The following is a 54890-nucleotide window of genomic DNA, read 5'->3' as shown; positions in this document are numbered from 1 at the left end:
GCGCGGGCCGCTTATCAAGTCGGCGCGCTCAAGGCACTCGCCGAGATCGCGCGCGACGTCGAACCGGCACGGCGCACGCTGCCGTTCTCGGTGATCTGCGGCACGTCGGCCGGTGCGATCAATGCGACGTCGATTGCCAGCCATGCGGACGACTTCACGCACGGCGTCGCGCTGCTCGTCAATTTTTGGTCGTCTATCCGCGCGCAGCAGGTCTACCGGACCGACTGGCTCGGTGTGGCGGCCGCGGGCGCCCGCTGGCTTGCCGCCATGAGCTTCGGATGGGCGGTGCGGCGCGCACCGCGCGCGCTGTTCGACAATAGTCCACTGGCCGACCTGCTCGAGCACGCGCTCGACTTCGGACGCATTGGCGCTGCGCTCGATACACGCGTGCTGCATGCGTTGTCGATTTCCGCGCTCAGCTATTCGAGCGGCCGGCATCTGACGTTTTATCAGGCCGCGGAGCCGATTACGCAATGGCGCCGCGCGCAGCGCACGGCCAGCATGGTCAAGCTCTCGCCGGCCCATTTATTGGCGTCGTCGGCGATTCCTTTGCTTTTTCCCGCGGTGCCGCTCGAGATCGACGGACAGGTCGAATATTTCGGCGACGGCTCCATCCGGCAGATCGCACCGCTGAGCCCGGCGATTCACTTCGGGGCCCAACGGATCGTCGTGCTCGGCGCCGCGGCGCCACGCCCGGAGGTGCCGGTCGCGCCCAGCGCGGCGAGCGGCTATCCATCGCTTGCGCAGATCGGCCAGCAGGTGCTGGCGAGCGTGTTTCTCGATTCGATCGGTGCCGATATCGAACGTATCGAGCACATCAACGCGATGATTCGCCATTTGCCGCGCGAAGTGGCGCCCGAAAGTGGCTGGCGCCATGTCGATGTCCTGCCGATTGCGCCTTCCGAGCGCATCGAGGTGCTCGCGGCGCGACATTTGAAGCGCCTGCCGCTGACGGTGCGCGGCTTGCTCGGTGCGGTGGGAGGTGATCGCGCGGCGGGCGCTTCGTTTGCGAGCTACTTGCTGTTCGAGGCCGAGTTCGCCGCCGAGTTGATTGATCTCGGTTATCGCGATGCGCTTGCACATCGCGCGCAACTCGCCCGGTGGATCGCGACGGCCAATCATGGGACGGTGCGTGCGCCGTCCGGCACATCCGTTACGGATGCGCCGACCGATATTTCCGCGCACGACGGCCGCGCGGTCCGCTAAACCGGCCGATAGTCTTTCGTTTTGCTTTCAAAGCTTCTTCCGGGCAGGCCCGGCATGTTATTATCCGAAAGCTTTCGATCTGTGGGCGAACACCGAAAACCATGATCGCGGCAGTTCGTTGCGCCGCCGTCCGCCGGAACACGAAAGGAAAGGCTCGGCGCCTTGGGGCGAATACCCGCTCGGCCATCAACCGTTCGATCATCACAGGTTGAGCCCGGTCAACAAGCAGCGGGACATTACCGCTTAAAATTGCAATTTTTCGCTGTCACGATGCGCTCGCGGTGCATTTGCAGCAATGTTGAGAACGACGAGTCGCAAATGGGCAGACGAGGGGTGGGACGATGAACACCATGCTTTATCCGGAACTTTATAGATCGCTCGAGTCGGTTCGATGGGATATGGAGAAGGACATCCCATGGGATCAGTTCGACGCGTCGCTGCTGACGGACGAGCAGGCGGCCACAATCAAGATGAACGCGATCACGGAGTGGTCGGCGTTGCCCGCGACGGAAATGTTCCTGCGCGACAATCATCACGACAGCGATTTCTCCGCTTTCATGAGTGTATGGTTCTTCGAGGAGCAAAAGCATTCGCTGGTGCTGATGGAGTATCTGCGGCGCTTTAGGCCCGAGCTCGTGCCGAGCGAGGAAGAACTGCACGCGGTGCGCTTCGAATTCGATCCCGCGCCGCCGCTCGAAACGCTGATGCTGCACTTTTGCGGTGAGATTCGCTTGAACCACTGGTATCGGCGCGCGGCCGAATGGCATACCGAGCCGGTGATCAAGCATATCTACGAGACGATTTCGCGCGACGAAGCGCGTCATGGCGGCGCCTATCTGCGCTATATGAAAAAAGCGCTCGTGAATTGCGGCGACGCTGCCCGTGCCGCGTTCGCCAAGATCGGCGTGCTGATGGCCTCGGCCCGGCGCACCGAAAAGCCGCTGCACCCGACCAATCTGCACGTCAATCGCGATCTGTTCCCGCGCGATACGATTCAATCGCGGCTGCCCGACCCCGAATGGCTCGAACGCTGGCTCGACGAGCAGATTCGCTTCGACGACGGCTGGGAAAAGAAGGTTGTCGAGCGCATCTTGCACAACTTGTCGCTGCTCTTCGAGCGCACGTTCTCGACGGCGCAAGAACTGAACCGCTATCGCAAGGAAGTGACGTCGCGCCTGCAGGCACAAGGCTCGACCGAACATCAGGCGGCCTGAGCCGTCGGCGCGCCGCCCAGCATGACCGCTTCCTTCGAACGCAAGATCGTCTCCCGAGACACGCTGGCCGCGCGCCGGGCCTCGCTTGGCGCACCGGTCGTATTCACGAACGGTGTATTCGACATCCTTCATCGTGGGCACGTCACATACCTCGCTGACGCCAAGGCGCTCGGCGCGTGCCTGATCGTCGGCGTCAACAGCGACGCGTCGGTGCGCATGCTCGGCAAGGGCGATGACCGGCCGATCAACCGCGAGCAAGACCGCATGGCGTTGCTGGCCGCGCTTGAAAGCGTCGATTGGGTGGTGCTGTTCGAGGAAAAAACGCCTGTCGACCTGATCGAGGCGTTGCACCCCGACGTGCTCGTCAAAGGTGGCGATTACGACATGGACGCACTACCCGAGTCGGCGCTTGTGCGCGGCTGGGGTGGCCGCGCGCTCGCCATTCCGTTCCAGCACGATCGCTCGACCACTGCGCTGCTTCGGAAAGTCCGCTCGCAGGCCCGCTAAACGTTGCCGGTGCCCGCCGTTGCTACTGAGCGAGCGGCGCGGCTGCCACGGTGGGCTCCGGTGCCGGCTTGCCGACGATGGCTTGCTCGCCCGCCTCGGCGGCCGTGATCGGTTGTGCCCTCAGCCACTCCGGGTGGATCTGCCGGTTCAGATGATGCGGCTCGCGCGGGCCCGACGCGGGCAACGGCGCAAGCCTGCCGCTTGCGAGCACGAAGGCGATCGCATTGGCGAGCACGAGAATGACGATCAGCCAGCGCAACATCGGTCCGTCTCCATCGTTCGTTCGAAATCAACTGTCAAAAGCCGGAAGGCACAATGCGCGCCTGGGGCGCTCATCTTCTACCTTCGGCTGCAATCAGCGCAAGCCCCGCGAGAACCAGCGAATCGTGCCGTACGAACGGCACGCTGAGCGCATGCGCGACTTCATCGGCGCCGCCGCCACTCAATACGAGACGCACCGGCGTTTTCCAGGCGCGTGCAAGCTCATCGCAAGCGCGTTCGATCAGGCCGATCTGCGCGAGTAGCGAGCCGGCCGAGATTGCGTGCGGCGTGTCCGTTGCGAACCATTCGTGCGCAAACGCATCGCCGGCGAGCCTGCGGGCCGAATCGGCGCCCAGTGTCGGCAATTGCGCGGTGTGTTCGCCCAGCGCGCGCATCATCAGCGGCCAGCCCGGCGCAATGAGCCCTCCCTCGAACCGGCCGTTGGCGCGCAACGCTTCCAGCGTCGTGGCGGTGCCGAGCGTCGCGATCAGCAGGTCTTCGCCGGGGAATGCCGCGCGCGCGCCGATCATGGCCGCCCACCTGTCGCTGCCAAGCCGCGACGGTTCCGCGTAGCTGTTCGTCACGCCGCATTGATGCGCGAGCGCGCGAATCGTCGTGCGCGGCAGGCCCGGCCAAGCGGCGTCGATGAGGTCGCCGATGTGCTCGCCCGCCGCTGGGCCGGCGACGTTCGAAATCCATGCGCTCGCCGGGCGCTCCGGCAACGACGGCCAATCCGGCGCGGTCTCGTGTTTTAGCGCTAGCGCGCTTTCCGAGCGGGCGCCGCGATGCGCAAACACGCCCGCATGCAACGTGGGACCGGCTGCATCGACGAGCGACCATTTGATTCGGCTGTTGCCCGCATCGATCAACAGGAAAGGACCGGGCTTCATGGCGGTGACGTTGACGATGACGCTGTCGAGTCGGATGACGTTGACATCGCAGACGCAAGGCGTAGCGAAACATCGCCAGTGGCAATCGCCTGCACGCCGGCGTCCGTCGCGAGCAGCAGCTGTCCTTTCTCGTCGACGCCGAGCGCTCGTCCGCTTGCAAGCGGGATGCCGTGCTCGAGCAGCACGACGTCGCGTTCCGCATAGGCGTGATAAGTGCTCCAACGGGCGCGAAAAGCGGCGAACCCCGCGACGGCGAATTCATCGAGCGCAGACGAAACCCCTGCCAGGGCGGCCGCGAGGGTGTCGGTTAGATTGGCGGCGGGCACGACTTGGGCGAGGGCGGCCGGCGCGGTGGGTCGTGCGAGCGCGAGCGCCGGTGTTGACACCGTTGCCTTCGCGATGGCCGCGGCCAACTCCCGTTCGAGCGCTTCGTTGCGGCGCACGTTGATGCCGATGCCGATCACGACGGCGGTATCGCTCGCCGTGCTCCATGCTGTTTCGGTCAGAATGCCGGCGAGCTTGCCGCCATCGAGCAGGAGGTCGTTGGGCCATTTCAGCGCGATGCGAGCGGCATCGCGCTCGCCGAGGCCCGCCAGCGTGCGCAACCGTTCGACGAGCACCGTGCCGACGGCCAGACTCAAGCCGGCCAGCCCGGCAACCGGGCGTGGCACGATGCAAGCGAGCGAGAACATCAGCGCGTCGCCCGCTTGCGCATGCCAAGTCCGGCCTTGCCGGCCGCGTCCCGCGGTTTGCAGGTAGGCGACGCGCACCGCGTGCACACCGGGCGCCGGGTTCTCGCGCGACAGCGCTTTCATCCGTTGCACGAGGTCGGTGTTGGTCGAACCCGTCTCGTCGACGATCTCGAGCTTGGACACGTCGATGCCCGGTGCCGATGCGAGCGCGCGCGCGCCATCGATACGCCAATCGTCAGCAATGGCGGCGCGTGCGGGCCCGGTCGGCGCCGGCGCGAAAAAGGAAGTATCGGTCATGGCGTGTATTGTAGTGGCGCTGCCGCGCCGCCGCCGATTAAGCCGGGTGCGGGCGGCTTGGCGGCTGGCTACAATGGCCGCTGTCGTGTGACTGGATTGACTGGAGCCTCCGTCCTTGGAATTCGATACCCCGCCTGGCCTGCAGATCGCCACCGGCACGCCCGGGCCGTTGGTGCGGCTGTCCGGGCAATGGACGGCGTTGGCGCTCGCGCGCGACCACGCCCGTGCGGGCGCGACGACGCGGTTGGTCTCGTTGCGGGGCAGTCCGTCGGCGCAGTGGGACTTGTCGGCCGTCGAGCGAATGGACCATGTCGGTGCACAGGCGCTTTGGAGTGTGTGGGGGCGCAAGATGCCCGAGCATGTCGCGCTGACCGATACGCAGCGTGATATTTTTTCGCGCATTGCCGTGCTCGAGACGCAGCGCGAAGAACCGGAGCCTGTCGTGCGGGTCGGTCCGATCACGGCGCTCGGCCAAGCGATTTTTGCGTTCACCGAGCACGCGTACGACGGCGTCGCCATGTTCGGCCGCGTCGCACTCGATGCGCTGAGCGTATTGCGCCACCCGTCGAGCGCGCCATGGACCGAAATTTCCGCGAACGTGTACAACGCCGGCACGAAGGCGCTGCCGATCACGGCACTCGTCGCGTTTCTGATCGGCATCGTGCTCAGCTATTTGTCGGCGCAGCAGTTGCGTCTGTTTGGCGCGAATCAGTACATCGTCAATATTCTCGGGCTTTCCGTGATTCGCGAGTTGGGCCCCGTGCTGTCCGCGATTCTGGTCGCGGGCCGCTCCGGTTCCGCCATTACCGCGCAAATCGGCGTAATGCGCGTGACGGAGGAGCTCGACGCCATGCGCGTGATGGGCATTCCGCACGGGTTGCGAATCACGCTGCCACGCGTGATCGCGCTCGCCGTCGCCATGCCGCTGCTCGTGATGTGGACCAATGTCATCGCGTTGACGGGCGGGGCGCTCGCGGCGCAGGTCGCGCTCGGCATCGACATGAACTATTTCGCGCGGGCACTTCCGAAAGTGGTGCCGATCGCGAACCTGTACATCGGCCTCGGCAAAGGCGTCGCGTTTGGCATCCTCATTGCGCTCGTGGCTTGCCATTTTGGGTTTCGCATCAAGCCGAATTCGCAAAGCCTCGGTGCCGGCACGACATCGTCGGTCGTCACGTCGATCACCGTTGTCATCCTTGCCGATGCGATATTTGCGATCGTCTTTCAGAACGTGGGGATCTGATGACCGCACCGCTTTCCGCCGCCGTTCGCGATTGTCCGCCGCCCACTATCGCCGGCAAGGTCATCGAGGTGCGCGATCTGACCAAGTGCTACGGCAGCAATATCGTTCACGAGCATCTCGACTTCGACGTGCGGCACGGCGAAATCGTGTCGATCGTCGGAGGCTCGGGTTCGGGCAAGACGACACTGGTGCGGCAGATTCTCGGCCTCGAAGCGCCGAGTTCAGGCTCGATTTTCGTCTTCGGCGAAGATACCGCGAAGATCGATGCGGCCTCTGTTCGTCTTATGCGCAGCCGTATCGGCATGCTTTTTCAGCAAGGCGCGCTGTTCTCCTCCTTATCCGTCTTCGATAACGTCGCGCAACCGCTGCGCGAGCTGGGGCGCGTGCCGCGCAAACTGCTGCACGATATCGTGATGCTCAAGCTCGAGATGGTCGGGCTGCCCTGCAAACATGCGTCGAAGATGCCGTCGGCGTTGTCCGGAGGCATGGTCAAGCGTGTCGGCATTGCGCGCGCGCTCGCGCTTGAGCCCGAACTGCTCTTTCTCGATGAACCGACGGCCGGGCTCGATCCGCAATCGTCCGAGGAGTTCGTCGAGCTGATCGCGACGTTGCATCGCGCGCTCGGCCTCACCGTCGTGATGGTGACCCACGATCTCGATACGATGATGTCGCTCTCGACGCGCGTTGCCGTCATCGCCGATCGTAAAGTTCTCGTGGCCGCGCCCGTTGAGGAAGCGGCCGGCGTCGATCATCCGTTTATCCGCGAGTTCTTTCTCGGCCGCCGCGGGCGCCGCGCGCTCCAAGCGCTGCCGCCCGAGCGCCGCGCGAAGCTGCCGCCGGCCGCGCTCGTATCGGCTTCGACGGAGGTCTCGCTTTGATGCGCCCCACCGCGATGGTTACGGTCACGGCGCCGGCCGCCAGACATCTTTCAGGAATCGGCAATGGAAAACAAATCGCATGCGTTCTGGGCTGGGCTGTTTGCGATTGGCTTGACGGTGGCCATCGCGCTCACTGTCGTATGGTTCAACCTCGATCGTGCCGTGCGCATCCCGTATGACCTCGTTTCGCGCACAAGCGTGACAGGGCTCACGACCGATGCGCCGGTCCGTTATCGGGGCCTCGATGTCGGCAAGGTGCAATGGATTCGCTTCGACCCTCAGCATTCGGGTCAGATTCTGGTTCGCATTCTGGTTGACAAGACGGCGCCAATCACGCGCTCCACGTTCGGTTCGCTCGCCTTGCAAGGGGTGACCGGCCTCGCGTTCGTCCAACTCGACGATACAGGCACGGACCTCACGCACCTGTCGTCGACGTCCAAGCAGGTGGCGCAGTTGCCGATGCGCCCGGGTCTGCTCGATCAGTTGCAGCGGCGCGGTGACGCATTGTTGAACGAGCTCGAAAGCGTGGCCATGCACGCCGACGCAATGCTCTCGCCCGAGACGCACGCGCAATTGATGGCCGCGACGGCGAGCCTGCAACAGGCGGCCGATGCGGTGACGGCGCTTGCACGCACGGCAGGGCCGGCCGCGCAGCAGCTGCCGGACACGCTCGCTCAGTTGCGGCGCACGCTGGCATCGGCCGATGCGCTTGCAACGACGCTGAATGCGCGGCACGGGCCGCTTTATGCGAACCTCGACAAACTGGGCACGGCGGCGGACCGCGCGGGAGCGGCGATTGCGCAGATGGATGCGTCGATTGAAGGCATGTCGGCACGCATCGAGTACGACACCTTGCCGCGCGTGAACGCGCTCGCCGGCGACGTCGGCGCAGCGGCGCGATCGATCGACCGGGCCGCCGGCGTGTTCGCCGAGAGCCCGCGCAGCGTGCTGTTCGGCGTGCGCGGCGCAGCGCCCGGCCCTGGCGAGGCCGGCTTCGCGTGGCCCGGCTCGCCCGCGACGACACATTGACGATACGCATTCGGCAAAAGCAAGGAAGGAAGCGACTTATGACAGGCTGTATCCGATTTCTAACGCCCGCGGGCGGCGCGTGGCGCATCTATTCGCTCTCGAGAAGCGCTGCTACGGCGATGGCGGCGCTTACCGTGCTGGCCGGATGTGCGCTGAGTGTCCCTCCGAATGTTTCGGACGTGCGCTACGATCTCGGGCCCCCGCCGGTGGCGAGCAGTACAAGCGGCCCGTTGCCGGCGGTGCGGATGTTCGAGGTGAAAGCGCCGCGCGCGCTCGACAGCGACGCGATTATCTACCGCATGAGCTACGTGGACCCGCGGCGCGCCGCGGCATACGCCCACAGTCACTGGACGATGGCGCCGGCGCAGTTGCTGACGCAGCGCTTGCGCGCGGAGTTGGCGGCGCGAGGAGCGGTGCTGGCGGGCGGTGAAACGGTGACGGCACCGCTTTTGACGGTCGATCTCGAGCAGTTCGAGCAGGTTTTCGATAGCGAAGGGGAAAGCCACGGTGCCGTCAAAGCGCGTGTCACGCTCACGCGCGGGGGGCAGGTGCTCGCGCAGCACACGTTCGTCGCGCGTGCGCCGGCGCAGATGCCGAGCGCGGCGGGCGGGGTCGGGGCACTGGCGGCGGCAAGCGACGACTTCATCGCGCAATTGATCGTCTGGCTTGGCATGCAGGCACCGATAGCGATGCAGTAATGCGGTTTTCCGCCCATCGGTTCTGCGCGCCAAGCGGGCAACGCCGCGCTCTCTTATAATCGGCCCCCTTGCCCGCTGCTGATCGAACGACGCCATGGATTCCTTTTTCAAATACCACGTCTTTTTCTGCCTGAATCAACGCGGCCCCGATGCCGATCGTCCGAGCTGCGCGAACTGCAACGCGGAGGCGATGCAGGAATACGCGAAAAAACGCGTGAAGAAGCTCGGCCTGGCGGGCCCGGGCAAGGTTCGGATCAACAAGTCGGGATGCCTCGACCGCTGCGAGTTGGGGCCGACCGTCGTCGTTTATCCCGAAGGCACCTGGTACACCTACATCGACGAATCCGATATCGACGAGATCGTCGAATCGCATCTGCTGAACGGCAAGGTCGTCGAGCGGCTCAAGATCGACCGTTGACTCGTTGCGTTGAATCGTCAAATTGTTGAACCGTTGAATCGAACCCAGGTGCTGCCGGCATGAACGCTCAAACGACCAAATTCCTGATCGATGGCCCCGTCGGCAAGATTGAAATCGCGCTAGATCTGCCCGGCACCGCGCCGCGCGGCATGGTGCTCGTTGCGCACCCGCATCCGCTGTTCGGCGGGACGATGGACAACAAGGTGGCGCAGACGCTCGCGCGCACGTTCGTGCAACTCGGCTACGCGGTCTATCGATCGAATTTTCGCGGCGTGGGCCAGACGGAAGGCGAACACGACCACGGCATCGGCGAACGTGACGATCTGATGGCCGTCATCGAGCACATGCGCGCACAGCCGGGGCAGGGCGAATGGCCGCTCGTGCTGGCGGGCTTTTCATTTGGCACGGCAGTGCTGTCGCATGTGGCCGTCAGGTTGCGCGAGGCAGGCGTCTCGATCGAGCGCATGGTGCTGGTAGGCACGGCCACGAGCCGCTGGGAGGTGGCACCCGTGCCGGAGAATACGCTCGTGATTCATGGCGAATTGGACGAGACGGTCGAGTTGACGTCGGTATTCGAGTGGGCGCGGCCGCAGGAACTGCCCATCGTCGTCATTCCCGGCGCCGAACATTTCCTGCATCGCAAGTTGCACATTCTCAAGCGCATCATCGTCGACGCGTGGCGGTAGCGCGCGGGCGCGGCGGCGTCATCACGCATACAGGTGGCCACAAAATGCAATTGCGACTCGGCTCGCCGCGTATAATGGGCGCAATTTTTTTGCGTTGACGCTTCGATCTTGAGGTCATTCAGAGTCCGAAGAGAGCCCGAAGAGAGCCCGAAGCGCCGGCGCGAACCGAACGCGTCACCGCGTGTCCAACCGCACGCCGTTCTCGCCGCAGCCGCGCCACGCCGCGCATGCTGCGCCCGGGCGGCCAAGCTGACCACTCTCGCACGAACTGATCCTATGCGCTCTTCCTTTTCCGGCACGTCGCCGTTGGCTTCGCCTGTCGTCCGCCCCTCGATGGTTCGCTTCGCGCAACTAAGTTTTGCTGTCGCCGCCGCGTTGGCGGCTGCGACCTATGCGCCTGCTGTCTTCGCGCAAGTGCCGCCGCCGGCGGTCACCGCGCGCTCGTGGGCGCTCGTCGATGCCACGAGCAACCAGGTGCTCGTCTCGGGCAACGCCAACGAGCGGGTGGAACCGGCGTCGCTGACCAAGCTGATGACGGCTTATCTCGTCTTCGAAGCGCTGCATACCAAGAAGATTTCGATGGACCAGGTCGTCACGCCGAGCCTCGCGGTGCGCCGCGTGCGCAATGACGAATCGCGCATGTTCATCGAGGCCGAAAAGCCTGTGACGGTGCACGATCTCGTCTACGGCATGATCGTGCAGTCGGGCAACGACGCCGCAATCGCGCTGGCCGAACTCGTCGGCGGGACGGAAACGCATTTCGTCGACATGATGAACGCCGAAGCGGCCAAGCTCGGCATGAAGAACACGCACTATGCCGACGTCAACGGCATGCCCGATCCGCAGCACTACACGACCGCAGCCGACCTCGCCACGCTCTCAGCCCATCTGATTCGCGATTACCCCGAGTACTACGCCATCTTCGCGGTCAAGGAATTCACCTATAACAAGATCAAGCAGCCGAACCGCAATCGTCTGTTGTGGCTCGATCCGACCGTCGACGGCCTCAAAACGGGGCACACCCAGGCGGCCGGTTATTGCCTGATCGCGTCGGCCAAGCGTGCACTGCCGGGCGTGCCGGATGCATCGCGCCGGCTCGTCAGCGTCGTGATGGGCGAGCAAAAGGAGCATGAGCGCGTACAGGACAGCATGAAAATGCTGAACTACGGCTACAGCGCGTATGACGCCGTTCGCCTCGTGAAGGCGAACCAAGTCGTGCAAACACCGCGCGTCTACAAGGGCGCGGCGAACAGCGTGCCGGTCGGCGTGAAGAGCGACCAGTACATCACGCTGCCGCGGGGCATGGGCGACAAGGTCAAGCAGCAGGTTACGCTGAATGCGCCGCTCATTGCGCCGATCGCCGACGGGCAGCAACTGGGGACGGTGCAGATGGTGGCGGACGGCAAGGCGCTCGCGCAATTCCCGATCGTCGCGCTCAAGGCGGTGCCGCAAGCCGGTATCGGTGGCCGCGTGTGGGATTCGCTGATGCTGATGTTCAGTAAGAAGTGACGGCCAAGGAGCGAAACGAAATGAGTCCGGAGAGCGATTCGCTGTTCGAGTTTCCGTGCGATTTCCCGATCAAGGTGATGGGGCGCGCGCACCCGGACTTCGCCGAAACCATCGTCGAGGCAGTTCGCCCGTTCGACGCAAGTTTCGATGCGTCGCGCATCGAAACGCGCGCGTCGAGCGGCGGCAACTACACCGGCTTGACGATTACGGTGCGTGCCGTGAGCCGCGAGCAACTCGACGATATTTATCGCGCGCTTACCGGCCACCCGATGGTGTCGGTCGTTCTGTAGGCGTTTTGGCGGCGAGTGGCCGGCATCAGCCCGTGCCGGCCGCTGCGAGCGAACTATCGACATCGGTGCGCGCCTCGTTCCAGCAGGCCTTCTCGTAATACGCGCGAAAGCGCTTCACTTCGGCGAAGATCCAGGTGCGGAACGCCTGCACGCGCGCGCTCGGCAGCAACGATGGCGGGCACACGAAGTAGTAGCTCGCCTCGGTTGTCGCATCGATATCGAACAAATGCACAAGCCGGCCGGCCGCAATCTCGTGCATCGCAATCGAGCGTCGTAACAGCGCGATGCCTTGCCCGTCGACGGCCGCCTGCACAAGATTTGACGAATCCTGATAAAGCACGCCGCGCCGCGGCTCGCTGACGTTCGCGAGCCCCGCGGCGTCGAACCATGGCCGCCACAACTCGTCGTCCGAGCGCAGCAGGCGGGCACCTGCCAGGTCGGCCGGGGTTTTCGGCAAATTGCCACCGTTGAAGGTCGGCGCGCACACCGGGAAAAAAACCTCGTCGAGCAGCGGCTCGACATGCAGGTCGGGATAGTGGCCGCCGCCGTAGCGAATCGCCACATCCACATCATCGCGCGAGAAATCGGTCAGATTGTTGGTCGACACCAGTTCGACGTCGATCTGTGGATTGCGCTCGATGAAGCTGCCGATGCGCGGCGTAATCCACCGAGCCGAAAACGAGGACGCCGACGAAACGATGAGGCGGCGCTCACGGTCGGCCGCCCGGACGTCGTGCGTGGCATCGGCCAGCGCCATCAGCGCCGCACGCACGGCTTTGGCGTAGCGGCTGCCCGTCTCCGTTAGCCGCACGCGCTTGCCGTCGCGCGCGAAGAGCGCCGCGCCGAGCTCCGTTTCGAGCGCGCGTATCTGGTGGCTGACCGCGCCATGGGTGACGAAAAGCTCGTCGGCCGCGCGCGAAAAGCTCTGGTGGCGGGCGGCGGCCTCGAACATCTTGAGTGCGTTCAGCGGGGGCAGTTGTCGCAGGTTCATTGTGAATCCAGCTCACATAGCCGTGAGAATTGATCGTTTTACGCACACCCTGTGCGCGCCTACGATTCTAGTCATCGAAGGCACTTAACGGGAAACGATCATGCGACAAATCTCCTCAAGCATCACGTTCGAAATCGAGCCGGGCGAAACGGTTCCGATGATGATTGCTCACAGCACGCGGCTGACGGTCGAGGGTGCGGCGGTGTGGGCCACGCGCAGCAACGACGTCGAGGATTACTGGCTGCGTCCCGGTGGCGCGCTGCATCTGCGGCGTGGCGAGCGGCTGTGGCTCAGCGTTGATGGCCAAGAGGCCGCGCGGGTGCGGTTCGTGGCGCCGCTTGCGCCCACCGCAATGATGGGGGCGTGGCTCGGTTCGCTCGCGCAGCGCGTGAGTGACCGTTGGCGCGGCGGTTTGCGCACGGTGTGAGCGGTGCCGCAGGCGGGGAGCGATAGCCCCCGCCCACCCGGGCGAACTCGGAGGAACGCGGATGAGGTCCGGCGTCATTGGGCCGATTCCTGTAAACTGCCGCACATCATGTGTGCCGCGTCGAGTCCCGAATTGCTTGCCCCGTCGTCTGTCTTACCCGAAAAGACGGTGCCGGCCGCGGCTCGCGAACACCTTGGCCGCGGTCATGGTCACCGCCCAGCGTTCAATGTGCTCTGGCGCGGGCTCGAGCCGTACGAGGCGAGCTTCGCCGCGATGCGCGCGTTCACCGATGCGCGCACCGAGGCCACTCCAGACGAAATCTGGCTCGTCGAGCATCCGCCCGTCTTTACGCTGGGTCAAGCCGGCAACCCCGCGCATCTGCTTGCGGCTGATCCGGCTATCGCGCTGGTCAAGGTCGATCGCGGGGGGCAGATCACTTATCACGGCCCGGGCCAGGTCGTCGCCTATTTGCTGTTGGACCTGCGCCGGCGCGATTTGCTCGTGCGCCAACTGGTCACGCTCATCGAGCAAGCCGTGATCGAGACGCTCGCGGCGTATAATCTCGCCGGCGAGCGCCGGGCGGGCGCCCCTGGCATTTACGTGGCGCCCGGGCCGGCTGCGGGCACGCACGCCGGCGCGAAGATCGCGGCGCTGGGCCTCAAGATTCGCAACGGATGCAGTTATCACGGCGTAAGCCTCAACGTGAGTATGGATTTGCGCCCGTTTCTAGCGATCAATCCATGCGGCTATGCCGGGCTCGAAACCGTCGATATGGCGACGCTTGGCGTCACCGCCGGTTGGCGCGACGTGGCTGGCACGCTTGCCACCCGCCTTGCGGCCAACTTCGACGCCGCCTTCGCCTCACGTGCCCCGCATGCGCTGCGCGCCCCTTGCGCACCTTGTTTACCGACTGGACCTACCGAATGACAGACGTTCACGCCCAACCGACCGGTTCCGCCACGGCGGGCACCGCCAACGCAGGCGATAGCGCCACCGCACCGTACGACGCCAGCGCGAAGCAAAAAGCGCAGGCCAAGACTGCTCGAATCCCGATCAAGATCGTGCCGATCGAAAGGCTGAAGAAGCCCGAGTGGATTCGCGTCAAAGCGGCGACGGGCAGTTCGCGGTTTAACGAGATCAAGCAGATCTTGCGTGAGCACAACTTGCATACCGTCTGCGAGGAAGCGAGCTGTCCGAACATCGGCGAGTGTTTTGGCAAGGGCACGGCCACGTTCATGATCATGGGCGACAAGTGTACGCGGCGCTGCCCGTTTTGCGACGTTGGCCACGGCCGCCCGGACCCGCTCGATGCCAACGAGCCGCTCAACCTTGCACGGACGATTGCGGCGCTCAAGCTCAAGTACGTAGTGATCACGAGTGTCGATCGCGACGATTTGCGCGACGGCGGCGCGGCGCATTTCGTCGAATGTATTGCGAAGGTGCGTGAGCTGTCGCCGCAAACGCGTATCGAAATTCTGACGCCCGATTTTCGCGGACGGCTCGATCGCGCGCTGTCGATCCTCACGAGCGCGCCGCCTGACGTGATGAACCATAACCTTGAGACCGTGCCGCGTCTGTACAAGGAGGCTCGCCCCGGTTCGGACTACGCGCACTCGCTCAAGCTGCTCAAGGACTTCAAGGCGCAGCATCCGGATGTGGCGACAAAATCGGGCCTGATGGTGGGGCTCGGTGAGACGGAGGAAGAGATTCTCCAGGTGATGCGTGACTTGCGTGCGCACGACGTCGACATGCTGACGATCGGCCAATATCTGCAGCCCTCGGAACATCATCTGCCGGTGCGTGCCTACGTGCACCCGGATATCTTCAAAATGTACGAGACCGAAGCGTACAAGATGGGGTTCACGCATGCGGCGGTGGGTGCGATGGTGCGATCGAGCTATCACGCCGATCTGCAGGCGCACGGCGCGGGCGTGACGGTGGATATTTAACGTCTGAGAGCGTTGAAGCTGCCAGCCACTGACTCGCTAAAAGACACTTATAAGAGGCGTATCGAGGGTTAATGGCCGCAATGTGCTGCATTTATGAGGCTTATGGAGCGGCCTCATGGATTGCACGCTGCCCGCATTGCTCTACGATCTCGTCCCCCAGGGGGCTGGCCGTCGCTTCTTGCTGGGCGAGTTGAACCTGTCGGATGGCCCTGACGGGGACTTCCCAAACCACGAGAGCGATAACGCCAGCATCATGCCGCGTCGGACACCCCCTACCCGTGAGGAGCAAAACGCCCTGCGCCGCGCCCTTCTACGAGCGGATCAGCTGTTCGGCTTGTGGGTCGGGTTTGTCCCGATCCGACGAAACTAATCCGACTCGCCGGCTTCAGGCTGACGGGAAATCGACAAACCGACGAGGCAGTTTCGAAAGGGGGCAGACTACTTCGTCCGGTTATCCGGATCGACGCCGGGGGCGATTCCAGCACGCCGGAATCGCGAGCCTCGGCATTCTGAAAAAGTCGTTAAAAATCAAAGGCATTAAGCCTCTCTCGCACTGGCATCAACCTTGCAAACGAGTGACCCGCGCCCGAAGTGGCCTACTCATTAATCCAAGCAAGGAGACAGGCAATGCCCCCGCTCAAGAAACCGTTTTATCGCATCCTCTACGTTCAGGTGATTGCGGCGATCATCGCGGGCGTGCTGCTCGGCCATTTTGCCAGCAAGCTCGCCATCGACATGAAACCGCTTGGCGACGCGTTCATCAGCCTCGTCAAGATGGTAATCGGGCCGATCATCTTCTGCACGGTCGTAACGGGCATCGCGGGGATGGAAGATATGAAGAAGGTGGGCCGCGTCGGCGGCAAGGCCCTTCTGTACTTCGAAATCGTGTCGACGTTTGCGCTGCTGCTAGGCTTGATTAGCACTCACCTGCTCAAGCCGGGTGCAGGCTTTAACGTCGATGTCGCCACACTCGACGGCAAGGCGGTTGCCTCGTATGCCTCGAAGGCGCACGGTCAGAGCACGGTCGACTTCTTCATGCATATCATTCCGAAGACGTTCACCGACGCGTTTGCGCAAGGCGAGATTCTGCAGATCCTGTTGATCGCGCTGCTCTTCGGCTCGGTGCTCGCTACCATCGGCGAGCGCGGCAAGCCCGTGACGAACTTCATCGAAAGCCTCTCGCATGTGCTGTTCGGCATCGTGCGCATCGTTACGAAGCTCGCGCCGATCGGTGCATTCGGCGCGATGGCGTTCACGATCGGCAAGTACGGCATCGGCTCGCTGCTGCCGCTGATGAAGCTGATCGGCACGTTCTATCTGACGGCCATTGTCTTCGTGCTGGTGGTGCTTGGCACCATCGCGCGGCTCGTCGGCTTCAACATTCTTCGCTTCATCGCCTACATCAAGGAAGAGATGCTGATCGTGCTTGGCACGAGCTCGTCCGAAGCGGCGTTGCCGCAGTTGATGGAAAAGCTCGAGAAGCTCGGTTGCTCGCGTTCGGTGGTCGGCCTCGTCGTCCCTACCGGTTATTCGTTCAATCTCGACGGCACGAATATCTATATGACGATGGCGGTGCTCTTCATTGCCCAGGCGACGAACACCGACCTCACGCTGACGCAGCAGCTCACGCTGATTGCCGTGGCGATGCTGACGTCGAAGGGCGCAAGCGGCGTAACCGGTGCCGGCTTCATCACGCTTGCCGCCACGCTCGCTGTCGTGCCGACGATCCCGCTGTCGGGCATGGTGCTGATTCTCGGTATCGACCGCTTCATGAGCGAGTGCCGCGCGCTCACGAACATCGTCGGCAACGGCGTGGCCGCTGTCGTCGTCTCGGCGTGGGAGAAAGAGCTCGATCGCGCCAAACTCGCGCGCGTGCTGCGCGGCGGTGCCGCCGCCGAGGTGACGGAAGTAGCAAGCGCTTGATGAGCGGCAGTGCGCCGGCCGCCGGGCCGGCGCCGGCGGATTGCTCGCGCGCTATGCCACAATGGTTCCTCGTCATCGCCCGGAATCCGCCACTGTGAAGCGCCGCCGCCTTGTCGTCGTATTCGCGCTCGCCGCGGTGCTGGCCGTGGTCTGTGTACTCACGTGGCGCGTGGCCTGGCGGCGTGGCATCGACGATCTCCAGCAGCAAGCGGCCGTGCGCTCCGATCGCACGGCAAACGCCCTCAAGGACACGCTCGATCGCTACGAGTCGCTGTCTTACCTGCTTGCCAGCCATCCGCTTGTCCAAGAGGCCCTCGAGCACCCGACGCCCGAGGCCATCTCGCGCGCCAACCGCTACCTCGAAGACGCCAACCGCCACGCGCATGCGACGGTTACATACATCGTTCGCGCCGACGGCCTATGCCTGGCGGCAAGCAACTGGAGCCAGGCCGACACCTTCGTCAGTTCCAACTACCAGTTCCGGCCGTATTTCGTCGATGCGATGAAAGGCGATGCCGGCCGGTTTTTTGGCATCGGTACTGTTTCGCACGTGCCTGGGTACTTCGTCTCCGAGCCGGTTTATCGCGATGGCCGCATCATCGGCGTGGCCGTCGTCAAACTCAATCTCGAATGGTTTCCCGGCAACGACGAAAACGAGCCCTTGCTCGTTGCTGACAATCACGGCGTCATTTTTTTGTCGTCGGTTCCGGCCTGGAAGTATCGCGCTACGGCGCCGCTGCCCGCCTCGATCAGCGAGACCATCGACCAGGCTCGCCAGTATGCGCGGAAGTCTCTCACGCCATTGCCGATCGCGCCCGTGCGCGTGCTCAACCGCGACGCGCAAATCGTGCGAGTGGGCGATGCGCGGTTTGGGCCGCATTATCTCGCCACGCGCCGTGCGCTCCGGGTGCCGGCCTGGCAGGTGATTTCGTTGTCTCCCATCGATCCCGTGGTGGCCGATGCGCGCAATGCCACGGCGGCTGTGGGTTTCGGCTTTGTTTCGGCCTGCCTGCTGGTGTTTTACTGGCGCACGCGTCGCGCGCGGCTGCGGGAAATGATGCGAGGCCGGGCGATGCTGCAGGCAGCCTATGCCGAGCTGAACGAGCGCGTAGCCGAACGAACCGCTGACCTTTCCGCAGCCAACGCGCGCTTGCAGACCGAGGTGAGCGAGCGCACGCGCGCGGAAAGCGAGTTGCGCGCCGCCCACGACGAGCTGGTGCAGACCAGCAAGCTGGCCGCGCTGGGGCAAATGGCGGCGGGTATCACGCACGAACTGAATCAGCCACTCGCCGCGCTGCGCGCGTTTTCTGACAATACGCGCGTGTTGCTCGAGCGCGGCGACCAGGTCTCGGCACGAGAAAACCTCGAGGCCATTTCGTCGTTGACCGAGCGCATGGGCAAGATCACCAACCAACTGAAGCTGTTCGTCGGCCGTGCGCAACCGCGCACTGCTCGCGCGCAGGTTGCGCGCGCGCTCAGCAACGCACTGAATGTCTTGCAAGTGCGGCTGAAGACCGTCGCGCTCGACGTCAGCATCCGCGACACAGAAACGGCTCATGGCGCCACCTCCGAATCGCTCGATCTGTCGGCCGATTACCCGGGGCTCGTTGCGTACTGCGACGATTTGCGCCTCGAACAGGCGCTCATCAACCTGGTCGGAAACGCGCTCGACGCAGTGGGCGAGACGGCCCATCCTCGTATCGCCATCGACGTCGATGCATCGTTTGCCACGCTTTCCATCACGGTGCGCGACAATGGGCCAGGCATTCCCGCCGATGTGCTGCCGCGGCTTTTCGAGCCCTTCTTTACGACGAAAGGCATGGGGCAAGGGTTGGGACTGGGTCTTGCGATCGCTTCTTCGATCGCACGGGATTGCGGTGGGGCGCTAAGCGCGCGCAATATGCCAGAGGGCGGCGCAGCTTTTGTGCTGACGCTGCGCCGGGCGATTGCGTCCCACTCCCATACTTAGGCCGAAGCGGGGTTGTGTGTATTGACTCAGTACTTCCAATTTTTGCGACAAGCGGCATGACAGCGACAGCCACCCCAACAGCAACGAAGAGCGACGGTCTTCAGGTGATTTTCATCGAAGACGACGAGCTGGTGCGCCGCGCGAGCGTGCAAAGCCTGCAACTGGCCGGCTTCGACGTGGTCGGCTTTCCGTCCGTCGAAGCGGCTCAGCCGGCGCTGGCCGGCGCGGGGCCCGGCGTGATCGTGAGCGACATCCGGTTGCCGGGGGCGAGCGGGCTCGAATTGCTCCAGCATTGCCACGAGCAGTTGCCCGACGTGCCCGTGGTGCTCGTGACGGGGCACGGCGATATCTCCATGGCAGTCCAGGCGATGCGCGACGGCGCCTATGACTTTGTTGAAAAGCCGTTCGCTGCCGAACGTTTGATCGATACCGTGCGACGCGCGCTCGAGCGGCGGCGCCTCGTGCTCGAAAATCTCGCTCTGCGACGCGATCTCGCCGAGCGCGACGCACTGGTGCCGCGCATCATCGGCCGCAGCGCGGCTATCGAACAGGTCCGGCAACTCATTACGAAGTTGGCGCCCACCGATGCTTCGGTGCTGATCAACGGCGACACGGGCGCCGGCAAAGAACTCATCGCACGCGCTTTGCATGAGCTGTCGCCGCGTCGGGCGAAGCCGTTCGTCGCCGTCAATTGCAGCGCGTTACCCGAGTCGATGTTTGAGTCCGAGATGTTCGGCCACGAACCCGGGGCTTTCACGGGCGCGGCCAAACGCCGTATCGGCAAGCTCGAATACGCTTCGGGCGGCACGCTCTTTCTCGACGAGATCGAGAGCATGCCGCTCGCACTGCAGGTGAAGCTGTTGCGCGTACTGCAAGATGGGGTGCTCGAGCGGCTCGGCTCGAATCAGCCGATTCGCGTGGATTGCCGTGTGATCGCGGCCGCAAAAGGCGAGATGGCCGAACACGTGGCGGCGGGTACCTTTCGGCGCGATCTGCTTTACCGGCTCAACGTCGTGACGATCGGCTTGCCGCCGCTTGCCGAGCGACGCGAAGACATCGTGCCGCTTTTCGAGAATTTCGTTCTGGAAGCAGCCGTGCGTTACGAGCGGCCGGCGCTGGCGTTGACCGAGCGCCAGCGCGTGCGGCTGATGGAGCAGGAGTGGCCTGGCAACGTACGCGAATTGCGCAATGCTGCGGAGCGGTTCGTGCTGGGCATCGCCGATGCACCCGGTGCGATCGGCGGTGATCCCAGCCAAGCCGTCGGGCCCGGTACGTCGCTCAAGGAGCGCGTCGAGCAGTTCGAGCGTTCTGCGATTGCCGACGCGCTCGGGGCGGCCGGCGGTGCAGTGGCCACCGCGGCCGACCAGTTGCAGATCGGCAAGGCGACGCTTTACGAGAAGATCAAGCGATATGGTCTCGCCGAGCGCGGTGAGACGGGTAAAGAGAGTTGACCGTTACCACCCGTTACCATCGGGCAATGCGCCCGGGCGGCGTGCTGGTTCAGGCGCCGAGTGCTTTTTGCAGCAGTTGATCGAGCTCGGCGAACTGCGGCTCGCCAACATAGCGCTTGAGAATCGTGCCGTTCTTGTCGATGACGAACGTAGTCGGGGTCAACTGGACGTTGCCGAATTCCTTTGCCGCGCTTCCGTCGTCCATTGCCACCTTGAACGGCAACTGACGCGTTTGCGCGTAATTCGCGACATACATCGGCGCGTCGTAGTTCATCGCGACGGCTACGAACTCGAGCCCCTGACCCTTGAAGCGATTATAGGTGTTGACCATCTGCGGCATTTCCTTCACGCAGGTGGTGCAGCTCGTCGCCCAGAAGTTGACGAGATAGACCTTGCCTTTCAGATCGGTTGTCGAAAGTTTTTGGCCCGATAACAGCGTGAACGTTGCGTCTGGCACACGCTGCGACGTACCGAAGGTGAAGTAGCCCGCCACCGCAAGAGCGGCCGCGGCAAGCGCCAGCGCGATATATCGCCACGAAGCGCGGCGGCTGGTAGGGGAGGCAGGGGTCTGGCTCATCGGTGCAATCCCGGATGCAATCTCAAAAGCGCGCGAGCGCGAACAAAACAAAACACACGAAAACGTATCGCGTGCGGGTGTCGCAAGAACGCGGCGTCGCAATTTTACCGCCAATCGCGCGTGCCGGCGCGCTGACGTCTTTGAGCGCGCGTCTTGGCGGATAATCGAGCCTTCGCGTGCCGCCCGCCATTCGGCGCGCCGAATCTGCCATGCACCTGCCGGGATCTACCTCGTCGTTATCTCTACCCACATGTCCTCACTGATTCGCTGCTGCTTTGCCACCGCCACCGCGGCAACGCTCTTGCTTACTAGTTTGACCTTGGTCGCTTGCTCGCCGGCCTACGATTGGCGAACGGTCTCGGACAACGCCAACGGATACGAGATTGACCTACCGGCCAAGCCGATGATCGACGAACGAGCAATCGACATCGCGGGCATGACGATGCCGATGGAAGTGCGCGCCGCGCATACGGAGGGCGCAGTGTTTGCCATCGGCGCAATCGTGTTGCCAGCCGATGATCCGCAACTGCAGCAGCGCGTGCTCGATGCTTTGCGCGCGGGGCTCGCCCGCAATGTCGGCGCGGCGGCCGACGCCGACGCCCGACCCGCACAGGTATCGCTTGCCGGCGGCGGCAAGGTGCCGGCGCTCGAACTCGTGCTCAGCGGTGTTGCAGGCGCTCAACGCGAACGCAAGACGATTCACGCTTGGTTGGTTGCCCGCGGCAGGCATGTCTACCAGGCGACTATCGTCGCCGACGAGGCACCCCGTGAGGAGCAGACCGATCAGTTCTTTCGGTCTTTCAAGCTCTTTTGAGCGGGAACAAGCACGGCGAGCGCAGTGAACACTGGAAGTTCGATGCGAACAATCGTGGCTAGTACTCGGATTCGTAGCGGTTTTTCAAGGCTATCCACAACGCCTGTGGATAAGTTTGTTGAAAACCATTGCGTGTGCAAACCAGAACCACGTCCAAAATGCATAGATCGAGTGCGTATATAGCCGATACATCGATTAAAATGCCGAAAATTCAAAGAGATAGCGGTTCAATTTCGACTGAATCCTTAGATCAATGCTTGCACATCGTCGCCGATGCGGATGTGTATAAGTCAAGCGCGAGCAGGTTTTTTTCGGCCGCTTGTGACGCGACGATCGCTTCATACCGTCTCGTACGGCTCCAGCAAGCGCCGTCATACGCTACGGTGCCGCCATGACACGCCGATATTGAATGGCTTCCGCCACATGGCCGGAGTTCGGCATTTCGTCCCCCGCCAAATCCGCGATCGTGCGCGCGACCTTGAGCACGCGATAGTAGGCGCGGGCCGACCAGCCGAAGCGCTCGCTTGCTTCCCGCAGCAACAACTCGCCGGCCCGGTCGGGGTGGCAGACGTCATCGACTTCGCGCCCGCTCAGGTCCCGGTTCGCCTTTCCTTGGCGCGCCTGCTGACGCTCCCGTGCCGCAGCGACGCGACGCGCGACCGAGGCACTCGGCTCACCCGTCTCGTGCGCGCGCGCCGAGAGTTCGGCGGGTGTCAGCGCGGGCAACTCGATCTGGATGTCGATGCGGTCGAGTAACGGCCCGGAAAGCTTGCGCATATACCGGGTGGCGATCTCCGGGGTGCACCGGCAGCGTCCGGCCGGGTCGCCGCGCCAGCCGCACGGGCACGGGTTCATGGCCGCCACGAGTTGGCAGGCGGCCGGAAACTCCGCTTGTTGCGCGGCCCGCGACACCGTAATGCGCCCGGCTTCGAGCGGCTCGCGCAGCGTTTCAAGCACGTGCCGATCGAATTCGGGCAACTCGTCGAGAAACAGCACGCCGAGGTGCGCGAGCGTGATCTCGCCCGGCTGAGGTGGATTGCGTCCGCCGACGAGCGCGGCCGCACTGGACGAATGATGCGGCGAGCGAAAGGGGCGGCGGCGCCATTGGGATGGGGAAAAGCCGAGCACGCTCGCCGACAGCAGCGCGGCTGACGCGAGCGCCTCATCGTCCGTCATCGGAGGCAACAGCGCCGGCAGGCGCGCTGCGAGCATCGATTTGCCGGCGCCCGGCGGCCCCACCATCAACATATGGTGGCCGCCGGCCGCCGCCACTTCGAGCGCGCGGCGCGCGCCTTGTTGGCCGATGATGTCAGCCATGTCGGGCTCGGCGGAGGCTGCGGGAACCTCGATCGCGACGTCCGCCAGCGGGTGCAAACGCCCGTTCGCCGCCCCCGCCAAATGGGCGCACAACGAGGGTAAATCAGCCGCGCCGTAGACCAGCACGCCTGGCACAAGCGCTGCTTCGCGCGCGCTTTGCTGCGGCAAATAAAGCTCGGGCGGCCGCGCTCGCTCGTCCGCACAGCGGGCTTTCGCTTCCTCCCCGCTTCGGTTTTCGCATAGTGTATCGTCCGTGCCGCCGCCGTTCCCGGCCGGCGCCTGACGATTGCGCCGCGCCGTGCCGCATGCCATTGCGAAGGCACCGCGCATCGGCCGCAGTGCACCGCTTAGCGACAGTTCGCCCGCGAACTCGCGCTCGCCGAGCGCGGCAACCGGAATTTGTCCGCTTGCCGCGAGAATGCCAAGCGCAATGGGCAAATCGAAACGCCCCGATTCCTTCGGCAGATCGGCGGGCGCCAAGTTGACCGTAATGCGCCGCACCGGAAAATCGAAGCCGCAGTTTTGCAGGGCGGCGCGCACGCGCTCACGGCTTTCGCGCACCTCCAAATCGGGTAGCCCGACGATCGAAAACGACGGCAGCCCATTGGCAAGATGGACTTCGACGGTCACTTCAGGCGCGCGGCCGGCAGCCGGCGCGCGCGAGCGCACCACGGCAAGCGACATGTGTTCTCCGGGGATGAAGGAGGGGGCGTGAACTTCGGCGCCCGCCCCTTGTGCGATTCGCACCGCACGCCGTTTGCAAGGCCGGCGCGCGGGCTAAAAGGACGGCTCGAGCGAGCCTTGAGCGGGACTTACGATTCCTGCGTGGTGGAGAGCTTTTGCTCGAGCTCTGCGACGCGCCGCTCGAGTTCTTCGAGCCGTGTGCGCGTGCGAAGCAGCACTTGCGCTTGCGTGTCGAACTCCTCGCGGGTCACGAGATCGAGCTTGGAAAACCCTTGCGAGAGCATTGCCTTCACATTGCGCTCGACGTCTTTCGCCGGCGAATGCTTGAGCAGGTCGCTCATGCGCGCCTGAAAATCCTGAAAGAAATCGTTCGGTTGCTTCATGATGACTCCCCCTTTTCCGCACAAAAAAAGTGCAGATGAATCGAAAAGTAACGTCTATAACGCACGAATGATCTCTCACGGTGCATTCGATGCGTCTATTACGCCAGCTATGAGCGCCAATGGTGCGCGCGCAGAGTGCTGCTTGTGCGAACACTCTAGCAACGATCGATGGGCCGCGCCAGCAACGGGGCTCGACGTTGGCTATTCGGCCAAGCGGAACACCGATGATTGCGTGCCTGGCGGCACGGCAATGCGATTGAATACTGGCACACAAGTTGCTCTACTGGCACCCGCATCGGCCGGCGCTGCGGTTTGCGCGGCGGTCGTCCGGCGCGGCCGGCACGGCAATCGGCCGCACGGCAACGGGTTCTCGCAACGAAAAAGAGGATTTTCATGAAGCTCATTACCGCAATCATCAAGCCGTTCAAGCTGGATGAGGCGCGCGAAGCGTTGTCGGCGATCGGCGTCTCGGGCATTACGGTGACCGAAGTGAAAGGGTTCGGGCGCCAAAAGGGTCATACCGAGCTCTATCGCGGCGCGGAATACGTGGTCGATTTCTTGCCGAAGGTGAAGATCGAGGCCGCCGTGTCCGATGACATCGTCGATCAGGCCATCGAGGCAATCGAGCGCGCAGCACGCACGGGGAAGATCGGCGACGGCAAGATTTTTGTCACGCCGATCGAACAGGTCATCCGGATTCGTACCGGAGAGACGGGGGCAGACGCCCTGTAATTCCAAAAGTTAGCGACAAGAGGAAACCGAAAGATGCGCAAATTATTGATGTCCTTGGCGATGGCCGCTTCGCTGTTGGCGGGCGGTATCGGCGCTGCGTTGGCCGACAATGCGTCGGGCGCGGCGGCAGCTTCTGCACCTGCCGCAGCACCGGCTGCCGCAGCGTCGGCTCCGGGCGCCGACGCAAGCGCGGCCGCACCGGCATCGGCCGCAGCCGCGGCCTCCGACGCGGCGCCTGCTGCGCCGAGCGCCCCGTTCTCCGTCGATTCGTCGAAGATCAGCTCGGGCGACACCGCCTGGATGCTGACCTCGACGGCGCTCGTGCTGTTCATGACGATCCCTGGGCTGGCGCTCTTTTACGGCGGCATGGTGCGCAAGAAGAACGTCCTCGCGACCGTCATGCAAAGCTTCGCGATCACCTGCGTGGTGACCGTGCTGTGGACGGTAATCGGCTACAGCCTGGCCTTTACGCCGGGTAACGGCTTCATCGGCGGCTTTTCGCGCACGTTGCTCGCCGGCATGGCCTACATCAAGGGCGACAAGGCAACGACGTTGACCGTGAGCCATCTGGCGTCGACGATTCCCGAAACGGTCTATTTCGTCTATCAGATGACGTTCGCGATCATCACGCCGGCGCTGATCACCGGTGCGTTCGCCGATCGGATGAAGTTCTCGGCGATGCTCGTGTTCATGTCGCTGTGGTCGCTGATCGTCTACTCGCCGATCGCGCACATGGTCTGGGAACCGTCGGGCTGGCTGGCCACGGCTGGCATTCTCGATTTCGCGGGCGGCACGGTCGTGCACATCAATGCCGGTATCGCGGGCCTCGTTTGCGCCCTCGTGCTGGGCAAGCGGGTCGGCTATGGCCGCGAAGCGATGGCACCGCACAACCTCGTGCTCACGTTGATCGGCGCGGCAATGCTGTGGGTGGGCTGGTTCGGCTTTAACGCGGGTTCCGCTGTGGCGGCCGACGGCCGTGCCGGTTTCGCGATGCTGACGACGCAAGTCGCCACCGCCTGCGCGGCACTGGCGTGGATGTTCGTGGAATGGATCACGAAGGGCAAGCCTTCGGCGCTGGGCATCGCGTCGGGTGCGGTGGCCGGCCTTGTGGCGATCACCCCGGCCTCCGGCTTCGTTGGCGTGGGCGGCTCGCTTGCAATCGGCGTGATTGCGGGCGCGGCCTGCTTCTGGTCCGCAACGTGGCTCAAGACCAAGCTTGGCTACGACGATTCGCTCGACTGCTTCGGCGTTCACGGCGTGGGCGGCATCGTCGGCGCGCTGCTGACGGGCGTGTTCGCGGTCAAGGACATCGGCGGCTTCGACGGCAGCCTGCTGCTGCAAGCGAAGGGCGTGCTCACCACCGTGATTTACAGCGGTGTCGTCAGCTACGTACTGCTGAAAATCATCGACATGGTGATCGGCTTGCGCGTGGCTGAAGAAGAAGAGCGCGAAGGTCTCGACGTCGTGCTGCACGGCGAGCACGTCGAATAAGCATCACAGAGCACAGCGATTGGCCCGCCATTGATCGGCGGGCTTTTTTTTTTTTCGTGCGCCGAAGAACGGGAATAACGCATTACGGGCGACATTGACCCTTTCTGCAATCGGGTCAATAGGAACGTTGCATCTTGCGAATGGCGAAACCGCCCCCAAGTCGACAGGACAATTGCTCTACAATCTTTTCTCCCCTGTTCGCGAGTGTTCAATGGTTCCGCACCTAGTTACGGCGTTAAATGGTCCGCTGCTCGATCTCGAGCGGAAGATCCTCGATGCCACGCCGGCGATCGAACGCTGGTTCCGACTCGAATGGCAGGAACACACGCCGCCGTTTTACTGTTCCGTCGACCTGCGCAACGCGGGCTTCAAGCTTGCGCCCGTCGACACGAACCTCTTTCCGGGCGCCTTCAACAATCTGCCGGGTGAGGTGCTGCCGCTGGCGGTGCAGGCGGCGATGGCGGCTATCGAGAAGATTTGCCCCGACGCAAAAAACCTGCTCATCATTCCCGAGCATGAGACGCGCAACGCCTTCTACCTCGAAAACGTCGCGCGGCTCGCGACGATCATGCGTCAGGCTGGCCTGAACGTCCGCTTTGGCACGCTCGACGAAAACATCGCCGGCCCGGTGACGATCTCGCTCGCCGATGGCCAGAAAATCGTGCTTGAGCCGCTCGAGCGCACGCAGCGGCGTCTTGGGCTCAAGAATTTCGACCCGTGCTCGATTCTGCTGAACAACGATTTGTCGTCGGGCTTGCCGTCGGTGCTCGAAAATCTGCACGAGCAATATGTGCTGCCGCCGCTGCACGCGGGGTGGGCTGTGCGCCGCAAGTCGACACATTTCGCCTGCTATGACGATGTCGCCAAGAAGTTTGCGAAACTGGCCGACATCGATCCATGGATGATCAACCCGTATTTCGCGCACGTCGAAGGCATCGATTTCGAAGCGCGTACGGGCGAAGAGGCGCTTGCCGACGCAATCGACGCGGTCATCAAGAAGATCGCCCGCAAGTACCGGGAATACAGCATCGGCGAAAAGCCTTATGTCGTGATCAAATCCAATGCGGGCACCGGCGGCCGAGGCGTGATGACGGTGCACGACGCGTCCGAGCTTGCCGGTCTGACGAAAGGCGAGCGCGCGCGCATGGCCGCGACCAAGGGCGGCTTGCACGTGCATGACGCAATCGTGCAAGAGGGCGTCTACACGTTCGAGCGCGTCGGCGAAGAAGTAGCGGAACCGGTGGTGTACATGATCGACCGGTACGTGGTGGGCGGCTTTTATCGCGTCCATGGCAGCCGCGAGCGCGACCAGAATCTGAACGCGCCGGGCATGCACTTCGTGCCGCTCGGCTTCGAACACACGGCATTGCCAGACGCACACGCGAAGCCGGGTGCGGCGCCGCCCAACCGGTTTTACATGTACGGTGTCGTCGCGCGGCTTGGCCTGCTGGCCGCCTCGGTCGAACTCGAGAAGACCGATCCGGAAGCCATTCAGGTTTGACGGAGCGAGCTTCACACCGCGACACAGCTCGCCACTGAAACAGCAGGAGCTTCATGGATATCCTCTTCATTGCCGACCCGCTTTCGCATTTCAAGATCTACAAGGATTCCACCTACGCGATGATGGCCGAGGCGGCGCGGCGCGGGCATGCGATCTTCGCTTGCCAGCCCAACCAGCTTGCGTGGATATCGGGCGATGTCGAAGCGACGGTGCGACGCGTGACGATGGTGGGCGATGCGGCCGACTTACATCGCCATCCGTGGCACGAGTCTGGCCCGCATCAGGCGCGCTCGCTCAAGTCGTTCGGCGCGGTGCTGATGCGCAAAGATCCGCCATTCGATATGGAATACGTGACGTCGACGTGGCTGCTCGAACTCGCGCAGCGCACCGGAGCGTGCGTGTTCAACAAACCTCAGACGATTCGCGATCATTCCGAGAAGCTGGCTATCGGCGAGTTTCCGCAATTCGTCGCACCGTCGCTCGTCACGCGTGACGCCGCGCGGCTGCGCGCATTTCACGCCGAGCATGGCGACATCATCCTCAAGCCGCTCGACGGCATGGGCGGCATGGGCGTGTTTCGCGTGAAAAGCGATGCGATGAATCTCGGCTCGATCATCGAAATGCTGAGCCACGACGGCGCACGCTCGGTGATGGCGCAAAAATTCATCCCCGAGATCGCCGCCGGCGACAAACGCATCTTGCTGATCGGCGGCGAGCCCGTGCCTTATTCGCTCGCGCGCATTCCGCAGGGCACCGAGGTGCGCGGCAATCTGGCCGCGGGCGGCCTCGGCGTGGCGCAGCCGCTTACCGCGCACGATCGCGAGATCGCCGAGACAGTGGCGCCGGTCCTGGCCGCGCGCGGGTTGTTGCTGGTGGGGCTCGATGTGATCGGCGACTGGCTGACCGAGGTCAACGTCACGAGCCCGACCTGTTTTCGCGAGATCATGGAGCAGACCGGTTTCGATGTGGCGGGCATGTTTATCGATGCGCTCGAACGTGCGGCCGCGTAAGGCGCCACGCTCCGGCGCCAAAACGCGCGACAATGGGCTGCTACAATTGCTGTCTCGTAAATCGCGCTACGCGCCGCTTTTTGTCGCAAGGCTCACATGGCAGGCATTCTGATCATTGCACACGCGCCGTTCGCGACGGCGCTACGGGAGTGCGTCGAGCATATCTACGGCGGCCTTCCTGCGCGCATTGGCGTGATCGACGTATCGCCCGATTGTGATCCGGCGCAGGTGATCGCCATCGCGCAGGCCGAAATCGAGCGTTTGCGCGAGGACAACGGTGCACTCGTGCTGACCGACATGTACGGCGCGACACCGGCCAACATCGCGGGCCGGCTCGCTGGCCTGCCCGGCGTGCGTGTGCTTGCCGGCGTCAATTTGCCGATGCTGGTGCGCGCCGTGTGCTACCGCGCGACACCGCTCGACACGCTCGTCGACAAGGCGCTCACGGGTGCGTCGAAAGGCGTTCACGCTATCGGCACGCAAGCGTCGCCGGTCGAGTCGGCGACGGCCGCTTGCCTGCCCGCCGCCGCAGGTGGCGTTGCCACGCCGCAAGCCGCGGCCGCGGCATTGGAGACGCCGCCGGGCGGCGCGCGTCGTGCCGATTCGTGACATGCCGTCCCGACTGAATTTTGGATTTTTGCTTAAGAGCTCCCGGAACATACATGCTTCAACAAGAAACGACGATCGTCAACAAACTCGGGTTGCACGCACGCGCGTCGGCCAAGCTGACCCAATTGGCCGGCAACTTTGAAGCCGAAATCTGGATGAGCCGTAATGGAAGACGGATCAACGCAAAGAGCATCATGGGCGTGATGATGCTGGCCGCGGGCATCGGCAGTTCGGTGACGATCGAAACCGAAGGCCCCGACGAAGAAGCCGCCATGCAAGCGCTATTGAAGTTGATTGCCGACAAGTTTGGTGAAGGGCAGTGACGCTGGGCCCGGCTTTGAGTCTTCGCTTTTAAAAAATGCCGCGGTTGTCCCGCGGTTTTTTTTTGCGCGTGAATTAATTGCACGCCAAACACGTTCATGCTGCGCCGCACGCAGTCAACAGCCGCCGGCGGAATCTATAATCATAGCTTGAGGGTCACACGCCCATTGCAGCGGTACTGCCGGCGTATTACATAATTCGAGGAGGTGCGCGTGTCGTTCTCGCTGCATGGAATCCCAGTGTCACGCGGCATCGCGATTGGGCGGGCTTATCTGATTGCGCCCGCCGCGCTCGACGTCGACCATTATCTGATCGATGTGCCGCAAATCGAGGGCGAGCTCGAGCGTTTCCGCGCAGCGCTGGCGACCGTGCATACCGAACTCGAACGGCTCGGCGAAGACCTGGCTGCCGATGCGCCCAGTGAAGTCGGCGCGTTCATCCATGTTCACACGATGATTCTGAACGACGCCATGCTCGTTCAGGAGACGATGGACCTCATTCGCACGCGGCGATACAACGTCGAATGGGCGCTCACCGAGCAGCTCGAGCGGTTGTCGCGCCATTTCGACGACATCGAAGACGAATACCTGCGCGAGCGTAAGGCCGATATCCAACAAGTCGTCGAGCGGGTGTTGAAGGCTTTGGCAGGTGCGCCGTCGGCTGCGGCGCTTGTCGATGGGGCGACGAGCGAGGGGCGCGACGAGATGATCGTCGTCGCGCACGACATCTCGCCTGCCGACATGCTGCAATTCAAGAATCAGACGTTCCAGGGCTTCGTGACCGATCTCGGCGGGCGTACCTCGCACACGGCGATCGTCGCGCGCAGCCTCGGCATACCCGCGGCAGTCGGCGTCCAACATGCGAGCGCGCTGATACGGCAGGATGATCTGATTATCGTCGACGGCGACCACGGCATCGTGATCGTCGATCCGGCGCCGATCGTGCTTGAGGAGTACACCTATCGCCAAAGCGAGAACGCGCTCGAGCAAAAGAAGCTGCTGCGCCTCAAGTTTGCGCCGACGCAGACGTTGTGCGGCACCAAAATTTCGCTGCACGCCAATATCGAATTGCCCGAGGATGCACGCGCGGCAGTCGAAGCCGGCGCGGTGGGCGTGGGTCTCTTTCGCACCGAGTTTCTGTTCATGAATCACAAGGACCAGTTGCCGGAAGAGGAAGAGCAATTCGAGGCGTATAGCGAGGCCGTGAAGTTGATGCGTGGTCTGCCGGTGACGATCCGGACGATCGACGTCGGCGCCGACAAGCCGCTCGACGGAATGGGTGGTGGCGACGGTTACGAAACCGCGCCAAACCCGGCGCTGGGCTTGCGTGCGATCCGCTGGAGCTTGTCGGAGCCGCAGATGTTTCTCACGCAACTGCGGGCGATCCTGCGTGCGTCGGCGCACGGCAAGGTCAAAATCCTGGTGCCGATGCTGGCACATGCACAGGAGATCGATCAGACGCTCGACCTCATTCGCGAAGCGAAGCGCCAGCTCGACGATGCGGGGCTGCCCTACGATCCGGGCGTGCAAATCGGCGCGATGATCGAGATACCGGCAGCGGCCATTGCGCTGCCGCTGTTTCTCAAGCGCGTCGATTTTCTGTCGATCGGCACCAACGATCTGATTCAGTACACGCTGGCCATCGACCGCGCGGATAACGCCGTCGCCCATCTATATGACCCGCTGCACCCCGCGGTGCTGCACCTGATCGCGTTCACGCTGCGCGAGGCGAAGCGTGCGGGCGTGCCGGTGTCCGTTTGCGGCGAGATGGCGGGTGACCCACAACTCACTCGGCTACTGCTCGGCATGGGCCTCACTGAGTTCTCGATGCATCCGAGTCAGCTGCTCGTCGTGAAGCAGGAAATCTTGCGTGCCGATGTGCGCGCGCTTGAAAAGCCGGTGGCGGATGTGCTCGCGGCGTTCGAGCCGGAGGAAGTGCAGGCCGCGCTCAAGTGCCTGGCGCAGGCGTGATCGCGGGCGTGCGATCACGCTCGCCGCACACCTGGCAATCGGCTTGGCGGGCGACCTCCATCGTCGTCCATTCCATGCGTAACGAGTCGAGCATCATGAGCCTGCCCACCAGCGTTTCGCCGACGCCGGCAATCAGACGGAGCGCCTCGGCTGCCTGCATCGCGCCGATGATTCCAACGGTCGGCGCGAATACGCCCATCGTCGAACAGGCCACTTCCTCGAAAGGCTGATCCTCGGGAAAGATGCAGGCATAGCAAGGTGAGTGCGCAGCGCGAAAATCGAACGTGCTGATCTGGCCGTCGAAGCGCAGCGCCGCGCCCGATACGAGCGGCACGCGATGCGCGACGCAGGCACGATTGATCGCGTGCCGCGTAGCGAAGTTGTCGGTGCAATCGAGCACCACGGTGGCACGCGCGACGTTCTCATGAAGCCAGGCGTCGCTGACCCGCTCGTCGACAGCCTCGATGGCGACATCGGGGTTCAGCCGTGCAATGGCCTCGCGCCCCGAATCGACTTTCTTGCGGCCGACCGACGCCGTCACATGCAGAATTTGCCGCTGCAAGTTGGTGAGATCGACCGTATCCGCATCGACGAGCGTCAGCTTGCCGACGCCCGCCGCCGCGAGATAGATGGCAGCCGGCGAGCCGAGGCCGCCCGCGCCGACGACGATCGCATGGGCATCAAGAAACCGCTGTTGCGCTTCGATGCCGAGTTCGTCGACGAGGATATGACGCGAATAGCGAAGGAGTTGCTCGTCGTTCATGAGGCCACGCAGCGGCAGCGCGCCATCAAAACGTACGGGGCTTTCATCTTCGCTTTCAATTTCACTTGCTTGGCGCGGAGGCGGGCGCGGGTGCGGCCGGCTTCACCGCCACAGGCGCGGACGCCGAGCGCTCGACCTTGCGTTGTGCCAGCTTGCGCTCTGCAATCGACTTGGACTCCTGCACCGGCTTGCTCTGCAGCTTGTTCAACGCCTGTTGCAGCATGAAGTCGTTGGCGGAACCGAATTCTATCGGCTTGCGCTCCCGGTCCTTCGCGCGCTGTTCAGGCGTCTTCTTGTCGTTGTCCTGTTCGAGCTGCTGCAATTGCTGCAGACGGTCGTTCTCGCGTTGTTCCTGCTCCTTCTTCTCGTTCGGGTCTTGCGTATTCGCGAGGTGGTTCGTGTAGTCGACCTCGCGCGTGACGAACGCGTCGTCCGGATCGCCTTCGGCGTATTGGTCGACGGGCAGATCGGGCCGGATGCCCTTGTTTTGGATCGAACGCCCGCTCGGCGTGTAGTAGTAGGCCGTCGTCAAACGCAATGCGGTATCGGACGTGAGCGGCCGCACCGTCTGCACGGAGCCCTTGCCGAACGTCGTCTTGCCCATGATGATCGCGCGGTGCTGGTCTTGCAGCGCGCCGGCGACAATCTCGGAGGCCGATGCCGAGTAGGCATTGGTCAGTACGATCATCGGCACCGTCTTGAACACGGCCGGCAGACCCTTGAGCGGGTCCGAGTCGAACGACGGCAACCGGTAGTTGGCGTAGGTGTCGCGATAGACCTGCTTCGAATCGGGGATTTGGCCATTCGTCGAGACGACGACCGAGTCGGACGGCAAGAACGCGCCCGCCACGCCGACCGCGCTTTGCAGCAGACCGCCGCCGTTATTACGCAAGTCGATGACGACGCCTTTCAGGCCCGGCTGCTCGCGCGCGATATCGGTCAGCTTCGCGGCGAGATCGGGCACGGTGCGCTCCTGGAAGCTCGTGATACGCACATAGGCGTAGCCCGGTGCCGGCGTCTTCACTTTCACGCTTTGTACGCGGATGAGCGCCCGCGTGACGGTGACCGGGAACGTGCGGTCTTCGCTTTTGCGAAAGAGGGTCAGCGTGACCTTGGTGCCGGGCTCGCCACGCATTTGCTTCACCGCCTGATCAAGCGTCATGCCGCGTACCGGCTTGTCGTTGATGCGGGTGATGAGGTCGCCGGGGCGGATGCCGGCACGAAAGGCCGGCGTGTCCTCGATCGGCGAAATCACCTTGATCAAGCCGTCTTCCTGCGAAATCTCGATGCCAAGACCAGCGAAGCGTCCCTTCGTTTGCTCTTGCAGTTCCTGATAATCGGTCTTGTCGAGATACGAGGAGTGCGGGTCCAGGCTCGAGACCATGCCCTTGATCGCTTCGGTCAGCAGCTTTTTGTCGTCGACCGGCACGACGTAGTCGTGCTTGATCTGGCCAAATACTTCCGCGAACAGACGCAGCTGCTCGAGCGGGAGCGGCGCCGATGCCGCCTGCTGCGCCGCAGCAGAAAGTTGCAGTGTCGCGAACACGCCGGTAGCGAGGCCCGCGGCAATCAGGGCGATAGTCTTGATTTTCGTGCGCATAGAGTCAGGTGCGGTCGGGGACGGGGTGTTGGCGCCGGTGGGCAAGGACGGTCAAGTATAACTGCTCGATCCGGCCGGTGCGGCGGCGACGTACTCAGTCGCTTGGCCGGTTGCTTCTCGGTTGCATGTTAGGCGCTTCGACAGCGCTCGCTCGCACCCGGTTCGCCCGGAGTGCGGCGATGGCCGGGGCGCGCGCCGTTGACATCAACGCTGGACGCGATGCTACGGCGATGCAGCCCCGTGTGTGCGCGGCGCTCAGCCTGCCTTGCCTTGTTTGGCGACCGCAGCCTGGGCTTTGGCGATTGCCTCCGGATCGCCCAGGTAGTAGTGGCGGATCGGCTTCAAGTCGTCGTCGAGTTCGTAGACGAGCGGCACGCCGTTCGGAATGTTCAGCGAGACGATGTCGGTGTCCGAAATGCCGTCGAGGTACTTGATGAGCGCACGCAACGAATTGCCGTGGGCGGCGATCAGCATCTGCTTGCCTGCCTTCACGGCTGGCGCAATCGACTCGTTCCAGATCGGCAACACCCGCGCGACGGTGTCCTTCAAGCATTCGGTCAACGGCAGCGCCTCGCGCGGTACCTTCGCATAGCGCGGATCGTCGAACGACGCGCGCGGGTCCGTCGGCTCGAGTGCGGGCGGGGGCGTATCGTAGCTGCGGCGCCAGATCAGCACCTGCTCGTCGCCGTACTTGGCGGCGGTTTCCGCCTTGTTCAGGCCGGCGAGCGCGCCGTAATGACGCTCGTTCAAGCGCCAGGAATGGACCACCGGCAGATACATCAGATCCATTTGATCCTGGACGTGCCACAGCGTGCGAATGGCGCGCTTGAGCACCGAGGTGTAGGCGATGTCGAACGTATAGCCGGCATCCTTGAGCAACTGGCCTGCCTGCACGGCTTCGCGAACGCCTTGTTCGGTGAGGTCGACGTCGACCCAGCCGGTGAAGCGGTTTTCCTTGTTCCACGTCGATTCGCCGTGGCGGATGAGGACGATCTTGTGCATGAGCGGTAGAGGTCGGTAGTGAGGAAGCGCTCGACGCGGCGGCGCTGCGGCGGGTATCCGAGCGGCGGTCGCCATCGCGTCGACCGGTTATTTTATAATGGTCGGATTGCCCGTTTCCTTTTCTTCCCTCTTTGGCGGATTTTTTGTGACGTTCTTTACCGATTACACGAACCTCGTGCTCATCGCCGCCCTCGTTATTTCGGGCGGCGTGCTTCTGTGGCCGACGCTAGCCGGGCGCGGACGCGGCGGTCTAACGGCCGCCGAAGCAACGCAGCTCATCAACCGGCGCAACGCCATCGTGGTCGATCTGCGCCCCGGCGCCGACTACGCGAACGGCCATCTGCCTGCGGCGCGCCATCTCGAGTTCGAGCAGCTTCAAGCGAAAATCGGCCAAATCGCCAAGAATAAGGCTAGCCCGGTGTTGCTGGTCTGCCAGAACGGCTCGCAGTCGAACAAGGCGTCGCGTGCCGTGCGCGAGGCCGGCTACACCGAAGTCCATGTGCTGCAAGGCGGTTTGAACGCCTGGCAGCAGGCCGGCATGCCGGTCATCAAGTAAGAAAAAGGAGTTGCGAGCGTGAACACCGTTGTCATGTACAGCACGCAGGTTTGTCCGTATTGCCAGATGGCCGAGCGCCTTTTGAAGGCGCGCGGTGTCGAGCATGTCGAGAAAGTCCTGATCGACAAAGAGCCGGAGCGCCGCGAAGAGATGATGCAACGCACCGGGCGTCGTACCGTGCCGCAGATTTTCATCGGCGAAACACACGTGGGTGGGTATGACGACCTCTCCGCGCTCGATCGCGCGGGCGAGTTGACGCCGCTGCTCGAAACGGCTTGAATGCGGCCGAGCGCGCTTTGAGCGGCACCCGAATGCGCCCTTGAGTGCGGCTTTCGCGCCCGCCTTGGGCGCGCCGTCGCCTTATTGCCGTGCGCGGGCGCTTCGCGCCCCGGCCCAGCCGGCCGGCACCGATCCATTTATCCAACGGAGTCACCATGTCGGACCAGAGCAATCAGCCGTTTTTCAACATCCAACGCGTCTACCTGAAAGATCTGTCGCTCGAGCAGCCCAACTCGCCCGCGATTTTCCTCGAGCAGGACATGCCGTCGGTGGAAGTCGAAGTCGACGTCAAAGCGCAAGGCCTCGCCGAGGGTATTTTCGAAGTCGTCGTGACAGGCACGATCACCGCGAAAATCGCGGAGAAAGTCGCATTTCTGATCGAAGCGAAGCAGGCGGGCATCTTCGATATCCGCAACATTCCGGCCGATCAACTTGATCCGCTCGTGGGCATCGCGTGCCCGACGATCGTCTTTCCGTATCTGCGCTCGAATATCGCCGACGCTATCACGCGCGCGGGCTTTCCTCCGATCCATCTGGCCGAAATCAACTTCCAGGCGCTCTATGAGCAGCGTGTTGCGCAGGGTAGTGCGCAACACGAAGTGCCGAACGGCGCCACCCACTGAGGGGCGCGTGCGCCTACTGCGATGAAAGTTGCCGTGCTGGGGGCGGGCGCGTGGGGTACGGCGCTCGCCGCGCATCTGGCCGCACGCCACGATGCGGTGCTTTGGGCGCGTCATGGCGCGCTGGTTGCAGAATTCGCGGCGCGCCGCGAGAACGCACGCTATCTGAGCGGCGTGACGCTGCCCGCGGCGCTGCGTTATGAAGCCGATCTTGCCGCGGCGCTCGCGCATTGCGGTGGTGACGACGCGCTGTGCGTGGTGGCCACGCCCGTGGCCGGGCTGCGGGCGCTTTGCCGCTCGATGCGCGAGTTGGGCCGCGTGCCGGCTCATATCGTCTGGGTCTGCAAAGGGTTCGAAGCCGATACGCAATTGCTTCCGCATCAGGTCGTCGCAGCCGAGCTTCCTGATCACATGAGCAATGGCGTGCTGTCGGGTCCGAGCTTTGCGCGCGAAGTCGCGCAAGGGCTGCCGGTGGCGTTGACCGTCGCAAGCGCGTCCGCCGCGTGCCGTGACTTGGCGCTCGCGGCGTTTCATCACGGGGCAATGCGCATTTACACCGGCGACGATGTCGTGGGCGTGGAAGTCGGCGGCGCGGTGAAGAACGTGCTGGCCATTGCCACCGGCATCTCCGATGGCTTGGCGCTCGGGCTCAACGCGCGCGCGGCATTGATTACGCGCGGGCTTGCCGAAATGTCGCGCCTCGGTGCGGCGCTCGGCGGCCTGCCGGCAACCTTCACGGGTTTGACGGGGCTTGGCGATTTGATTCTCACGGCAACCGGAGATTTATCGCGCAACCGCACCGTCGGCTTGCAATTGGCCGAAGGCCGCACGCTCGACGATATCCTCGCTGGGCTGGGCCATGTGGCGGAAGGTGTGCATTGCGCGCGCGCCGTGCTGGCGATCGCCCAGGCGCGCGGTGTCGACGTCCCGATCACGCAAGCAGTCTGCGGCGTGCTATTCGACGGCGTGGCGCCGCGTGACGCCGTCAACGCGCTGTTGCGGCGCGACGCGCGCGCCGAATCACGCACTGCTGGCTGAGCTTTTGCGAGGACTTCATTCGCGCCGGCTTTCTTCGCAGGCGCCCGCGGCGGCTCGAGCTCGAAGGAGGAACGCGCGATGCTGATACTCGGCGAATGCAAACTCGAAGCGTGTGAGGCCGACATCACGACGCTCGCGCTCGACGCGATCGTCAATGCGGCGAATACCTCACTGCTCGGTGGCGGGGGCGTCGACGGCGCCATTCATCGCGCGGCTGGGCCGGGCCTGTTGCGCGAGTGCGAGAAGCTTGGCGGATGCGCCACAGGCGAAGCCAAACTCACCGGTGCTTATCGTTTGCCGGCCAAGCACGTCATTCATGCAGTTGGGCCAGTCTGGCACGGCGGCACGCACAACGAGCCCGAACTGCTGGCGTCGTGCTATCGACGCTCGCTGGCGCTTGCGCGCGAGGCTAGTTGCACGAGCATCGCTTTTCCGGCGATCAGTTGCGGCGTCTATCGTTTTCCGGCAGAGCGTGCCGTATCGATTGCGGTCGGTGCGGTCATCGATGAAGTCGCGACGCACGCGGGCTTTCAACGCGTGATATTCGCTTGTTTCGATCAAGCGATGCATGCGCTTTACGAGGCCGAACTGGCGCGCCGCGGTTCACCGTCCTAGGTGCTCCGTCATTCGCCTCCTTCGAAACCCGCCTGACGCCACGCCTCGAATACGACGACTGCAACCGTGTTCGAAAGATTGAGGCTGCGATTGCCCGGCCTCATCGGCAGACGCACGCGGCGCTCGCCCGGGAATTGATCGAGCAACTCGGGCGCCAGGCCGCGAGTCTCCGCGCCGAACACGAACCAGTCTCCGTCAACGAAGCGATGCGTGTGAAAGCGGCTCGCGCCGCGTGTGGTGAACGCGAACATTCGCGCAGGGTCCGGCGCCTCGGCGGCAACAAAGGCAGGCCAATCTGAATGCACGCGCATGTTGGCGTACTCGTGATAGTCGAGGCCGGCCCGGCGCATCTTCGCATCGTCGAGCGGAAAGCCGAGCGGCTCGATCAGATGCAATCGGGCGCCGGTATTGGCGCAAAGCCGGATGATGTTGCCGGTGTTCGGGGGAATTTCCGGCTCGACGAGAACGACGTTGAACATGATATTGGGTTCGATGGATGGTTCGATTCGGCGCAATTCAATCTTTCGCGGTGCGCAGTGCGACGAAGTTCGTCACGTGGCGCGCGCCCTCGGCTTTCAATGCACGCGCCGCTGCTTCGAGCGTCGCGCCTGACGTCATCACATCGTCGACGAGTGCCAGATGCAGGCCGTGCACCGGACGCTCGACGCGAAATGCCGCACCGACGTTGCGCCGCCGCGCATCGAGGTCAAGCCGCGACTGCGGCGAGGTGTTCGCCACGCGCCGCAGCAGCGCCGGGTCGGCCGGCACGGCGAGCGCACGCGCAAGCGGCCTCGCGATCTCCCACGCCTGATTGAACCCGCGTTCGACCAGCCGTTCATGTGCAAGCGGCACCGGTGTGACGACATCGGGCCAGTGCTCGAGCGTGAGCTCGTCAGTGGCAACGCGGCCCAGCCCATGCGCAAATTCGCGCGCAACGAGCAGCCGGCCGCCGAACTTCAAGCCCACCGCCAGTTGCTCGAGCGGCGCGCGATAATCGGCCAGTACGAAAGTGCGCTCGAAGGCGGGCGGCGTCTTCTTGCAAGGCTCGCAAACATAGCGTTCGCCGCTGCGCCCGCGCGCGCCGACAAACGAAAGCGGGATCGCGCACACGCGGCAGCGCAGCCGGGCTTCGTTCCAATTGTCGGCGTCGCACCCGGGACACATCGGGCGTTGCGACATATTGACGCATGACGCGCCACACAAGATGCAGGCTTGGGGCAAAGCAAGGCGCGCAATACGCCGTGCCCATCGCCCGGCAAACGCGAGCGGTGCGGCCTCGCGCATCCGCATTGCTGCAGGCGCGCCAATGCGGATTGACGGTGGACTGCCGGGCTTGCACATGGGCTTTCCCCTCGCTGGACTCGACGCAGCGAGCGAGTATACTTCGGGCTCTTCGCCAGATCGACCACCATGTCCTCAACTCCCGCTAAGTCTGGCCGTCCGGCCTATGATTCCCGGCTTGTGCGGCGAATTTTCGATCGCCGCGCAGCGGAGTTTGGGGATGTCGCATTCCTGCCGCGCGAAATTGCGCAGCGGATGCGCGAGCGGCTCGAGTACATCGTAACGAAGCCTACGCGCGTGCTCGATGCGGGTTGCGGCACCGGCGACGACCTCGCCGCGTTGCGCGGGCGCTTTCCCGACGCGCCCGTGTTCGGCGCGGACCTCTCTTACGCGATGCTGGCGCGCGCGGCGACGCGTGCGGCCGGCGATGCGAGTTGGCGGCGCCTGTTGCCGGCGCCGTTACAGCGCGCGCTTGGCACGCACGGCCCGCGCATGGCTCAAGCCGATTTCGCGGCGCTGCCGTTCGCTAACGGCGCCTTCGATTTTCTCTGGTCGAACCTCGCGCTTCACTGGCATGCGCGGCCCGATCTCGTTTTTCCCGAGTGGCAACGCGTGCTGAAGGTTGGCGGCTTGCTGATGTTCAGCACGCTTGGCCCGGATACGCTGCGCGAGTTGCGTGGCGCCTATGCCGAAGTCGAAGCCGCGCACGGGATGTCGGCGCGCCCGCACATCATCGACTTCGTCGACATGCACGACCTTGGCGATATGCTCGTGGAAAGCGGCTTCGAGATTCCGGTCATGGACCAGGAGACATTGACGATCACTTACCGCTCGCCCGAATCGCTGCTTGCCGATGTGCGCCGCTGGGGAGCATACCCATTCGCACGCGGCCCGCTCGGTGCGCTGGCCACGCGGCGGCTCAATCACGCGCTTGCTGCGGCACTCGAGGCGCGCAGGCGCGACGACGGCACGATTGCGCTCACGTTCGAGGTGATCTACGGGCACGCGTGGAAAGCGGTGCCGCGCACGACAGCCGAAGGGCACGGCATCGTGCGCATCGAGGATATTGGTCGAAGACGCGCGGGCTAGCGCTGCGGGCACGCTTTCATTGCGTCGCGAATCGATGCTCGCTAACGGTTCGAGGTGCGTGGCGAACGGCACCGCAGCGGTCTGCGAAAAGCGCGCAAAGGCTTGTCACGCTTGGGTTGCAGGGCGATGGCTGTTTGCTTGTGGATGCCATAGATCACGCCTATAATGCGTCAGTTTGTCGCCTTGGGAACCCCACGATACAAGGCGGCAAACCCGGCGGCATGCGGGTGGCTGGCATGCAAGCGGCAGGCGCGGGAGGTGCGTATGGAGGCGACGATCCTGCTGACGGATACCGAGCCGGTCCTTGCGGACTGGCTCATGAAACGTAACTGCTCGGTATCGCCGCGGCAGTTCGTATGGTTCTACGTGTCTTTGGCGCTCAGTGCGTTGGCGGTTGCGCTGTTGCTGGTAGTGAACGGTGCATGGCTCGTTGCGCCGTTTACCGGTGTCGAGTTGGTGGCGCTCGGCGTGGCCTTCGTGATCCACGCGCGCCACGCAATCGACTACGAACGTATTCGGCTCTTTCCGAACCGGCTCGTGGTCGAGCAGATGAATGCCGAACGATTGACGCGATTCGAATTCAATCCGCGCTGGGTGCGGGTCGAGCAAGATGCGTCGCCGCGCGATCTGATCACGCTCGTTTCGCGCGGGCAGACGGTGGTCGTCGGGCAGCATCTGGCTCATCATCGACGCGCGCCGTTCGCGAACGAGTTACGTATCTCGCTGCGGCGATGCAGCTGATGAAACGGCGAAGGGGCGAGGGTTTGAATGGAAATTTTGGGTAAGGAATCTATGAAAACAATCAAGCGAGCCCTCATGGGCGTGCTGGTCGCGAGCGGGCTGGTCGGTGCTTGCTCCGCGTGGGCGGTCGGCGACAGCCCGGGCGGCCCGGCCGTCGGCGAGATCAACTTCCAGCCCCCCGTCACGAAACTCGCCGAGGAGCTCTATCACCTGCACATGATGATGCTGGTCCTTTGCACGGTGATCTTCATCGGTGTGTTCGGGGTGATGTTCTACTCGATGTTCGCGCATCGAAAATCCAAGGGCCACAAGGCGGCCAACTTCCACGAAAGCACGACCGTCGAAATCATCTGGACGATCGTGCCGTTCGTCATTGTCGTGTTGATGGCGCTGCCGGCCACGCGCACGGTGGTCGCGATGAAGGACACGAGCAACGCCGATGTCACGATCAAGGTGACCGGCTATCAATGGAAGTGGGGCTACGAATATGTGAAGGGCCTCGGCGACGGCATCAGTTTTGTCTCGACGCTGACCACGCCACGCAGCGAAGTGAACGGCCAGGCCCCGATCAGCGATACCTATCTGCAGGCAGTCGATAACCCGCTCGTGGTGCCAGTCGGTCAGAAGATCCGCATCATCACGACGGCAGCGGACGTCGTGCACTCGTGGTACGTGCCCGCGTTCGGCGTGAAGCAAGATGCCATTCCCGGCTTCGCGCGCGACACCTGGTTCAAGGCGGAGAAAGTCGGCACCTATCGCGGCTTTTGCACCGAGCTGTGCGGTAAGGAGCATGCCTATATGCCGGTGGTCGTCGAAGTGAAGTCGGCTGACGACTACACGAAGTGGGTAGACGAGCAAAAGAAGAAAATGGCGGCGAGCAACGACGACCCGACCCGCACCTATACCGCTGCCGAGCTCACGTCGCGTGGCCAGCAGGTCTATACGTCCAATTGCGCCGTATGCCATCAGCCGACCGGCAAGGGTGCCGGCGCGTTCCCGGCGCTTGACGGCAGCAAGGTCGCGAATGGACCGCTCGCGCAGCACGTGAGCATCGTGCTGAGCGGCAAGAACGCGATGCCTAGCTGGAGCAAGACGCTCAATGATGTCGAGATCGCTTCCGTGATCACGTTCGAGCGCAACGCATGGGGCAACCATACCGGCGACGTGCTGCAGCCACGCCAAGTAACAGAAGCGCGCAACGGCAAGCTGCCCGAGGGTGACGATCACCTGACGGGCGCGCCCGCTGGCGGTGCATCGTCGCCGGGCGGTAGCGGCGCGGCAAGCGGCGCAGCGGCCGCGAGCGGACCGCAGGCATCGATTGCCAAGCCGGTCGCCGTCGAGGCTAGCCGTACGCAGAAACAGCCGCAAGCAGGCGTTGCACGCGTCGAGAACGCGCGCGCCCATCACGCGCCGGCGGCTTGACGTGTCGCGCAGTTCGTCACAGTCGATGCCCGCACCATTTGCTTTAGGAGATTCACATGTCTAGCATCGGACACGATGTAGCCGGTCACGATCACGCGCATGATGACCACGCACATGCGACGCCGCATGGCTGGCGCAGGTGGCTGTTCGCCACCAACCACAAGGACATCGGGACCATGTACCTGCTGTTCTCGTTCACGATGTTCCTGTCGGGCGGCGTGGCGGCGCTGATGATTCGCTCGGAACTTTTCGAGCCGGGCCTGCAGATCATGCGCCCCGAGTTCTTCAACCAACTGACCACCATGCATGGCTTGATCATGGTGTTCGGCGCGATCATGCCTGCGTTCGTGGGCTTCGCGAACTGGATGATTCCGCTGCAGATCGGCGCAGCCGATATGGCCTTCGCGCGGATGAACAATTTCAGCTTCTGGCTGCTGCCGGCGGCGGCCGTGTTGCTGGTCGGCTCGTTCTTCGCGCCGGGCGGTGCCACCGCCGCGGGCTGGACGCTCTATGCGCCGCTCTCGACGCAAATGGGCCCCGGCATGGACTTCGCGATTTTCGCGGTGCACATCATGGGCGCGTCGTCGATCATGGGCAGCATCAACATCATCGTGACGATTCTGAACATGCGCGCGCCCGGCATGACGCTGATGAAGATGCCGATGTTCGTCTGGACGTGGCTGATCACGGCTTACCTGCTGATTGCCGTCATGCCGGTGCTGGCGGGCGCGATCACGATGTTGCTGTTCGATCGCCACTTCGGCACGTCGTTCTTCAACGCGGCAGGCGGCGGCGACCCGGTGATGTACCAGCATATTTTCTGGTTCTTCGGTCACCCGGAGGTCTACATCATGATCTTGCCGGCGTTCGGGATCGTCTCGCAGGTGATTCCGGCGTTCGCACGCAAGCCGCTGTTCGGCTATAGCTCGATGGTCTATGCAACGGCCTCGATCGCCATCCTCTCGTTCATGGTGTGGGCGCACCACATGTTCGTGACGGGCATGCCGGTCACGGGTCAGCTCTTTTTCATGTACGCGACGATGCTGATCGCCGTGCCGACGGGCGTGAAGGTGTTCAATTGGCTAGCCACGATGTGGCGTGGTTCGATGACGTTCGAAACGCCGATGTTGTTCGCAATCGGCTTTCTCTTCGTGTTCACGATGGGCGGGTTCACGGGCCTCATGCTGGCGATGGCGCCGCTCGACATCCAATACCACGGCACTTACTTCGTAGTGGCGCACTTCCATTACGTGCTGGTCGCGGGGTCACTGTTCGCGCTCTTTTCGGGGTGGTACTACTGGGCGCCGAAATGGACCGGTTGGATGTATAACGAAACGCGCGGAAAGATCCACTTCTGGGCGACGATGATCTTCTTCAACCTGACGTTCTTCCCGATGCACTTCGTGGGTCTCGCCGGCATGCCGCGTCGCTATGCCGACTATCCGGCGCAATTCACGGACTGGAACCAGGTCGCGACGATCGGTGCGTTCGGCTTTGGCCTCGCGCAGGTGTACTTCCTGTTCGCCGTGGTGCTGCCGGCTTATCGCGGCAGCGGCGAACTCGAGAAGGCGGCCGACAAGCCGTGGGATGGCGCGACGGGCCTCGAATGGACGGTGCCGAGCCCGGCTCCGTTCCATACGTTCGAGAACCCGCCGACGGTCGAGTGATTTCTTTGGCTGCGAGCCGCCGGTCTCGATGGCGGCTCGGGTGCAACGGTAGCAGGGCATGACTCTCGAACCACAAAAAAGACGATCACCGGCGCAAGTGCGTGCCGGCAACCGGCGGATTGCATTCATTCTGATCGGCATCGTCGCCGCCTTTTTTCTGGGCGCCGTCGTCAAACAGTGGCTGTCCCGTTAAAGAGGTGCCGAACGTGGAGCAAGACGGGGGCAAGAGCAGTTTCGCAAGGACGATGAAGGCGGTGCTGTGGTCGTTCTTCGGCGTACGCAAAAGCCGCGATCATGCCGCGGACGCGACGCAGTTGAATCCGTTGCACGTGATCGTCGCGGCATTGATCGCCGCTGCGCTCTTCATCGGCGGGTTAATCGCGATCGTGCATCTGGTGGTGGGCTGACGGAGTCGGGAGTGAAGCGCTAACAGCGCTCGTTCCATCAACTATTTGGACTGATGTGGAGAATCAATAATGAGCGGTCAAAACGAGAGCCCGTACTACTTCGTGCCGAATCCGTCCCGGCACCCGGTCACCGCGTCGATCGGGCTCTTGGTCATGCTCGGCTCGTTGGGGCTCTGGCTTAACGAGACATCGTGGGCGCCCTATACGATGCTGCTGGGCCTGCTGTGGGTCCTGTTCGTGCTGTGGCACTGGTTCGGCGACGCCATTGCCGAGTCGGAAGGCGGCATGTACGGCAAGCGTGTCGATTCATCGTACCGCTGGAGCATGAGCTGGTTCATCTTCTCCGAAGTGATGTTCTTCGGCGCATTTTTCGGCGCGCTTTTCTATGCGCGCGAAATTGCGATGCATCAGTTAGGTAGCCTCGATTACAAGCTGATCTGGCCGGACTTCAGCGCGGTGTGGCCGAACGGAGGTCCGGCGGCGCTCGCGGGCCACTTCCGTTCGATGACGCCGTGGCCGGTGCCGACGATCAACACAGCGTTGCTGCTGAGCTCGGGCGCCACGCTGACGGTGGCTCACCATGCGCTGCGCGAAAACCACCGGACCAAAACGATTGCGTGGCTTGCCGCGACGGTCGTGCTCGGCATGGTGTTCCTGTTCATGCAGGGCTTCGAATACTTTCACGCCTACCACGAACTGAACCTGACGCTCGCCTCCGGCATCTACGGCTCGACGTTCTTCCTGCTGACCGGCTTTCACGGTTTTCACGTGTTCCTGGGCGGCACGATGCTGTCGGTGGTGCTCGTCCGATTGATCAGAGGCCACTTCACAGCCGATCACCACTTCGCGTTCGAAGGCGCGGCGTGGTACTGGCACTTTGTGGACGTCGTGTGGCTTGGGCTGTACGTCGTCGTCTACTGGCTGTAACGAGCAGGGCAACGGCGCTCGCGCAAGGTGCGCGACACTGCGATACCGCGAGACGGCAGCAGACGCCGGCTTTTTACGCCGCCTACGAGACGATCGGGGCGGCGTTTGCGTTTTTAAGTGCGCGGTGAGATCAGCGGCCGAGCGGCACTTGGCTATACGGAAGCCAGCCAAGCCAGTGTGCGAGCAGGATGAACAGAAACAGCGTGATGGATAAGCCGACCCGCGCGGCGAGCGACCATACCATCCGCTTCGTCCGGCCCCGGTCGTGCATCATGAAGTACAGCGCCGATACCATGCTGGCGATAATTAGGACGAAAGCGATAGCGACGATGAAGTGCATGGAATCAACGAATAACCGGAATGGCGTAACGATACGCGCAATTATCGCACCCGCGCGTAACGGCTGCGGCGCGGGCACCGTATGAAGTTTCGTCTTCTTCCGGCGCTGCTGATTCTGCTTGCGATGGCGGTGACGATCCGGCTCGGTTTCTGGCAACTCGACCGCGCGCATCAGAAAGAGGCGATCCAGGCGCGCATCGAGCGCTTCGAAAGCGCCGCGCCGCAAACGGTAACGAAAACGCCTATTGCCGCGCAGTCGATCGAATATCATCGCGTGCGCGCCTATGGGCGTTTCATGCCGGAGCGCGTGGTCTATCTCGACAATCGTCCCTACCGCGATCAGCCGGGCTTTTACGTCGTGATGCCGCTGCAACTGGCGGATGGCGGCTATGTGCTCGTCAATCGCGGCTGGCTGCCGCGCAATGCCGATGTGCGTACCGCGATGGCGCCGTACACCACGCCGAGTGGCGATATGTGGATCGAAGGCATCGCGCGTGCCGATGCATCTCGCGCGTTCGAGTTGGGCCAAGGCGGGTCGGCCGCGCATCAGTCGATCCGCCAGAATCTCGATGTCGCAGCGTATGCTGCCGAGAGCGGGCTGTCGCTGCAACCATTCGTTATCCAGCAAACGAACGACAGCGGCGACACGCTCGTGCGCGACTGGCCTGCCCCGACACTGGGCGTCGAACGCAATTACGGCTACATGTTCCAATGGTGGGCGATGGCCGTTGCTGCACTCGGGTTTGGTTTATATGCAGCGCGCCGCGCCGCAACCAAGCCGATTTGAAGATTGAAGAGGTTCTACGTTTTGTCGAAGTCATCCTCTCCGTTATCTCCCGATCCACAGCCTCCACGCGGCTCCTGGCAGCGCGGCCGGTGGGTCCTGCTGCTGCTCGCGCTGATCAGCGCCGCGCCGGTGATCGCCTCGTATCTCGCCTACTACGTCTTTAAGCCGAGCCAAGGCACGACGAACTACGGCGCGCTCGTTCAGCCGCAGCGCGCAATCCCGCCTTCGTTGATCGTGACCGACGAGGCCGGCAAGCCGATGAAGCTTGATTCGCTGCGCGGCGTATGGCTGATGATTTCGGTCGATTCGAGCGCCTGCGACAAAAACTGTGCAACGAAGCTCTATTTCATGCGGCAGGTGCGCGCAACGCAGGCGGGCGAGCGGCAACGCATCGTCATGGTCTGGCTGCGCACCGATGCGAACGCCGTTGCCGATGCCATCAAGACTGCCTACCCCGACACGCGCATGCTGGTCGCCGATCCGGCGACGGTGGCATCCTGGCTGCCGGTCGACGCTGGCACACGGGACACCGATCACATCTATCTCGTCGATCCGAACGGCAATCTGATGATGCGTTTTCCGAAAGACCCGAACCCGGGCAAGATCAAGGGCGATGTGACGAAATTGCTGAAATGGTCGAGCATCGGTTGACGTGGCCAACATGATGAAGCGAGTGCATACCGCTTCGTTAGGAATCCAAAATGTTTTTAATGCAATTGGGGTTGATCGGTCTTTGCATTGCGTTGTTGCCGCTCAGCTACGTCTGGGTGAAGTCGAGCGGCGATAAATTTCGCAAGCTGGTGTGGGTGACGACGTTCCTCACGCTGGACCTCGTCATGTTCGGCGGCTTCACGCGGCTGACCGATTCGGGGCTCGGCTGCCCTGATTGGCCCGGCTGCTACGGCACGGCTTCGCCGTTCATCGCGCACGCGCAAATCGCGGCGGCGCACGCGGCACTGCCAAGCGGGCCCGTCAGCATGATGAAGGCATGGATCGAGATGACCCACCGTTATTTCGCGATGGCGATCGGCGTGCTGATCATCGCGCAGACCGTGATTGCGTGGTCAGCGCGCCGCAAGCGCCAGATGCTCGACGTTTCGCCCTGGTGGCCGAGCGCACTTTTGCTGTTGATCGTCGTGCAGGGCATTTTCGGCGCCTGGACCGTGACGATGAAGCTTCAGCCGATCATCGTCACCACGCATTTGCTGCTCGGGCTGACCTTGCTCGGCACGCTCGGCTGGTTTGCCGCGCGCCTGACTCCGGTCCCGGTTCACGAGCCCGGCGTGACGCGCTACCGCGCCGCGGTTGTCGCCGGGCTCGCGCTGCTGGTCGTTCAAATCGCGCTCGGCGGCTGGGTCAGCACTAACTACGCGGTGCTCGCCTGTACCGATTTCCCCACCTGCAATGGGCAATGGCTTCCGCCGATGGATTTCACGCACGGCTTTCATCTGTGGCGCGCGCTCGGCATGACGAGCGATGGCGATGTCATCACGCAAGATGCGCTCGTCGCGATTCACTGGACGCACCGTACCTTCGCCGCGGTCGTCATCGCGTATCTCGTCTGGCTGGCACTGCGCTTGCGCCGCTTCACCTCGCTTACGCGCCCTGCAAACGGCGTGCTGGCTGTGCTCGCGCTGCAGTTTGCCACCGGGCTCTCGAATATCGTGCTGCAATGGCCGCTGCCGATCGCCGTGGCGCATAACGGCGGCGCGGCGGTCCTTCTGCTGCTCGTCGTTATGCTAAACTTTCGAACCGCTTCCAGCCGTTGCCGTCCCGCCGCCATTGGCGCGCGTGACGCCGCCCCTGCGTGACTCCCCATGGACACCACCACGCTTTCCCATAGCCTCGGTTCCCGGTTTTCGCAGTACCTGGCGCTCACGAAACCGCGCGTGACGCAGCTCGCGGTTTTTTGCGCGGTAATCGGTATGTTTTTGTCGACGCCCGGCATGGTGCCGTGGACAGTCTTGATCGGCGGAACCGTCGGTATCTGGCTGCTCGCCGGTGCCGCGTTCGCGATCAACTGCCTGGTCGAGCAAAAGATCGACGCGATGATGCGCCGCACCGCGTGGCGTCCGTCCGCGCGCGGCGAAATCACGACCACACAGATCCTCCTTTTTTCCGCCGTGCTGGGCGGGCTCGGCATGTGGACGCTTTACACGTTCACTAACGCGCTGACGATGTGGCTCACGCTCGCGACCTTCGTCGGCTACGCCGTCATCTATACGCTGTTGCTCAAGCCGGCCACGCCGCAGAACATCGTGATCGGCGGTGCATCGGGTGCGATGCCGCCCGCGCTCGGTTGGGCCGCGGTGACGGGCGCGGTGCCCGGTGACGCCTGGATTCTCGTGCTGATCATCTTCGTATGGACGCCGCCGCATTTCTGGTCGCTGGCGCTTTATCGCCGTAAAGACTACGAAAACGCCGGCTTGCCGATGCTGCCGAACACCCACGGCGAGCAGTTCACGCGGCTGCATATCCTGCTTTATACGATCGTGCTCTTCGTCGTCGCGCTGATGCCGTTCATCTCCGGCATGAGCGGGGTCGCCTATCTGTGCGCGGCGGTATTGCTCGGTGCGATTTTTCTCGCCTATGCGTGGCAGATCTACCGACGTTATTCGGACGCGCTCGCGCGCAAGCTCTTTCGCTATTCGATCATCTATCTCTCGCTGCTGTTTGCCGCGCTGCTCGTCGATCATTACGCGCGCGCGCTGATCGGCGCATGACGGGTTTGCCATGTTTATGAATTTGCTCGTGCGCCGCGCGCGCACGGCGCTTGCCGTATGTGCGGCCGGCGCCGCGCTTGCATTGACCAGCTGCAACGACACCCCGGCCTTCCAAAACCTCGATATCACCGGCAACCAGCAATTCGGCTCGAACTTCCAGCTCGCCGATACAAGCGGCAAGACGCGCACGCTCGCCGACTTCAAGGGCAAAGCAGTCGTGCTTTTTATCGGCTATACGCATTGCCCCGACGTTTGCCCGACGACGATGGCCGAGCTCTCGCAGGCCATGCAGCAATTGGGCACCGACGCCGCACGTGTGCAGGTGCTCTTCGTCACCGTCGATCCGGCGCGCGACACGCCCGCAGTGCTGGCGCAATACGTCAGCGCGTTCAATCCGTCGTTTATCGGCCTGCGGCCGACCGAAACGCAACTGCCTGCGTTCGCGAAAGACTTCCGCGTCTACTATGCCAAGGTGGCGGGCAAGACACCCGATGGCTACACGATGGACCACACTGCCGCGAGCTATGTGTTCGATCCGCAAGGCAAGCTGCGCCTTTATGCGCGTGACGGACAGGGCGTAGGCCCATGGGTGCACGATCTGAAGTTGCTGCTCGGCTGAGGCGTCGCATATTCATATGCCATCATCGTATTTCTCATCGCCGCGCGCGTGTGAGAGGATGGCTTCCCCGTTTCTGACCTCTTGCCAATCAAGAAAGCGAGCTTCCATGCAGACTAGAACGCTTCCCCGTACCTTTATCAAAACCCTCTTCCTGGTCGCCGCAGCCGCGAGCACCGCGCTCGTCACGAGCACCGGTGCCTATGCCGGCGACAAGACTGTCCGCGTTGGTGTGATCGGCGGCCCCGATTCGCAGACGTGGCACGTCGTGCAAAAAATAGCCAAGGAAAAGCAAGGGCTCGACATCAAGCTCGTCGAGTTCAACGACTACGTTCAGCCGAACGCCGCACTCGATGCCGGCGATCTTGATGCCAATGCGTTCCAGCATCAGCCGTATCTCGATAGCCAAATCAAGCAGCGCGGCTACAAGATCGTCAACGTGGGGTCGACCTATATCTCGCCGATCGGCATCTATTCGAAGAAGCTGAAATCGCTCAAGGATCTGCCGCAAGGCGGGAAGGTCGCGCTGCCGAATGATCCGTCGAACGAGAACCGCGCGTTGTTGCTGCTGCAGGCGCAAGGCATCATCAAGCTGAAGACGGGTGCCGGGGCAAACGGCACCAACGCCACGTCGCTCGATGTCGAGTCGAACCCGAAGAAGGTCAAGCTGGTCGAACTCGACGCCGCGCAACTGCCGCGCTCGCTCGCCGACGTCGACGCCGCTGTGATCAACACGAACTACGCGCTCTCAGCGGGCCTCGACCCGACCAAGGATGCCATCGCGCGCGAAGACGTCCACAGCCCCTACGCGAATCTGATTGCCGTGCGCACGCAGGACAAAGACAAGCCGTGGGTCAAAAAGCTCGTGGCCGCGTATCAGTCCGACGACGTTCGTCAGTACCTGAAAACCGAGTTCAAAGGCGCCGAGGTCCCGTCGTTCTGAACATGCATTGCATGCCGGCTCAACACGACTGCAACTGTCCTTTGACCAGCCGGTCGAGCCACGCACGCACGGCCTGCTGGTACTCCTGCGTGCGCGGGTTCAGGTTGATGTCGTGGCCGGCGCCCGGCAGCACGTAAGCCTGCACGCACGACGAGCCGCTGTAATACGGTCGCTCCCCAGCCAGGACCGTCGTCGAGCTCGAGCAGTCCGCCGACAGCGCGCCGCAGAAGAACGAGTCGACGCCGCCGATAGCGATCAGCACCGGCGAGGCGATCCCCGCGGAGTACGGCAGTATCACGTCGACACCTACGGCGTCCGCTGCTTCGGTCGTCGCGAACACGTCCTTGGTTGCCTCGTCGGTCTGCAGGACGCCGGGGTCGGCCGCGCCGGGGCTATAGAAGTCCTGGAAGCGCGTGTTAGGCCGCGTCGTCAGATAAGTCGGATCGATATAGCCGCGCGAGGATAGTTGTGGATCGAGCGTGGCCGGATAGGCCGATGTCGCGAAAAACGTGGTGAGCGTGGCCGCGTTGATCTTGTGCGTCAAACCCGTGACGATTGTTCCGTCGACATCATGAAACGTGGCCGATTCCGCAATGGTGATGGCCGACCCCAGCGAGTGGCCCGCCAACACGACCCGTTTGAACGCATGCCCGCCAATACTGGCATGGCGCAGCGCCTGAATGACCTCGTGCACGGCACCTGCTTGCGCGGCGGCGGTTAGCGTCGCTGCCAGCACTGGCTTGCTGCTCGCGCCCGTGCCGAGCCGGTCCACCGTGGCCGTTGCATAGCCGGCAGCGTTCATCGCGTTGCGAAACGAATAGATTTGCGGCTCGTACGGGAAGTCCCAATACGCATGGTTGTACGTCGCGCCCGGCACCATGACGATCACCGTGTCCGTCGTACCGGCATCAGGCAGGCACAACGTGCCGTGCATGGTGTTCTGCTGAAGCAGCAGCGACACCTTCACATCGAAATCGCTGCATGACGCCGCTGCTGCATTGCTTGAGGCGAGCATGCCGAGCCCACCGAGCGCACAGCAGATCAGGGCCACACCATACTGCCGCATCGTCGAAGCGAGATGGCGAATCATCACGAGTCCTCCTGGGTAAGTGAGACCGAGACAAAGTCGACGCGCACGGTGCCCGGCAATCGATCCAACGAAGCAAAAAGGGCAGGGGCGCAAGAGGCGCGCAATCATGTTAACGGTGTGTCGGCGCCGTCAGCACCGCACGGGTGCGTAGTCGCCACGCGCCGATTCGAGCGCGCCTACGTTCGCGTTCCGATGGTGTCCGATGCTTGATGACCGCGTCTCGCTCGATCGGCTGACTGGTACTACACCGGTACTTATTTTTCCTACTATATTTCGCAGTGGTGCTGGCTTCGTTATCCGATACGGGTAAATCCTGATATGCCAGCCAGCCCGGTCTGATCACCAAAAATCGCTGCATCCATTGAAAATAAAGGCTCGCCGGTCCAGTTGCGAAGGCTCGTAGTTTAAATTGACTGGTACTACGCTGGTTATATAATGGGCTCCAATTTTGCAACCTATCGCACGGCGCTTGCCAACCGTCAGTTCAATACCGGCGCCTAAGCCGGAGCCAGACGGCATCGCTCGTGTGCACGATCCTTCGTCGCCTCTCGCATCACCGAAACCGACTTATCCCATGCTCAACGGAAACATTCTGACGCCCGACGGCTGGATTCACGGCACGCTCCAGTTTGAAAACGGTCGCATCGCTGCGCTCGATGGCGCGCGCGCCGATCCGGCGACCAACGACAGTCCGTTCATCCTGCCCGGGTTCATCGATCTGCATGTTCACGGCGGTGGTGGCGCCGATGTGATGGAGGGCGGCCCGGCCATCGAGACCATCGCGCGCACTCACGCCCGTTATGGCACGACGAGCCTGCTTGCCACGACGATGACAGCCCCGCGCGACGAACTGATGACGGTGGTCGCAGGCTTGGGCAACGTCGCGCGGGTGCGCACGCCGGGCGGCTCGCGCGTGCTCGGCGTGCATCTGGAGGGGCCGTACATCAACCCCGGCAAGCTCGGTGCGCAGCCCGACGCAGCGGTGTCGGCGGTGCTCGACGAAGTGCTCAAGTACTTGTCGATTGCGCCGATTCGTGTCGTCACGCTCGCGCCGGAAATTGCCGGGCATATCGACATCATTGCCGAGATGGCCGCGAGGGGCGTGCGCGTTCAGCTCGGCCACTCGCTGGCCACTTATGACGACGCCGTGGCGGCACTCAAGCACGGCGCTTGCGGCTTTACACATTTGTTCAACGCGATGTCGCCGATGCATCACCGCAACCCGGGCTTGGTCGGTGCAGCGTTCGCACATGCGGAGTTCGCTGAGATCATTCCCGATTTGCTGCATGTGCACCCGGGCGCCATTCGCGCCGCGCTGCGCGCGATCCCGCGTCTTTACGTGGTCACCGACAGCACCTCGGCCACCGGCATGCCCGATGGCGAGTACCGCCTGGGTAGCCAGCATGTGACGAAATGTCTGGGCGGTGTGCGCTTGGCCGACGGCACGCTCGCCGGCAGCACGCTGACGATGGACGCGGCGTTGCGCAATCTGGTGTCGATTGGCTTGCCGCTCGAGGATGTATCGAATCGCATGTCGCGTTATGCGGCCGACTATCTCGGCATCGAAGACCGCGGACGTCTCGTGCGCGGCGCCTGGGCCGATATCGTCGTATTCGAGCGCGATCTGACGCTTGCTGCCACTTACGTCGAAGGAGAGATGATTGTCGAATATGCATGACGAGGCCCTTGCCGCGCGCGACGCTGTGGCGGCCCAATGGGCCGATACGACGCAGGTCGAAGCGCTCGCGGCGGTGCTCGCCGATAAGCCGTGCCACGTTGCGCTGACGGTTGCGCGCGGCAGTTCCGACCACGCCGCCAGCTATTTCGCGAGCCTCGCGATGAGCCGCCTCGGTGTGCCTGTTGCTTCGCTGCCGATGTCGATCGCAACGTTGCAAGCGGCGCCGCTGCGCGTGGCCGGCGAGCTAGCCATCGCCTTTTCTCAATCGGGAAAGAGCCCCGATCTCGTCGATACGATGACGACGCTGCGCCGCGCCGGCGCGCGCACGGTGTCGTGCGTCAACTCGCCGGCATCCGATCTGGCGCAGGCCTGCGAATGGCAATTGCCGGTTTTGGCCGGGCCGGAGCGTTCGGTCGCCGCCACGAAAAGCTATATCGCGATGTTGTCGCTGTCGGCGCAGCTCGTGGCGTTTTGGCAGCGCGATGCCGAACTGCTCGACGCGTTGCGAGCACTGCCTGCAGTGCTCGGCCGTGCGGCGATGTTGGACTGGTCGCCGGCCGTCGACACGCTGCGCGGCGCGGAGCGCATGATCGTGATCGGCCGCGGTCTCGGGCTAGCGGTGGCGCAGGAAGCTGCGTTGAAACTCAAGGAGACATCGGGGATTCAGGCCGAAGCATTTTCGAGTGCCGAGGTGCGTCACGGGCCGATGGAACTCATCGATCGCGACTATCCGCTGCTGGTATTCGCACCGCGCGGCCCGGAACAGGTAG

Annotated in this window: 59 protein-coding genes (2 of these 59 only partly in view); 45 read left to right on the top strand and 14 right to left on the bottom strand. The window is 63.3% G+C overall.

The features are described 5' to 3' along the window. The 3 genes from ACSQ20_RS17680 to rfaE2 all read left to right on the top strand — a co-directional run. Positions 1-1206, top strand: partial view of a patatin-like phospholipase family protein gene (locus ACSQ20_RS17680; RefSeq protein WP_436022212.1) — the 3' portion only. It extends 33 nt beyond the left edge of the window; only the last 1206 of its 1239 coding nucleotides appear in the window; its start codon lies off the left edge, out of view; its stop codon occupies positions 1204-1206. Positions 1207-1547: 341 nt separating this feature from the next. Next, complete coding sequence (locus tag ACSQ20_RS17675) at positions 1548-2420, top strand: ferritin-like domain-containing protein (RefSeq protein WP_436022210.1); 873 nt, start codon at positions 1548-1550, stop codon at positions 2418-2420. Between the two features lie 21 nt (positions 2421-2441). Next, entirely contained in the window at positions 2442-2927 is a 486-nt protein-coding gene (gene rfaE2, locus ACSQ20_RS17670) for a D-glycero-beta-D-manno-heptose 1-phosphate adenylyltransferase (protein ID WP_436022208.1), read from the top strand. 22 nt (positions 2928-2949) lie between these two features. Here rfaE2 and ACSQ20_RS17665 read toward each other — a convergent pair whose 3' ends face one another. The 3 genes from ACSQ20_RS17665 to ACSQ20_RS17655 form a co-directional block, all read right to left on the bottom strand. Further along, positions 2950-3189 carry a hypothetical protein gene (locus ACSQ20_RS17665; protein WP_436022206.1) on the bottom strand — a complete coding sequence of 80 codons (240 nt, stop codon included), beginning with the start codon at positions 3187-3189 and terminating at the stop codon, positions 2950-2952. Positions 3190-3259: 70 nt separating this feature from the next. After that, on the bottom strand, positions 3260-4078 hold the full coding sequence (locus ACSQ20_RS17660) for a type III pantothenate kinase (RefSeq protein ID WP_436022204.1): 819 nt from the start codon (positions 4076-4078) through the stop codon (positions 3260-3262). Continuing rightward, positions 4075-5067 carry a biotin--[acetyl-CoA-carboxylase] ligase gene (locus ACSQ20_RS17655; protein ID WP_436022202.1) on the bottom strand — a complete coding sequence of 331 codons (993 nt, stop codon included), beginning with the start codon at positions 5065-5067 and terminating at the stop codon, positions 4075-4077. Before ACSQ20_RS17655 ends, ACSQ20_RS17660 begins: the two co-directional genes overlap by 4 nt. Positions 5068-5182: 115 nt before the next feature. Here ACSQ20_RS17655 and ACSQ20_RS17650 point away from each other — a divergent pair, with 115 nt between their 5' ends. The 8 genes from ACSQ20_RS17650 to ACSQ20_RS17615 all read left to right on the top strand — a co-directional run bounded on the left by ACSQ20_RS17650 (position 5183) and on the right by ACSQ20_RS17615 (position 11818). Then, complete coding sequence (locus ACSQ20_RS17650) at positions 5183-6310, top strand: MlaE family ABC transporter permease (RefSeq protein ID WP_436022200.1); 1128 nt, start codon at positions 5183-5185, stop codon at positions 6308-6310. After that, positions 6310-7188, top strand: coding sequence for an ABC transporter ATP-binding protein (locus tag ACSQ20_RS17645; protein ID WP_436022198.1), 879 nt, complete (start codon positions 6310-6312; stop codon positions 7186-7188). Before ACSQ20_RS17650 ends, ACSQ20_RS17645 begins: the two co-directional genes overlap by 1 nt. A gap of 63 nt (positions 7189-7251) precedes the next feature. Beyond that, complete coding sequence (locus ACSQ20_RS17640) at positions 7252-8217, top strand: MlaD family protein (protein WP_436022196.1); 966 nt, start codon at positions 7252-7254, stop codon at positions 8215-8217. 38 nt (positions 8218-8255) lie between these two features. Further along, complete coding sequence (locus tag ACSQ20_RS17635; protein WP_436022194.1) at positions 8256-8915, top strand: ABC-type transport auxiliary lipoprotein family protein; 660 nt, start codon at positions 8256-8258, stop codon at positions 8913-8915. Positions 8916-9009: 94 nt separating this feature from the next. Next, entirely contained in the window at positions 9010-9333 is a 324-nt protein-coding gene (locus tag ACSQ20_RS17630; protein ID WP_436022192.1) for a (2Fe-2S) ferredoxin domain-containing protein, read from the top strand. A 59-nt stretch (positions 9334-9392) separates the two neighbouring features. Next, a complete protein-coding gene (locus ACSQ20_RS17625; protein ID WP_436022190.1) occupies positions 9393-10019 on the top strand; it encodes an alpha/beta hydrolase in 627 nt (208 codons plus the stop codon). A 333-nt stretch (positions 10020-10352) separates the two neighbouring features. Further along, positions 10353-11528, top strand: coding sequence for a D-alanyl-D-alanine carboxypeptidase family protein (locus tag ACSQ20_RS17620; protein ID WP_436023210.1), 1176 nt, complete (start codon positions 10353-10355; stop codon positions 11526-11528). Next, positions 11525-11818, top strand: a complete 294-nt coding sequence (locus ACSQ20_RS17615) for a DUF493 family protein (RefSeq protein ID WP_436022188.1) — start codon at positions 11525-11527, stop codon at positions 11816-11818. The genes ACSQ20_RS17620 and ACSQ20_RS17615 overlap by 4 nt, the downstream gene beginning before the upstream one ends. A gap of 25 nt (positions 11819-11843) precedes the next feature. Here ACSQ20_RS17615 and ACSQ20_RS17610 read toward each other — a convergent pair whose 3' ends face one another. Continuing rightward, entirely contained in the window at positions 11844-12809 is a 966-nt protein-coding gene (locus ACSQ20_RS17610) for a transcriptional regulator GcvA (RefSeq protein WP_436022186.1), read from the bottom strand. A 100-nt stretch (positions 12810-12909) separates the two neighbouring features. Here ACSQ20_RS17610 and ACSQ20_RS17605 point away from each other — a divergent pair, with 100 nt between their 5' ends. From ACSQ20_RS17605 to ACSQ20_RS17580, 6 genes are all read left to right on the top strand, one after another. Continuing rightward, positions 12910-13236 carry a DUF2917 domain-containing protein gene (locus tag ACSQ20_RS17605; RefSeq protein WP_436022184.1) on the top strand — a complete coding sequence of 109 codons (327 nt, stop codon included), beginning with the start codon at positions 12910-12912 and terminating at the stop codon, positions 13234-13236. A gap of 108 nt (positions 13237-13344) precedes the next feature. Further along, positions 13345-14163, top strand: coding sequence for a lipoyl(octanoyl) transferase LipB (gene lipB / locus ACSQ20_RS17600; RefSeq protein ID WP_436022182.1), 819 nt, complete (start codon positions 13345-13347; stop codon positions 14161-14163). After that, complete coding sequence (gene lipA / locus ACSQ20_RS17595) at positions 14160-15185, top strand: lipoyl synthase (RefSeq protein ID WP_436022180.1); 1026 nt, start codon at positions 14160-14162, stop codon at positions 15183-15185. Before lipB ends, lipA begins: the two co-directional genes overlap by 4 nt. Positions 15186-15812: 627 nt before the next feature. Beyond that, the gene (locus ACSQ20_RS17590; RefSeq protein ID WP_436022178.1) at positions 15813-17108 is read left to right on the top strand and encodes a dicarboxylate/amino acid:cation symporter; all 1296 of its coding nucleotides are present in this window, start codon (positions 15813-15815) and stop codon (positions 17106-17108) included. Between the two features lie 61 nt (positions 17109-17169). Further along, positions 17170-19077 carry a sensor histidine kinase gene (locus ACSQ20_RS17585; RefSeq protein ID WP_436022176.1) on the top strand — a complete coding sequence of 636 codons (1908 nt, stop codon included), beginning with the start codon at positions 17170-17172 and terminating at the stop codon, positions 19075-19077. Between the two features lie 56 nt (positions 19078-19133). Next, a complete protein-coding gene (locus ACSQ20_RS17580; RefSeq protein WP_436022174.1) occupies positions 19134-20528 on the top strand; it encodes a sigma-54-dependent transcriptional regulator in 1395 nt (464 codons plus the stop codon). Positions 20529-20577: 49 nt separating this feature from the next. Here the strand turns inward: ACSQ20_RS17580 and ACSQ20_RS17575 are convergent, their stop codons facing one another. Next, positions 20578-21105, bottom strand: coding sequence for a TlpA disulfide reductase family protein (locus ACSQ20_RS17575; RefSeq protein ID WP_436022172.1), 528 nt, complete (start codon positions 21103-21105; stop codon positions 20578-20580). A 250-nt stretch (positions 21106-21355) separates the two neighbouring features. On the opposite strand from ACSQ20_RS17575, the gene ACSQ20_RS17570 reads away from it, so the two are divergent. Next, positions 21356-21919 carry a hypothetical protein gene (locus tag ACSQ20_RS17570; protein ID WP_436022170.1) on the top strand — a complete coding sequence of 188 codons (564 nt, stop codon included), beginning with the start codon at positions 21356-21358 and terminating at the stop codon, positions 21917-21919. Between the two features lie 378 nt (positions 21920-22297). Here the strand turns inward: ACSQ20_RS17570 and ACSQ20_RS17565 are convergent, their stop codons facing one another. Together ACSQ20_RS17565 and ACSQ20_RS17560 are read right to left on the bottom strand one after the other, a co-directional pair. Then, complete coding sequence (locus ACSQ20_RS17565) at positions 22298-23920, bottom strand: YifB family Mg chelatase-like AAA ATPase (RefSeq protein ID WP_436022168.1); 1623 nt, start codon at positions 23918-23920, stop codon at positions 22298-22300. A 128-nt stretch (positions 23921-24048) separates the two neighbouring features. Continuing rightward, a complete protein-coding gene (locus tag ACSQ20_RS17560; protein ID WP_436022166.1) occupies positions 24049-24303 on the bottom strand; it encodes an accessory factor UbiK family protein in 255 nt (84 codons plus the stop codon). A gap of 393 nt (positions 24304-24696) precedes the next feature. Here ACSQ20_RS17560 and ACSQ20_RS17555 point away from each other — a divergent pair, with 393 nt between their 5' ends. From ACSQ20_RS17555 to ptsP, 7 genes are all read left to right on the top strand, one after another. After that, complete coding sequence (locus tag ACSQ20_RS17555; protein ID WP_020566534.1) at positions 24697-25035, top strand: P-II family nitrogen regulator; 339 nt, start codon at positions 24697-24699, stop codon at positions 25033-25035. Positions 25036-25068: 33 nt separating this feature from the next. Beyond that, the gene (locus ACSQ20_RS17550; RefSeq protein WP_436022163.1) at positions 25069-26526 is read left to right on the top strand and encodes an ammonium transporter; all 1458 of its coding nucleotides are present in this window, start codon (positions 25069-25071) and stop codon (positions 26524-26526) included. A 211-nt stretch (positions 26527-26737) separates the two neighbouring features. Further along, complete coding sequence (gene gshA, locus ACSQ20_RS17545; protein WP_436022161.1) at positions 26738-28027, top strand: glutamate--cysteine ligase; 1290 nt, start codon at positions 26738-26740, stop codon at positions 28025-28027. A 53-nt stretch (positions 28028-28080) separates the two neighbouring features. Beyond that, positions 28081-29037, top strand: a complete 957-nt coding sequence (gshB, locus tag ACSQ20_RS17540; RefSeq protein WP_436022159.1) for a glutathione synthase — start codon at positions 28081-28083, stop codon at positions 29035-29037. A 96-nt stretch (positions 29038-29133) separates the two neighbouring features. Further along, positions 29134-29646, top strand: coding sequence for a PTS sugar transporter subunit IIA (locus ACSQ20_RS17535; RefSeq protein WP_436022157.1), 513 nt, complete (start codon positions 29134-29136; stop codon positions 29644-29646). Between the two features lie 53 nt (positions 29647-29699). Beyond that, positions 29700-29969 carry an HPr family phosphocarrier protein gene (locus ACSQ20_RS17530; RefSeq protein WP_436022155.1) on the top strand — a complete coding sequence of 90 codons (270 nt, stop codon included), beginning with the start codon at positions 29700-29702 and terminating at the stop codon, positions 29967-29969. Between the two features lie 210 nt (positions 29970-30179). Next, complete coding sequence (gene ptsP, locus ACSQ20_RS17525; RefSeq protein WP_436022153.1) at positions 30180-31937, top strand: phosphoenolpyruvate--protein phosphotransferase; 1758 nt, start codon at positions 30180-30182, stop codon at positions 31935-31937. Here the strand turns inward: ptsP and ACSQ20_RS17520 are convergent. The 3 genes from ACSQ20_RS17520 to gpmA form a co-directional block, all read right to left on the bottom strand. Then, positions 31915-32700 carry a HesA/MoeB/ThiF family protein gene (locus tag ACSQ20_RS17520; RefSeq protein ID WP_436022151.1) on the bottom strand — a complete coding sequence of 262 codons (786 nt, stop codon included), beginning with the start codon at positions 32698-32700 and terminating at the stop codon, positions 31915-31917. The two genes, ptsP and ACSQ20_RS17520, sit on opposite strands and share 23 nt — an antisense overlap. A 61-nt stretch (positions 32701-32761) precedes the next feature. After that, the gene (locus ACSQ20_RS17515) at positions 32762-34300 is read right to left on the bottom strand and encodes a S41 family peptidase (RefSeq protein ID WP_436022149.1); all 1539 of its coding nucleotides are present in this window, start codon (positions 34298-34300) and stop codon (positions 32762-32764) included. A 255-nt stretch (positions 34301-34555) separates the two neighbouring features. Continuing rightward, complete coding sequence (gene gpmA, locus ACSQ20_RS17510; protein WP_436022147.1) at positions 34556-35302, bottom strand: 2,3-diphosphoglycerate-dependent phosphoglycerate mutase; 747 nt, start codon at positions 35300-35302, stop codon at positions 34556-34558. A gap of 145 nt (positions 35303-35447) precedes the next feature. On the opposite strand from gpmA, the gene ACSQ20_RS17505 reads away from it, so the two are divergent. The 5 genes from ACSQ20_RS17505 to ACSQ20_RS17485 all read left to right on the top strand — a co-directional run bounded on the left by ACSQ20_RS17505 (position 35448) and on the right by ACSQ20_RS17485 (position 38410). Further along, the gene (locus ACSQ20_RS17505; RefSeq protein ID WP_436022145.1) at positions 35448-35858 is read left to right on the top strand and encodes a rhodanese-like domain-containing protein; all 411 of its coding nucleotides are present in this window, start codon (positions 35448-35450) and stop codon (positions 35856-35858) included. 18 nt (positions 35859-35876) lie between these two features. Continuing rightward, on the top strand, positions 35877-36137 hold the full coding sequence (gene grxC / locus ACSQ20_RS17500; protein ID WP_436022143.1) for a glutaredoxin 3: 261 nt from the start codon (positions 35877-35879) through the stop codon (positions 36135-36137). Positions 36138-36292: 155 nt separating this feature from the next. Beyond that, positions 36293-36760, top strand: a complete 468-nt coding sequence (gene secB, locus ACSQ20_RS17495; RefSeq protein WP_436022141.1) for a protein-export chaperone SecB — start codon at positions 36293-36295, stop codon at positions 36758-36760. Positions 36761-36781: 21 nt separating this feature from the next. Further along, complete coding sequence (locus ACSQ20_RS17490; protein ID WP_436022139.1) at positions 36782-37795, top strand: NAD(P)H-dependent glycerol-3-phosphate dehydrogenase; 1014 nt, start codon at positions 36782-36784, stop codon at positions 37793-37795. Positions 37796-37873: 78 nt separating this feature from the next. Beyond that, positions 37874-38410: an O-acetyl-ADP-ribose deacetylase gene (locus ACSQ20_RS17485; protein ID WP_436022137.1), complete on the top strand. Its 537-nt coding sequence runs from the start codon at positions 37874-37876 to the stop codon at positions 38408-38410. 8 nt (positions 38411-38418) lie between these two features. Here the strand turns inward: ACSQ20_RS17485 and trmL are convergent, their stop codons facing one another. Both trmL and ACSQ20_RS17475 read right to left on the bottom strand, forming a co-directional pair. After that, the gene (gene trmL, locus ACSQ20_RS17480; RefSeq protein ID WP_436022135.1) at positions 38419-38889 is read right to left on the bottom strand and encodes a tRNA (uridine(34)/cytosine(34)/5-carboxymethylaminomethyluridine(34)-2'-O)-methyltransferase TrmL; all 471 of its coding nucleotides are present in this window, start codon (positions 38887-38889) and stop codon (positions 38419-38421) included. Between the two features lie 37 nt (positions 38890-38926). Continuing rightward, complete coding sequence (locus ACSQ20_RS17475) at positions 38927-39718, bottom strand: ComF family protein (RefSeq protein WP_436023208.1); 792 nt, start codon at positions 39716-39718, stop codon at positions 38927-38929. 102 nt (positions 39719-39820) lie between these two features. On the opposite strand from ACSQ20_RS17475, the gene ACSQ20_RS17470 reads away from it, so the two are divergent. The 7 genes from ACSQ20_RS17470 to ACSQ20_RS17440 all read left to right on the top strand — a co-directional run bounded on the left by ACSQ20_RS17470 (position 39821) and on the right by ACSQ20_RS17440 (position 45944). Next, complete coding sequence (locus tag ACSQ20_RS17470) at positions 39821-40780, top strand: methyltransferase domain-containing protein (RefSeq protein ID WP_436022133.1); 960 nt, start codon at positions 39821-39823, stop codon at positions 40778-40780. Positions 40781-41044: 264 nt separating this feature from the next. After that, positions 41045-41521, top strand: coding sequence for a DUF2244 domain-containing protein (locus ACSQ20_RS17465; protein WP_436022131.1), 477 nt, complete (start codon positions 41045-41047; stop codon positions 41519-41521). Positions 41522-41548: 27 nt separating this feature from the next. After that, positions 41549-42943, top strand: coding sequence for a cytochrome c oxidase subunit II (coxB, locus tag ACSQ20_RS17460; RefSeq protein WP_436022129.1), 1395 nt, complete (start codon positions 41549-41551; stop codon positions 42941-42943). Between the two features lie 56 nt (positions 42944-42999). Then, positions 43000-44610 carry a cytochrome c oxidase subunit I gene (gene ctaD, locus ACSQ20_RS17455; RefSeq protein ID WP_436022127.1) on the top strand — a complete coding sequence of 537 codons (1611 nt, stop codon included), beginning with the start codon at positions 43000-43002 and terminating at the stop codon, positions 44608-44610. Positions 44611-44668: 58 nt separating this feature from the next. Continuing rightward, positions 44669-44803, top strand: a complete 135-nt coding sequence (locus ACSQ20_RS17450) for a cytochrome oxidase small assembly protein (protein WP_436022125.1) — start codon at positions 44669-44671, stop codon at positions 44801-44803. 52 nt (positions 44804-44855) lie between these two features. Then, complete coding sequence (locus ACSQ20_RS17445; RefSeq protein ID WP_436023206.1) at positions 44856-45017, top strand: DUF2970 domain-containing protein; 162 nt, start codon at positions 44856-44858, stop codon at positions 45015-45017. A 69-nt stretch (positions 45018-45086) separates the two neighbouring features. Further along, positions 45087-45944 (top strand): cytochrome c oxidase subunit 3, encoded by an 858-nt coding sequence (locus tag ACSQ20_RS17440; protein ID WP_436022123.1) that lies wholly within the window; start codon positions 45087-45089, stop codon positions 45942-45944. 130 nt (positions 45945-46074) lie between these two features. Here ACSQ20_RS17440 and ACSQ20_RS17435 read toward each other — a convergent pair whose 3' ends face one another. Beyond that, a complete protein-coding gene (locus tag ACSQ20_RS17435) occupies positions 46075-46284 on the bottom strand; it encodes a twin transmembrane helix small protein (RefSeq protein ID WP_436022121.1) in 210 nt (69 codons plus the stop codon). An 81-nt stretch (positions 46285-46365) separates the two neighbouring features. Between ACSQ20_RS17435 and ACSQ20_RS17430 the strand changes: the two genes are divergently transcribed. The 6 genes from ACSQ20_RS17430 to ACSQ20_RS17405 all read left to right on the top strand — a co-directional run bounded on the left by ACSQ20_RS17430 (position 46366) and on the right by ACSQ20_RS17405 (position 51352). Beyond that, on the top strand, positions 46366-47070 hold the full coding sequence (locus ACSQ20_RS17430) for an SURF1 family protein (protein ID WP_436022119.1): 705 nt from the start codon (positions 46366-46368) through the stop codon (positions 47068-47070). 21 nt (positions 47071-47091) lie between these two features. After that, positions 47092-47721, top strand: coding sequence for an SCO family protein (locus ACSQ20_RS17425; protein WP_436022117.1), 630 nt, complete (start codon positions 47092-47094; stop codon positions 47719-47721). 50 nt (positions 47722-47771) lie between these two features. Beyond that, on the top strand, positions 47772-48881 hold the full coding sequence (locus tag ACSQ20_RS17420) for a COX15/CtaA family protein (RefSeq protein ID WP_436022115.1): 1110 nt from the start codon (positions 47772-47774) through the stop codon (positions 48879-48881). 6 nt (positions 48882-48887) lie between these two features. Further along, positions 48888-49793, top strand: coding sequence for a heme o synthase (gene cyoE / locus ACSQ20_RS17415; RefSeq protein ID WP_436022113.1), 906 nt, complete (start codon positions 48888-48890; stop codon positions 49791-49793). Positions 49794-49803: 10 nt separating this feature from the next. Beyond that, positions 49804-50412 (top strand): SCO family protein, encoded by a 609-nt coding sequence (locus tag ACSQ20_RS17410; RefSeq protein ID WP_436022111.1) that lies wholly within the window; start codon positions 49804-49806, stop codon positions 50410-50412. 106 nt (positions 50413-50518) lie between these two features. Further along, entirely contained in the window at positions 50519-51352 is an 834-nt protein-coding gene (locus ACSQ20_RS17405) for a MetQ/NlpA family ABC transporter substrate-binding protein (RefSeq protein WP_436022109.1), read from the top strand. A gap of 19 nt (positions 51353-51371) precedes the next feature. Here ACSQ20_RS17405 and ACSQ20_RS17400 read toward each other — a convergent pair whose 3' ends face one another. Continuing rightward, entirely contained in the window at positions 51372-52442 is a 1071-nt protein-coding gene (locus tag ACSQ20_RS17400; protein WP_436023204.1) for an alpha/beta hydrolase, read from the bottom strand. 574 nt (positions 52443-53016) lie between these two features. Between ACSQ20_RS17400 and nagA the strand changes: the two genes are divergently transcribed. Further along, positions 53017-54120 carry an N-acetylglucosamine-6-phosphate deacetylase gene (gene nagA, locus ACSQ20_RS17395; protein ID WP_436022107.1) on the top strand — a complete coding sequence of 368 codons (1104 nt, stop codon included), beginning with the start codon at positions 53017-53019 and terminating at the stop codon, positions 54118-54120. Further along, positions 54104-54890, top strand: partial view of an SIS domain-containing protein gene (locus ACSQ20_RS17390; RefSeq protein WP_436022105.1) — the 5' portion only. Its footprint extends 230 nt past the window's final position; the window shows 787 of its 1017 coding nt (coding positions 1-787); it begins with the start codon at positions 54104-54106; the stop codon falls past the right edge of the window. The genes nagA and ACSQ20_RS17390 overlap by 17 nt, the downstream gene beginning before the upstream one ends.

It is taken from the genome of Trinickia sp. LjRoot230 (genome assembly GCF_964253315.1).
GTDB lineage: Bacteria > Pseudomonadota > Gammaproteobacteria > Burkholderiales > Burkholderiaceae > Trinickia.
Note: the sequence above shows the minus strand (reverse complement) of the source record. Positions and strands in the feature narration are given on the sequence as shown.

Bases quoted from the DNA above. Each gene is read 5' to 3' on its own strand.
- rfaE2 (WP_436022208.1), top strand. From the start codon at position 2,442: ATGACCGCTTCCTTCGAACGCAAGATCGTCTCCCGAGACACGCTGGCC.
- ACSQ20_RS17625 (WP_436022190.1), top strand. From the start codon at position 9,393: ATGAACGCTCAAACGACCAAATTCCTGATCGATGGCCCCGTCGGCAAG.
- ACSQ20_RS17575 (WP_436022172.1), bottom strand. From the start codon at position 21,105: ATGAGCCAGACCCCTGCCTCCCCTACCAGCCGCCGCGCTTCGTGGCGA.
- ACSQ20_RS17440 (WP_436022123.1), top strand. From the start codon at position 45,087: ATGAGCGGTCAAAACGAGAGCCCGTACTACTTCGTGCCGAATCCGTCC.
- ACSQ20_RS17590 (WP_436022178.1), top strand. From the start codon at position 15,813: ATGCCCCCGCTCAAGAAACCGTTTTATCGCATCCTCTACGTTCAGGTG.
- ACSQ20_RS17550 (WP_436022163.1), top strand. From the start codon at position 25,069: ATGCGCAAATTATTGATGTCCTTGGCGATGGCCGCTTCGCTGTTGGCG.
- ACSQ20_RS17570 (WP_436022170.1), top strand. From the start codon at position 21,356: ATGTCCTCACTGATTCGCTGCTGCTTTGCCACCGCCACCGCGGCAACG.
- ACSQ20_RS17405 (WP_436022109.1), top strand. From the start codon at position 50,519: ATGCAGACTAGAACGCTTCCCCGTACCTTTATCAAAACCCTCTTCCTG.
- ACSQ20_RS17555 (WP_020566534.1), top strand. From the start codon at position 24,697: ATGAAGCTCATTACCGCAATCATCAAGCCGTTCAAGCTGGATGAGGCG.
- ACSQ20_RS17620 (WP_436023210.1), top strand. From the start codon at position 10,353: ATGGTTCGCTTCGCGCAACTAAGTTTTGCTGTCGCCGCCGCGTTGGCG.
- ACSQ20_RS17490 (WP_436022139.1), top strand. From the start codon at position 36,782: ATGAAAGTTGCCGTGCTGGGGGCGGGCGCGTGGGGTACGGCGCTCGCC.
- ACSQ20_RS17435 (WP_436022121.1), bottom strand. From the start codon at position 46,284: ATGCACTTCATCGTCGCTATCGCTTTCGTCCTAATTATCGCCAGCATG.
- ACSQ20_RS17630 (WP_436022192.1), top strand. From the start codon at position 9,010: ATGGATTCCTTTTTCAAATACCACGTCTTTTTCTGCCTGAATCAACGC.
- ACSQ20_RS17635 (WP_436022194.1), top strand. From the start codon at position 8,256: ATGACAGGCTGTATCCGATTTCTAACGCCCGCGGGCGGCGCGTGGCGC.
- ACSQ20_RS17470 (WP_436022133.1), top strand. From the start codon at position 39,821: ATGTCCTCAACTCCCGCTAAGTCTGGCCGTCCGGCCTATGATTCCCGG.
- ACSQ20_RS17485 (WP_436022137.1), top strand. From the start codon at position 37,874: ATGCTGATACTCGGCGAATGCAAACTCGAAGCGTGTGAGGCCGACATC.
- lipA (WP_436022180.1), top strand. From the start codon at position 14,160: ATGACAGACGTTCACGCCCAACCGACCGGTTCCGCCACGGCGGGCACC.
- secB (WP_436022141.1), top strand. From the start codon at position 36,293: ATGTCGGACCAGAGCAATCAGCCGTTTTTCAACATCCAACGCGTCTAC.
- ACSQ20_RS17665 (WP_436022206.1), bottom strand. From the start codon at position 3,189: ATGTTGCGCTGGCTGATCGTCATTCTCGTGCTCGCCAATGCGATCGCC.
- gshB (WP_436022159.1), top strand. From the start codon at position 28,081: ATGGATATCCTCTTCATTGCCGACCCGCTTTCGCATTTCAAGATCTAC.
- ACSQ20_RS17560 (WP_436022166.1), bottom strand. From the start codon at position 24,303: ATGAAGCAACCGAACGATTTCTTTCAGGATTTTCAGGCGCGCATGAGC.
- ACSQ20_RS17445 (WP_436023206.1), top strand. From the start codon at position 44,856: ATGAAGGCGGTGCTGTGGTCGTTCTTCGGCGTACGCAAAAGCCGCGAT.
- ACSQ20_RS17585 (WP_436022176.1), top strand. From the start codon at position 17,170: ATGGTTCCTCGTCATCGCCCGGAATCCGCCACTGTGAAGCGCCGCCGC.
- ACSQ20_RS17645 (WP_436022198.1), top strand. From the start codon at position 6,310: ATGACCGCACCGCTTTCCGCCGCCGTTCGCGATTGTCCGCCGCCCACT.
- ctaD (WP_436022127.1), top strand. From the start codon at position 43,000: ATGTCTAGCATCGGACACGATGTAGCCGGTCACGATCACGCGCATGAT.
- ACSQ20_RS17580 (WP_436022174.1), top strand. From the start codon at position 19,134: ATGACAGCGACAGCCACCCCAACAGCAACGAAGAGCGACGGTCTTCAG.
- ACSQ20_RS17675 (WP_436022210.1), top strand. From the start codon at position 1,548: ATGAACACCATGCTTTATCCGGAACTTTATAGATCGCTCGAGTCGGTT.
- gpmA (WP_436022147.1), bottom strand. From the start codon at position 35,302: ATGCACAAGATCGTCCTCATCCGCCACGGCGAATCGACGTGGAACAAG.
- ACSQ20_RS17520 (WP_436022151.1), bottom strand. From the start codon at position 32,700: ATGAACGACGAGCAACTCCTTCGCTATTCGCGTCATATCCTCGTCGAC.
- ACSQ20_RS17530 (WP_436022155.1), top strand. From the start codon at position 29,700: ATGCTTCAACAAGAAACGACGATCGTCAACAAACTCGGGTTGCACGCA.
- ACSQ20_RS17420 (WP_436022115.1), top strand. From the start codon at position 47,772: ATGTTTTTAATGCAATTGGGGTTGATCGGTCTTTGCATTGCGTTGTTG.
- trmL (WP_436022135.1), bottom strand. From the start codon at position 38,889: ATGTTCAACGTCGTTCTCGTCGAGCCGGAAATTCCCCCGAACACCGGC.
- coxB (WP_436022129.1), top strand. From the start codon at position 41,549: ATGGAAATTTTGGGTAAGGAATCTATGAAAACAATCAAGCGAGCCCTC.
- gshA (WP_436022161.1), top strand. From the start codon at position 26,738: ATGGTTCCGCACCTAGTTACGGCGTTAAATGGTCCGCTGCTCGATCTC.
- ACSQ20_RS17535 (WP_436022157.1), top strand. From the start codon at position 29,134: ATGGCAGGCATTCTGATCATTGCACACGCGCCGTTCGCGACGGCGCTA.
- ACSQ20_RS17565 (WP_436022168.1), bottom strand. From the start codon at position 23,920: ATGTCGCTTGCCGTGGTGCGCTCGCGCGCGCCGGCTGCCGGCCGCGCG.
- ACSQ20_RS17430 (WP_436022119.1), top strand. From the start codon at position 46,366: ATGAAGTTTCGTCTTCTTCCGGCGCTGCTGATTCTGCTTGCGATGGCG.
- ACSQ20_RS17605 (WP_436022184.1), top strand. From the start codon at position 12,910: ATGCGACAAATCTCCTCAAGCATCACGTTCGAAATCGAGCCGGGCGAA.
- ACSQ20_RS17655 (WP_436022202.1), bottom strand. From the start codon at position 5,067: ATGACCGATACTTCCTTTTTCGCGCCGGCGCCGACCGGGCCCGCACGC.
- lipB (WP_436022182.1), top strand. From the start codon at position 13,345: ATGTGTGCCGCGTCGAGTCCCGAATTGCTTGCCCCGTCGTCTGTCTTA.
- ACSQ20_RS17410 (WP_436022111.1), top strand. From the start codon at position 49,804: ATGTTTATGAATTTGCTCGTGCGCCGCGCGCGCACGGCGCTTGCCGTA.
- ACSQ20_RS17515 (WP_436022149.1), bottom strand. From the start codon at position 34,300: ATGCGCACGAAAATCAAGACTATCGCCCTGATTGCCGCGGGCCTCGCT.
- cyoE (WP_436022113.1), top strand. From the start codon at position 48,888: ATGGACACCACCACGCTTTCCCATAGCCTCGGTTCCCGGTTTTCGCAG.
- nagA (WP_436022107.1), top strand. From the start codon at position 53,017: ATGCTCAACGGAAACATTCTGACGCCCGACGGCTGGATTCACGGCACG.
- ACSQ20_RS17400 (WP_436023204.1), bottom strand. From the start codon at position 52,442: ATGATTCGCCATCTCGCTTCGACGATGCGGCAGTATGGTGTGGCCCTG.
- ACSQ20_RS17640 (WP_436022196.1), top strand. From the start codon at position 7,252: ATGGAAAACAAATCGCATGCGTTCTGGGCTGGGCTGTTTGCGATTGGC.
- ACSQ20_RS17610 (WP_436022186.1), bottom strand. From the start codon at position 12,809: ATGAACCTGCGACAACTGCCCCCGCTGAACGCACTCAAGATGTTCGAG.
- ACSQ20_RS17450 (WP_436022125.1), top strand. From the start codon at position 44,669: ATGACTCTCGAACCACAAAAAAGACGATCACCGGCGCAAGTGCGTGCC.
- ACSQ20_RS17660 (WP_436022204.1), bottom strand. From the start codon at position 4,078: ATGAAGCCCGGTCCTTTCCTGTTGATCGATGCGGGCAACAGCCGAATC.
- ACSQ20_RS17465 (WP_436022131.1), top strand. From the start codon at position 41,045: ATGGAGGCGACGATCCTGCTGACGGATACCGAGCCGGTCCTTGCGGAC.